We start from the raw sequence: 57671 nt of genomic DNA, 5'->3' as shown, positions 1-57671 counted from the left end.
GCTCCTTATACTATTTCTAGCTTTGGTGTGGTGGCTTATTCACAAGAACAAGGAAAAAGTCCACATGTAAGAATTTAAAATGACTTCCGCTAACGGGAATTATGTAAATATATAAAGGTAACAGAAATAATTATTAAACGGCATATGAGGCACCGCTACAACGCTATAAAGCTACAAGTAAAAAAGCATTATCATTTCTGTAGAATTATAGGAAAGGATGGCCCCTAAAAGTAGTAATAGTTGCTGCGCCTTAATAAGGGGGTATATTAAAAAAGAAACGAAGTCAAATTGACTTCGTTTCTTTTTTGTTAATTATTTTTTTCTAGAATACGTTCAATCTCATCAACACTTAACTTGCTTGCTTTAGCAATCGTTTCAATTGGTACACAAAGTTCATGCATACCTTTAATCATTTGTATTCTTCCTTGCTGAACCCCTTCTTGAATACCCTCTCTTTTTCCTTCATTACGAGCATGAGCAAACTTTGCAGCCTCATCCATAAGAGCTTTTTCCCTTGCTTCGTATGCTTGTCGGAAAGAAGAATCTTGACTCATACGTTCCCATTTATTCATTGCCTTTTGTAAAATCGGATCTTGGTTCATCGCAATTTCCTCCAATGTTTGGGTTAATTGTTTATCCTCATTCGCTGGAAGTAATAACAACCAACGAACAAACGAATCTTCCCAGGGATTGACTTGTTCATTCCGCCATTGTTGCATGAGTTTCGGAATCTCCACAATATGGACTTCAATATCATCACTCAATACCTTCTGTTGTTGTTGATTCCATAGGATTCCTGTTGTATGGAATGCTTCATATTCTGAAAACATGACGAAATTTAACAAATTAATCGTAATTGTTTTGTGAAGAGAACTATATGGCATTCCCTTTTGTAACTGGGACGTATATAGCCTTCCCCAGTAATATAAACTTCTCTTAATCATGTCATGATTGTTATTCAACTGTATTTCTACATTTACCTTTGTGCCTGTATCTAATGTAGCGGAAATATCTAAAATCGATAATTTATCCTCTTCATGTTCTCGGTGCAAGTGTGGATCTTCTAATTGCAAGGAAACGATGGGTGATTCTAAAGAATCCTGTAACATAGCATTTAAAAAAGCAAGCAAAATATCTTCATTTCCACTTGTACCAAATAATTGTTTAAAAGCAAAATCAATGCGTAAATTCACTAATTGTTGGCTGGACATGGGTTTTCCTCTCCCCATCTCATATGATGTTTTTCTTTCATTGTACATAAAAGAGTGGTAACCATGCAAATAAGTACTTATCACAACAGACATAAGAACTTACACCAATATTTATGGTTTTTGGGGTTCTGGTGCAAAGATGATTTCAAAAAAACATAGGACATGAATTTCCTATTAACTTACGGATTATGCTGCAATGCCAAACAGTTTATCAATGAATTCTTTTCGATTTTGGGCAGACTTCATCCCTTGGTGAACTTGCCCTTTTTTCATCATATGTATAGCTTCAATGCCACGTACTATTGAAGTAGCAGTTTCATACGTTTTGAATCCCAGCATAGAGCGTACTCTTTTCTTAATGAAACGATGATCTTGTTCTACGATATTATTGAGATATTTCACTTGTCTCATTATTGACTACTGATAATGTGGCGTTATGTCGACTAACTCTGTATAGGATATACATCCAAAAGTATACAGTACATCATTTTTCTTTAATGGTATAATTAGGAAAAAGGGGAGAGGAAATAAAATGAATATAGTGAACTTACGTCCTAAACAGCGGTCTAAGTATCGTATTATGATAGGAACATGGTATTACTCTACAAAGAGGTACATCCAGTGGTTAGTAGACGGAAAAACATATGCAAAAACTTTACAACAAGAAAAGTTACCCTGTACAGCGATTCAGCACCGAACAATACTACTTCGTAAGCTCAAGGATGTAGATATGTGGTATCAACAGAATAAAGTTGTAAATTTAAAGATTGCCATTAAACAGCTAGATGGTATCGTCATTAGACCGGGAGAAACATTCTCTTACTGGCGTTTAATAGGTAAGCCTACTAGGAGAAAAGGGTATGTAGAAGGTATGATATTACACTATGGATCTTTTCAAGCAGGCATTGGAGGGGGACTTTGTCAGCTTTCAAATTTAATATATTGGATGACCCTACATACACCACTGACAGTAACAGAGCGATATCGTCATAGCTTTGATGTCTTTCCTGATTCCAAGCGGACCCAACCGTTTGGAAGCGGAGCGACTTGTTCCTATAATTATTTAGACTTACAAATTAAAAATGAAACGGACCAATCGTATCAACTTCATCTTTATATCACAGATAAACATTTAGTTGGTGAATGGAGAACAGCCTATCCGCAGCTTTATCAATATGAAGTTTATGAAAAAGAACACTCAATCCAATCTGCATACTGGGGTGGTTATATACGACACAATGTTATTCAACGTAGAGTATATAACCAACAGAAACAGTTTGTAGAAGATCAATATGTAACGGAGAATCACGCTATAATGATGTACGAGCCATTATTAGCTTATAATAACAAGGAAAATGAAGATTAATATAGCACACCAGTAGTTTATCCGGTTCTGGTGCAAAAAATAATGTTATTGTGTACACTGAAATTATGCATAGAAAGTGATACATAGAATTTTAAAATGACTTCCGCTAACGAGAATTATGTAAATACGAAACTCTTTCAGCAAGTAAATTGGAGGGGTTTTTTCTAGATATAGTGACTACTGATAAGTGAGGTTATGTTAACCAGCTCCTAAATAGGCGGCTGGTTTTTCATTTCTTAACGTATAATATTCACATTTTGTTATCTGAACTTCTAACTTTAAAAAAAAATCGAACGATATTTCCTTTTCTAACCAATATATAGTGTAAAGCATAAGGAGGGATCATAGGTGGAGAACCAGAATGAATATGACCAGCTCATTCAGCTTACTTTATCAGGTAAGCAAGAGATATACGGTGAGCTTTATGAAAGAACAATCCAGGATGTTTATAAAACCGTTCATTTTCTCATAAAAGAACGGGCAGATGTAGATGATGTGGTTCAGGATATTTATATCCAAGCATACCAATCTCTAAGTCAATTTGATAGGAATAAACCATTTCGTCCCTGGTTAATGGGAATTGTTGTACGGCAAATTTGTAATTACCGAAGGAAAACATGGACACGTTTTCGGATTCTGAAAAAGGCAGAAACCTATAAGAGAGTTGTTGAATTTGATTTTTCAAATGATGTAGTTGATAAAATCTCAAATTATGAACTCATTTCTTTAATTGATAAACTACCTTATAAACTCAAACAGGTCATTATCTTACGTTATTTGAATGAGTATTCTCAAGAAGAGATTTCCGGTATTCTGGACATTCCTCTCGGAACTGTTAAATCCAGAATTAACACTGCTTTGAAGAAGCTTCGTCAAAAAAGCCAAGCTAACAATATCTTTTTTAGAAAGGCGGAAAACGGACAATGAATTTAGAGAATCGAGTAAGAGAATCCTTACAAGAAAAAGGAAGAAAAGTAATTATACCACCTGAACTAAAAGAAAAAGTGATAAGTCAGATCATAGAAGGCCAAACTGCAAGAAAAAAGATGACAATGAAAAAACGATTGATTGCAAGTGGTTTAGTAGCGGCATTGCTAATTCCGACGAGTGCGTTTGCTTATCAATCCATTTTAGCAGATGGATTGTATGGATCATTTGAAAATCTCAAAAAACATGTTGCAAACGTAACTTTCGATGGGTATATGACTTTGAATGCAAAACTATTACAAGCAAAAGGAGATTTAGGGGAAAAAGGCTATAAACAGTTTAAAGAATATCTACATGTAATTACTGATGCTAAATTAAAATATGGAAACAAGAATGGACAGATTGATTTTGATAAAATGCCTCCTAAACAAGTAGCTGAGTATACAGGAGCCCTAACGGAAGCACAATTATATTTTGATAAATTTAATGAAGATATATCAAGTAAAGAAATCTTAACTCTTGAAGAATATAAACAGTATATTAAAGCTCTCATGACATATGAAAAAATATCGGCACAGGCGGAAGTAGATACAACTAAGGGACCCGTTGAGGTGAAGAAACTTCCTAAAGAACTTCAAGAAGAATTTCAACAAGCAAAGGATTTTATAGACTATGTAAACAACAAACAGCAAGCAATAAAAGAACAAGGACATACGTTTCAAAAATAGATATAACAAGAGCATATAAAATATAAAGTATAGTGAATTCTTAACTTTTGATAACAATAATTATGTAAAAAAGCTAGCATGAATCTAGCTTTTTCTTTTTTGATCATGGGTATTTTAATTTCTTTATTTATCATATTTTGAATGTATACTTTTATTAAGTATTTCGAGGATATTAGAGGATTTGGCGTGAGTTCAATGTTTTAGGTGATTTGAAAGTAAACTAATATTCAAAACTTTACATTAGACCAAGGTAAAAAAGAGTCCTATTAATTTAGGACTTTTTTTCGTTTTGGGGTAATTCTGAATTCTTAAGTTGATGGGCATGTATGGTGACCCCTATAAGTTCAATAAATTATATCTGGAAATAAAAGTAAGCCTATAACCTATTTTTACACGTATCTCGGTCGAACTCCTTTATGGGTGAGTTTCTTATAATTCTGCAGATGTTTTTTTTCATATGTGGATGAATTATTAACTAAAACTTATTAATTCTACTTTATTGCGATTGTTTTTTGATCTCCGTCAATAACAGTTAATGTATTTTGTTTAATTGTTATTAAAACCCCTATATTACGTAAAAAAAATTCATTCTCATTAATTGCATGTAATTCGAGTGGCATTGTATTTGGTAAATATATATATAAGTGATTATTTTTTTGTAATACCACCTCAATTGCATTTTCAGGATGCTCTTGTAAATAGTATTTGCCTACATATCCCTCCAACAATTCAGTTGATAAATGTATAGCTTTAAGTTGCTTAGGCTTTTTTGGTAAGACTAATTCATTTGTTTTTAGTGCCTTTTCAATCGCTTCTTCAATAGCTAGTTCGTAGGTTAATTCTTGCTCTTTACTGCGTAAAAAGACAAAGATGGTTTTAGATTGAAGAAAAATTTTAAGGGTGGTTGCATAGCCTGGCCAACCACCAGTATGAGACACGCATTTTCCCAGTTGTTCATCTTCATATATAATCCATCCCATTCCGTAAGGAAAAGATTGTTCTGCAGAAAGAGTTGATGGGGCAAAAGCTTGTTCAAGCAATTCTTTATTCCAAAGTTGAGCACAAATGACAGCACGCCCTAATTTCCATAAGTCCTCCACCGTTGAATAGATTCCTCCATCACCGGTAATATAATCTAAGCAAACAGTGCCCCTAGTTTCTTCAAATTCAACAGGATTAACATATTTACCATTATAAACATCATATACATATCCTTGTGCAATTTCATAAATATATTCTTCTATAAAAGTAGTTGAAGTTACTGTTGTATGCTTCATATTTAATGGTTTAAAGATAGCTTCAGTCATATACTCAGAAAAACTCTTATTAGTGACACGCTCAATCAACAGGGATAATAATACATAACCCGTATTGCTATATACCATTTGTTCACCTGATTCAAAGAGCCGAGGTGGTGCATATTGAGTCAATAGCTGTAGCACATCTTCATTTGAGGCAAATGTTGTTTCGTTCCAATGATTAGCAAACAATTCCATATAATCAGGTAAACCCGATGTGTGTTGTAAAAGGTGGCGCACAGTAATATTAGCATAAGGTAATTTTGCAAACCATTGGTTGATATCATCATCTAATTTGATTTTATTTTCTTGCACTAATAGTAAAATACCTAATGCTGTTAGAGATTTTGATACAGAAGCCAAGTTAAAACGTTGATTGAGTTGCATTGAAGCGTGCGGTTGAACAGAAGCTTCTCCATAAGCACCTTGTAATAGAATTTTTTTATCTTGTGCAAGCAATATAGTGCCATTAAACGTATTTTCAATCTGTTTTTTCACCTTATTCCAATCCATCATAGTCAATTTCCCCCTCAGAAATTTGATGTAAGCGTAAAAAATTGAAATACGTGGTCGATTTGTGATATTTTCTTATGAATTGACGTGTTCTAGCTTGACTTATGACATCACTCACTAGAGCTCTCTAAATAATAGGTACAAATTTACGCTTGTACAATCCATTCTACAATAAAAAATATGCAACTTGTTGTCAGTTTGAAACAAAGATGCACCGTTTGTAAGAAAGTGGTACCGTTTTGAAAAAAGTTTAACCGTTAATAGGGGTACAGACCCATCACCATCAAGCTAACAAAATAAAATACCCTCTAAAATGAAAAGATTAAAACTCACATAGAGTTCTTTAATCGAAAAGGAATAAACTGATGTAACCTTTTTTGTAAACGGTATAACTTTCTCTAAAACGGCACCTCCTTTTATAAACAGTACGATTTTATTTCAAAGGTACAATTCGTTTTCATAGTTCACATAAAGTTCAAAATTATAATCTTGAACTGGTAATATTTGTTATATAATAAAATTATTAAGACAGTTCTCCTTAGGTTAGTATGTCGTTTACGTAGCTCTATGATTTACCCTACCCTAAAAAGAACTTGTAGTGATTTCTACAAGTTCTTTTTGTATTTCTGGTTAAACATGGATGAAATAGTATGTAATTCTGTGACGTGTTTGATAGGCATGGGAGAGCAACACAATCCATTGAATTTCCACCTCTCTAATTTTTGATTCTTTCTTCATACTGTTTGGCAAGTTTATAAAATGAAGAACGTTTGATGCCATACTTTTTCATGGCTCCTACTGCAGTAATCGAACCGGATTTCCATTCCTTATAAGCTTCAATAAATTCTTCTGTTATTTCGATAGGAGGACGCCCTAAGTGTTTTCCTTGTTTTCTAGCAAGAGCAATTCCTTCAGCTTGGCGTTGTTTAATATCAATGCGCTCTTTTTCTGCAAAGGCTGATAATATTGTAAGGGTTGCTTTTTGAATTGCACTCTGAATAACATCATTTGTACTTTCACCAGTATAATTGACGTTAAGGTATGGTTCTTTTATAAATTGTAAATTCACTTTATGTTTTTCATAATATCTAAATTCTTCTAATGTGGGGTACTGACGCACATCCATCAACTTAAGAAATTGGTTGTTTCCCAAAACGAAAAAAGTGAGCTGAATTCTTATAAATAACTGTAGAAATATAAATTTTTCGTTTTGGGGATATTTCAAAATCTTAGCTTGATGGCGATGTGGCGGTACCCCATACCTATCAACTTAAGAAATACATTCTTCCCCCAAACGATAAAACCAAATTAGAAATTTTTCAATTTAATACTAATTGATCTTTGGAATCCAATAGTGTGCTCTCGATTTAAGTAAAGTTTAACTGTAATTTTTTACCTGAAACTATTATAATTTATTATATCGAAAATATATAAGAAAGAGAGAATTATCATGTTGAATATAGATATTAATCGTTTAACTGATATTTGTTTAGAATATCAACAGTCTAGATTTTATGTTACCAGAATACCTGAAGATTTCTTATCAAATGCAAATAAACGTTTCTCTATACCAAAAGATGATCGAATTATTGCTTTCTTAAGTTGCAATTTGTTTGGCTCAGGAAAATATGGTGTTTATTTTACAAGTTCAGGTTTATATTGGAAAAATTGGCTATTAGGTAAAGGGCATATGAAATGGGCTAAATTAAATGAAGTGCAACAAATCGAAATTGATAAAGATGGTTTTTTATCTTTTGATGCACAAAAAAGTTTTAATATTAACGGCAGTGATTATCCACCGCAGTTATTTAAAGAATTACTTATAACTCTTACAAATTCGTTCCACAATTCAAAGCAAAATGATATACATCCAGTTATAAAAATTGACGAGATAAAATCAATCTGCTCTTTGTTTGAGACGTACGATGAATTATTAGAACCTGATAATGGTTTATTTGTAGACACTCATATCTCAGACAAAAAGTTAAAGAAAGTTTTGGAGCGATATATTATTTCAAAGGAAGAAGAAATAATTGCTTTTTTAGATACATCTATCCTCGGTAATTTGAGTAAAGGATCAGATGGAGTATTAGTTTGTCAATCGGGTATATATTTTAGAGAAACTTTTGTACACCTTTATTTTCCGTGGCATATCTTTAGAAATATTCCTATTACTTTAATTTCAAATGAGTTAGAAATCGGAAAAGGAAACATATTTCATCTTCAACATGCTAGAATGTCTAGTCAAGATATTCTATTATTCATCAAGAATTTAAAACAGTATGTTAATGTGTTATATGAGGAAAATAAGTGTTCACCTAATATATGATAATATTCAATATAATTTGATGTTCATTTAATATAATATAAAAATACGCTATACGTTTTGTAGGAATATACAGTGGTCTGACCCCATTTGGTGAGCCAAAGAAAAAACACCTAGACAATTACTTTTAAATAAGCTTTCTACAAATGACTTTATCCTGTTATCTATTTTTAAAACAGTCTCAATCCACACTTTATTATTACTATTTATTATTGTGTTTGGAACTATTCTTACATCGTTTTTTTATGTAAAAAGTACAAATTATATTACACCCAAAGATATTTGCTTATATTCCTATATTGAACCATGGACTGCAATTCTATTTTCTGTATTATTTTTTTAAATTTCATACACAGCTTCTGAATCAATAGGGGCTTTTTGTCTAATTGGGGTTTTTGTATTATTAACTCAACTCAATCCACCAATTGAAAGAACCTTATCGCTAGTTAATAAGTAACAAAAAAACTTAAATAATACAGTTGTTAAACCTTTTACTTTTATAGTTTATTCTTCATTTTATTCCGTATATCATATATTATCGAAATCAAAATGAATAAAAGGAAGTGCCTTATCATGCCTATTCCTAAAAATTTTAATAAACAAACAAGATTTTCTGCAAAAAGCATTGTTTTAAATCAACTACAAGATTGGATTATTGAAGGTGTTTTAAGACCTAATGAAAAAATTAATGATACTGAACTAGCACAGGCTTTAGGTGTAAGTAGAACACCAGTAAGAGAAGCACTTCAAGTTTTAGAACTTTCTGGGCTTGTTGAAATGGTTCCAGGACAAAAAACTAAAATTGCTCCAATTCAAGTAGAAGATGTGCCATTAATTTACGAAACTATTGCAAGCATACATACCCTCGTGGGGAAACAAGCCATTAATAATATTAAGGAATGTGACATTGAAGAACTTACGTTAATAAATACAGAGTTTAAACAAGCTATTGAGAAAATGGATTCTAAAAAAGCATTAATATTAGACTTGAAATTTCACAACCTAATTGTTGAGATTTCAAAGAACAAATACATTGAACCGTTCTTAGAAAACTTACATCTTCATGCCTTGCGTTTTGAGTATATTTTCTTTCAAAACGTAATTCATGATAGACAATCTATAGATGAACACACAAGTATTATTAGGGCATTAGAAATTGGTGACTCATCATTACTAGAAAATACTATGTCTAATAACTGGTTACGTCCAATGAAAGATGTTCAAAATATTTTAGCTTCTAGGGATTTATAATTAGCTGTATAAAATATATTTAGTCTATAATTCCACATAATCTATATGACAAATTATCATTAGGTAAAATTCAACAAATGTATCTAGTGAGTTATATTTTGAAGTTATCATAAAATTTTTAACCATCGCGATATATTGCATTCAATATATGTTTTAAATGTTTATCTAAAATTAAGCGGAAGTGTTTAATTTATTGGAGGTGTTTTATTTGAATAAAGTTAATAAAGATCGAATTAAAGGAATGATTATGGTTGTAATTGGTGCTAGTTTATGGGGATTATCCGGAACCGTAGCTCAACAACTTTTTCAGCAAAAAGAAATTTCCACTGAATGGTTAGTTACAATTCGCTTATTAATATCCGGATTTATATTATTATTTGTTTCACTTTTTAGTAAAAATAAACACGAAATTGTTGCAATTTGGAAAAATAAACATGATGCTACTAAGCTCATTATTTTTGGGATATTTGGTATGCTGGGGGTACAATACACTTATTTTGCATCTATTAACGAAGGAAATGCTGCAGTCGCAACAATTTTACAATATTTAGCTCCAATTTTTATTACAATTTATCTGATTATCAAATTTAGAGCCTTACCTACTAAAATTGATGTTTTAGCAATAACTTTTGCAACCTTGGGTACTTTCTTATTATTAACCAATGGCTCAATAGATAACCTAACTGTATCAGTCCCTGCAATTGTTTGGGGAGTGTTATCTGGATTATCTTTAGCTTTTTATACCCTTTATTCCAAATCTTTATTAAAAAAATGGTCTTCTGCTGTTTTAGTTGGTTGGGGTATGATTATAGGAGGAATAGGCGTTACAATAGTTCATTACTTTTCTAAAAAAGGAATAATATTTTTGGAATCGATTGGGAACATCGATTTAAATACGCTATTACTAATTACTTTTGTAGTTATTTTTGGAACATTAATTGCCTTCTACCTATTCTTAGATAGTATTAGATACATTTCACCTAAAGAAACTACTTTATTAGGCTGTACTGAACCACTTTCTTCAATTCTTTCATCTGTAATTATTTTGCATATTCCTTTCTTATTTTTCCAAATCATTGGGGCCATATGTATCATTATTGTAGTGATTTTATTAAGTAGAAAACCTGTAGAAAAAGAAAACACTATTACTGTACTAAATAACGAAAATCTTAATACTAACCCCAAATAATAGAAATCCCGACTTTTTATCCAAAAATATTCTCCTTCCTAAAACACGTGAAGCGTAATAGATCAGCTTTAGGTGGGAGATACCTTTCGAATGGTCCATTAAGTTTTTCACTTTGGCTATACCAAACCAGTGGTTTAGTGTACACTTGTAAATTCTTATTTGGATTAATTTCCTACAAATAATTTCGCCCGCTTAAACTGATAGGGGTCACCATACATGCCTATGAACTTAAGAAAAGTAAACACCCCAAAAACGAAAAAAGAGCTGACTTCTCCAAATAACTAACTGTAGAAAAAGAAAATTTTCATTTTGGGGGTACTTCAAAATATTAGCTGCTACCCCATCGCTATCAAGCTAAGCTCATACAACGTCAATTATAGTAGAGGTATCGCTAGCATTTTTGAAAAAACCCACGCTAAGCAAAAAATACAAAAAAACCGTCCATCAGGACGGCTTTACTTTTTACATAATTCTCGTTAGCGGAAGTAATTTTTTGTTGTGTTATTTATTAATTTATCTTCTGAAATCGTATGTATCTCCAGGAACATTTAATGTATGTCCGTTAATGATTACTGTATTATTGTCTTGCCAAAAAATTTTTGCCGTATCTTCTCGGTAATTCCAATACACATTCTTTGTCTTAAAATATTTGCGGTGATTAAATACTAACTCCCCTCTAACAGCAAAACTCGTTGTCGCTCCGCCGTCTGTTAGGTAAGCTTTAAATGTATATGTTCCGTCAGGAGATTGTTCTTCAGCAATCTTTTCACCTGTCGGTAATCGATCCATACTGAAAAACGCCCAATACACTCCGTATACGAACAAACCAACTATACAAAATAATACAATTAACGATTTTCGTTTGGTTTTCTTAATTTCTTTTTCAATTTCTTTCTTTGTAAAATTCATGTTTTATCTCCCATTAATGACTTTTATAGCAAACCCCTCCCAAACGGAGAGGGTTTTCATCCTTTACCCTGTTTTTCAACAATGCAAAAGCAATTAAAATGCTTGTTTCTTATACTCTCTTATGTATTTGAATAACAAAGTTGTCCCTGCTATATTAGATACAATGCTGACCCCTAACATCACAGTCCATGCAACATTCTGAACGTTCATTGTCAAAGTTAACATGAGAAAGCACATACCAATTGCCACAAACAAGAAACCTAAACGTTTATCCATGATTTCACACCTCTTTCTTCCTAATTGTACCATTTAAGAGAACCAATTTGTTTAGATTTTTGAATGTATAGGATATACATGCTCGGTTAACATAACGCATCATTATTAGTAGTCAACAATGGCTAGAATTTTCGTTATGGGGGGATTTTGATTTTTTAGGTTGATGGTGATGTGGCGATACCCCTAATAGAAATAACAGTAAGTTCTATGCCGTAAACAGTGAAATAATTTTTGCTTAGCGTGGTTTTGTTAGCTTGATGGCGATGTTGCCGTACCCCCTGTTTACTGTAAAATGAGGGTTTAGGTACACTTTTTAATCAAACTTTAAATAGTAGCTACATTAAACGTTATTTTGCATATCTTTAGGCAGATGGTTGAACAGGATTTTATCTGATCAATCATCTGTTTTTTATATTTCTTCTTCAATATTGATAAAGTCTTGATTTTTAATTGTTAAACTCCATCTATAAAGAAGAAAAGGAGTTATCTGAAGATGAATGATGAGTATATTTTACAAACTAGACAGTTAACCAAGAAATACAGAGGAGCTACTGTTATAAATGATGTATCAATCAATGTAAGAAAGAACACCGTATATGGTCTTTTGGGGCCAAATGGGGCAGGAAAGTCTACAACGCTAAAAATCATATCAGGCCTGCTCAAGCCAACATCTGGAAAGGTAATTTTCAATGGAGATCAGTGGACTAGAGAGGATTTGCTTCATATTGGTTCTTTAATTGAAAATGCCCCACTTTATGGAAATTTAACTGCTAAAGAAAATTTGGAGGTCATAAATACAATTCTTGGGTTGCCAAAAGAGCGAATCCAAGAGGTTCTTCAAATTGTTGGCTTAACAAATACGGGAAGTAAAAGAGTGATGAACTTTTCAATGGGAATGAAGCAGCGTCTTGGCATTGCCATTGCCATCTTGAATCGTCCAAAGCTATTAATCCTAGATGAGCCTACTAATGGATTAGACCCTATTGGGATTCAAGAATTAAGGGAAATGATTGCTTCTTTTCCACAGCAGGGCATTACAGTCCTTTTATCTAGCCATTTGTTATCGGAAGTTGAACATTTAGCTGATGATATCGGCATCATCAGCGATGGGATACTAGGCTATGAGGGAAAATATCATTCATATGAAAATTTAGAAATGCTTTTTACCGATGTTGTACGAAAACATAGAGCTCAGTAGGAGGTTATTGTATGTATTTATATTTGAAGTCAGAAATCATAAAAACAAAAAGAACAACGATAAGAAAAATGCTGTTGATAATTCCCTTAATATGCTCTCTCCTTGCAATAGGCCTTAATTTTGTTGGAGGTCCAAGCATTATACGCTTGAGTGCAGAAACCATCATCAACCATTGGGGGATATTATGGCTCTCCGTATTTATTGCCCTTACGGCAGGACTTTTAAATAATCTGGAAAAAAAATCAACGAATTTTAAAACGATCTTAGGTTTACCGATAAATCTTCAAAAAAAGGAAATGAGTAGAATTGTATTAGTAATTGGATTTGTAATGCTAGGGTCTCTTCTATTAGTTGCTACTATTAGCCTAACTAGTTTGCTGATCCAAACAAGTCCACATTTAGTTTCACTCTCTTCTTGTATTTTGGCGGTTATCTTGATGTTTGTTACTTCACTATGGCAGGTTCCATTTTGTTTATGGCTGTCAAGAAAAACGAACTTCTTCATCACTTTATTATTGAATAGCATGCTTAATTTAAGTTTAGGTGCATCTTTTTCTCCTACGGAGGATTGGTGGTTCATTCCATATAGCTGGCATTTAAGAGTGCAAATGCCTTTAACGAAACTGCACGCTAATGGAATACCCTTGCCACAAAACGATGAACTGCTAAGTTATTCGGTGATTCCAATTGCTCTTGTTTTAAGCATTCTATTCTTTTTTGTACTTACTTTGATGACTGTTAGATCGTTTAATAAAATGGAGGTGAAATAATGCAACAATTTTATCGATGTGTGTTGGCAGAGTTTAAAAAAAGAAAGCGAAGTATATTTCTGTTATTACACTTGGGTATTCCCTTCATTTTACCTGGTACTTTAATGGTATACTTCTTATGTAGGAATGTTCCTATAAGTGCAGAAGCAGGCTACGGCATTTTGTTCGAATTAATTGGAGTTGGTACACCGGTCATTATTTCCATTATTTGTGGAATGGTCGCCGATTCTGAAAATGAAGCAGGCCATTTTCAAAATATACTTGGAGTGATTCAGAGTAAAACCAACTCATTCATAAGTCAAACAACGATGATGATTTTTTCTTATAGTGCTTCAATATTTTTAACAATATTAATCTATACCATGGCTTTGAAGTTTCTAGTTGGTGTGAATGGAGTTTATTTCACTCCCTACTATGTAACGGGTATAATTTTTACAGTATCATCTATCTTTCAGTATTTTTTCTATCAAGTTATTGGTTATAAGTATGGAATAGGGATTTGTAGCATATGTGGGTTTGGAGGAGTGATCATCACTGCTGTTTCTCTTACCACACTAGGAGATAATATTTGGGGATTTCTGCCTTGGACATGGACAAATCGATTTAGTAAATATGTAATTGATTATTTAATAGGTATAGATGTAAAGTTGGATAGCGACCCAATGCTGTTAACGGGAGGTTATTCTTTCTTTATTCTTACAACAGGAATGATTCTTCTAAGTATCGTTTGGATTAATCGTTGGCCCGGAAGGAAAACAAACGATTAAATAGAATTAAAGGGGGAACTAAATATGGCAAATATCTTAGCAATTGATGATGATGATGCAATTCTAAGACTAGTCAGGAAAATGTTAGAGTTGAAAAAACATAAGGTTACAACTCTACAAAATATAAAAGATATCACAATAAAGGAAATAAATGAATATAATCTTATCTTACTAGATGTCATGATGCCTGGAGAAGATGGCTTTAAAATTTGTGAGAAAATTAGACCTTTAATTGATGTACCAATCATTTTTATGACAGCCAAAAGTGATGAAAGTTCAATTATAAAAGGTTTATCATTTGGTGGAGATGATTATATTGTAAAACCGTTTAGTATACATGAAGTGAATGCACGAATCGAGGCCCATTTAAGACGGGAATTCAGGCCAAAAAGAGGAACCAAGAGTGTATTTATAGATGGTGATATTCTTATTGATTTGGAAGCAAAAAAAGTGATCATCCAAGGAAAGGAAGTAAGTTTCACTAGGACTCAATACAAAATCTGTGAACTGCTTGCTTTGCATAAAGGGAAAATCTTTTCCAAAGAAGATATTTATGAATCTGTCTATTCAATAGAAAGTGATTCTCAAATTTCAACGATTGTTGAACATATTAGAGTGATAAGAAAAAAATTTTTCGAATTTAATTTAACCCCCATCAATACAGTCTGGGGTGTAGGTTATATATGGGAATAAAGAATTCGGTTTCAGCTTATTTTGTTAAATCGATAATAAAATTAATTTTTGTTGGTTTACTTATTTTGATGTTAAATATCGGAATCGTAATAGGGGGAATCAATCACCACCTTTTACTTCCGGCAAATGAGCCGATCAATAAAGCAGAAAAAATCCAAAATGATGTTGTAAACGCCGATTATATTGATACCAACATCATCCCCTCTGAATTGGATTACGCGATTTTTAATAAACAGACAAACGAAATGGTAAAGAGTAATATGGGCCAGAGGAATAAGGAAAAAGCAAAAGAAGCTTTTCAGAATCCTACTAAGGGCAAAAGTTCTTTTATAAGGTATGATAGTAAAAATGAAACGATTTTGATTTATTATAACTTGAAAGTTCAGTTCGCAAAAGTTGAACTAAGAAAGGTATTTCCTAACCCTGGTGTATGGCTATCCATCCTTTCAATTTTGATTTATTGTATTTATTTAGTCTGGAATATTAGAAGTTTCTCTCAAATTATTATCCAAGAAAATCAAAAGCTTATTAAAGTAGCCGGTAAAATAAAAGAAAGGGATCTGAATATCAAATTTCCGCGAGTTCGATTTAATGAGTATAAGGATGTAATGGGTGCAATGGAAAGTTTATCAGAAGCATTGGTTAAATCCATTCAAAAAGAAATAGAGATTACTAACTCAAAGGCGGAACAAATCAGCTATTTAATACATGATATTAAAATTCCGATGACCGTAATAAAAGGGAATATAGAACTTTTGGAAGTAATGTCAACTGATGATACAAAGGAAAATTTTAGTGATATTATGAATTCTATACAACAGGTTGAACGATATATTCAGGAAGTTATCGATATCAATCTGAACAACAAGCAAATAAATACGAATAAAGATGAAGTAGCTGTCAATGATTTTTTATGCAAGCTAGAATCCGAAGTAAGAAGCTTAAGTAATAATATAATCGTCGAAGATTTTACTGAGAAAGGAACTAGCTTTTTTATAGATGTAAGTCTCCTTATTCGAGCAATAAATAATGTCGTACTAAACGGAATAGAAAGAACACCGCAGAATGAAAAAGTACAATTAATCGTCAGGCAGGATAAAGATTTTATTCAATTCATTATCATTGATCAAGGACCTGGCTTTTCAGAGGAAGCTCTTAAAAAAGGGGCTGAACTTTTCTATACCGAAAACTATGGACGGACGAATAACAGTCATTATGGCATTGGATTGACGTTCACTGAAAAAGTAATTAAGCAACATAATGGAAGTATGAAGCTTAGCAATAATGCAGCTCACTCTGGGGAGGTACTGATAGAATTGCCAGTATTAAACCGGTATTCTGAAAAAAGGTTAATAAATCACTTGGATTAATACAAGGATAATAGGGGGCACCATACATTTCCATCAACTTAAGAAATTAGATATTCCTCAAAATGAAAAAAATGAGCTGAATTGTTATACATAATTGTGGCAAGATAAAGTTTTCGTTTTGGGGATTTCAAAATATTAGTTTGATGGACATTGGTGCTATCCTTGGGAGGAATGTGCTTTTTGTTTTACTATTGATAATGTTACGTTATGTTAACCTAGCATGTATATGATATACATGTCTGTTTTTATTTTATCTAAAGGATTTTAAGTATAAATTGGGGTATATATATATTATTAAAGGGGGATTAAAACTTGGTTGAACGCATTATCTGTTTAAGTATTCCTGCTTTTATTATCATTATTTCGCTCCTTTGCCCTGTATTTGCTAAAAGAGAGCCTAATCTGTTTATAGGATACAGGACTTGGCGTTCTATGGGGTCAAAGGAAGGTTGGATAAAAGGCAATTTACAGTTTGGAAAATATCTATTTAGAATTGGCTGTATATATCTCTTTTTTACAATCGGAATCGTATCTTTTTTTAAACCTTATACAGGACAAATGATGATAGCAACAATGATTGGTATGGTTTTTACTTTTGGTTTATCCATGTACCTAACAGAGAAGTTTTTAAAAGGTATAGGCATAAGTAAATACAATAATTTTTAAAAATTATACATATAATTCATTTCCAATAACGAGAATTATGTGAACACAAAAGTCCCCCAGTTAAAAAATCTGGGGGACTTTTAATAGTCTTTTAAATACATTGAATCCCGATAATGATACGTTATGTTAACCCCATATGAATAGAATATACAGGATTCCTTGTTCAACTAACGGGGCAGTTTAGTTGAATAAGGAATGATATAATATACACATTATTACTAGTGGAGATGATGAAAAAATGGAGCAAATAGTTAAAGAAATTTTCTCCCCAAGTAAGAAATACAAAGTTCAAATTATTAAACGGAAAGATATTTTTTTTACCACAGAAGTCTATATGTGGCAGGAAGATTGTGGCTATGAATTTTGGAGTCCCATTACAGGAGGATTATCTTTGATTGACACTGAAGAAAGAGCTATACCAATAGCTATTGAAGAGTTAAGAAATTATTCTGGTGAATTTATTAGTTAATAATCCGCAACTAACGCATGCATTAGTTGCGTAAAAGAAATATAGAAATATAGTTGCACGAGCTAAGTAATTAATAAGAAGGTGTATAAATGAAAAATGTTGTAAGAACAGAAATAAATTCTATGCTTAAAGAAAATATGATTCCTAAAGAACTACTAAGTGAAGTGGGTATTCATCAATGGGAAAATATCATACAGAAATTTGAACAGGCTTTTATTAAAAAGTCCCATTATACTAATCAAATATCATGGTATTGGCTATTTCTAAAAAGTGATGGCTATTCCGTTCATTTCATAGATGATGACGCATATAAGCATCTTCATAAATTAGTTGATGAAAATGAAAGAATATTTTTTATGGTAGAGGAAAAAAGCGCTAAACCAAAATTCTGGGTTTATGAGGGAAACATAACGATGATTCAAAAGATCATTGATGAAACCTTTGCATTTGAGTATTACATTTTTTCTAAGAAATTTGAATGGCTTCTATGTGAAAATCACCACGGTATTCTTATTGGATTCGGAGATAAGATTATTGAAAAAATGAAATTATGCTTATTGAACTAACGCATGCTTTAATTTATCAGGAAATTAAGAGATTTTAACTTCCAATAACGAATTTTACGTCAACTAGCACCTCTTATGGAGAGCTAGTTGTTTTTTTTACAGTAGCAAGGATGAGATTCCACTTCTAGAAACTATCTTAGCGTATGATATCCACGTTTTGCCGTTAACACCCCTTATATAAATATTGGAAAACATAACCACTAATTGTTATGTTTAAATTCATAATATATTTTAAGGAGTTTACCATTTATGAAGAAATTCACCTGGAGATTATTTATAGCTATTGGAGCTAGCCTTCTTCCGTTTCTTCCAATAATCATTAACGCACCTGATTGGCTTAGTTACGTTATACTTTTTAGTCCGTATATTGGTATTTATTTTTCCATTCGAAGTCTAGCAAAAGAAGGACATTCTTGGGTTATTGTTCCATGTTTGTTTATATCAATCTTTTTAGCAATTTATCGGTTCATTCCAACACTGTTTATTATAATTATGTTCTTAGATTCTTTAATGGGAAATCAGTCTCCTATGCATTAGTATTTGCCGACGAATTGTTATCAGGTATTTTTTATTTTTTCTTTTGATCTTGTCTTTTTGGGTTTCCATTGCTTTTTGTTTGGAGTGCTGGCTCGTCGTGTGGGGGCGAGACCCCACGGGTTGCGTAGCATCATAACGGATAAGAACGAATCCAGGACGAATGATCTTGGCGGTTCGGCTCGTATACTTGAGAATCCAAGCCGAGAACCATTGCATTGCTTTTTGTCCTTCGGCTTGGCCAGAAAAGCAAACGAGCCGAAAAAAGTTTTGCAAGGATGAAGCAAAGCGGAAAGGGTGGAGATTTTTGAGTGTTTTTCTCAAAAATACAACCCGTTCCTTGCGGAACTTTTAGCCCTAAATATAAGAATGAGATAGTAATAAGTAGAAAAATATAAGTTAAACCAGTTATATCAACAATTCATACTTTTAGTTAGCGTATCAAATTTGATACGGTCTTATTGGGGTAGCGTCAGGAAAATGCGGATTTACAACGTTAAGGAAATTCTCATATTAAAAAGCCTAATTTCACAGCATTTTTTAAGAAATTAGGCTTTTTAAGTTACTCCCTTAAAGCGCCCTTTAAGGGGGTACGGCAACCATTCCTTCTTTTATGAGCCACTCGGCAATTTTCATAGCTTTTAAGGTGTTTTGCTATACCGAATATGAATTCGGTATAGTTATTCAATAAAAAGTCAGTAGTTTTCTTTACCGAACACGTAATTTCTAACTTTAATTTCACTTTACCGAATACAAAAAATTAAAAAAGTAGGCTTATTTAGTACATTTTTTTGAGTGGCTCCAAAAGTAACGAATGGTTGCCGTATGCCAGTATAGGTGGAATGTCAAGAACTTAAATAATAAAGGTTCACACTATATAAAAGTTAAAGAATATGACTAAGGAAAAGAAGGCTTTGAACTGTGCTGCACATTCAAGAATTAATTCTTACGTAGGGAGTGCTTATATGAAAAGCATGAAAAATGTAATATTGCTAGTAGTATGTTTCATATTTTTAAGTGGTTGTAATCAAAAAAATGAAGCTGAGGTACAAAACTATATAAAAGAGAAACACGGAATCGATGTTGAGGTTACAAAATGGAGCTCGATAAATGAAAATAATATGGGATTTACATTCCATACTGTGCAAGAAAAAAATAACAAATATCTAAAATTCCGAGTAAAGGTACAAGGTCTCCTCTATTCATCTATAGTAGGTGATGAATACCAATATGGTAAAAAAACATATGAAGAATATAAGAAATTCAAACCAACTCTAGAAGAAATGAAAAAATTAGGGTACGTGGAAACTGAAAATGATAATGCTCTTCAATATATGTTAGATAATCAAAATCCAGAAGAAGGAAGCCCGACAGATGAGTTGCTATTAACTTTGAAAATGAGCAACGAAATTGACTTTAGCCAATTGGATTCCGTAGAATTAGATCGTTTATATACTCTATTTCAACTCATTCAGAAGAATAATAAAAAGATAACAGAACTAGAAATTAAGGATCAAAATGGTAAATCTTTAGGTGGACCTTTTAAAAATGTACAAAAAGTGATAACAAAAGAAGAACTGTTACTAACAATGAAATCTACGATGTCAGATGCCATAGACGAATATTGGGAAAATTGGATTAGAACGCACACCAAAGTAGAAGAAAGATTACATGAAATGCAAAACGATCGATTTTCAATTAAAGATATTACTTATATAAGTTCGGATAATGAGGAACTTCGAAAATATATAGTGCTTTTAGCACTTAATAGCGACGGTGTATTTGAAAACAATCCCCCTTTAATTGAGGATTTAATCAAAGTAACCACAATGCTTAAAGAAGAACTATATAATAAAAATTTTGTCATAGATCTAACCAATAAGACTGGAACATTATATATAACTTGGTTATCATCAAAAGAAATTAAAGAAGCAAATAACATCGAAGATCTTGTAAAAGAGAGATTTCCTACGAATTAAATGTAAAGTCCTTTTCATGTTTGTTATTTGATGTGAAAGCATGATATTTCGAAGTCTCAACCCATGCCCATCAACTTAAGAATTTTATAACACCCCAGGCTGAAAATTTCGTGTGTTTTTAATAGAAAACGGATTAAATTTTCAGCCTGGGGTATTTGCTTTTCTTAGCTTGATGGCGATGGGGTGCTGCCCCTAATACTAAAAAAAGAGAGAGCATATAGCTCTCTCTTTTTTTAACGATCAACCTGAAACGAATAAGTATTAACAGTTCCATTATAAGATGCATTAGTTTGAGAATAATAGACCATTGATACTCGATATTGTCCAGCTCCACACCCAGAAAGGCTTAAAGCTTTTGTAGGCGTTGGATAATTAAATGATCCAGATGCTGAAGTTTTATTCATCCAATAAGAACCAGTCCAATATTGTAAGTAAAAAGTATAAGCCCAGTTAGGGGCTCCGCCTATAATACCGCCTCCATAATAAGTGCATGAAACATCAACAGAAGTTGCACCACTTTTATAATAATTTGCATCGGTACATAAAGAAAATGTAGCTTGATTTGAATTACAAGGCATAATAAAATCCTCCCTTTTTATTGATATAGCTCAGGTATGATTCAGGGACATAATATTTAAATTGTTTTTTATGTCAAATAAATCATCTCCTTATCTAATTAAGTGAAAATACAGCATAAAAATTAAAAGAATCTAATTTTTTTTTGGAAAATTTCTTTAAACAGGAAAAAAACGTTGATATCAACTGATATCAACGTTTTACTTTTAAAATTTATAGAAACTGCATACACTCATACTTAGCCTTCCTTTTTACTTAAATATAAAAAAGGATTACTTGAAATATACAGAAGCAAAATAACAAGCTTTCGAAAAATACACAGTATTGGTTATTCTACAATTGTTAATTCATAGATTCCATCAAACGAGTTTGATTCAGGAGGCTGAACATCCTTAATCGTTACGATATTCCCAACCTTTATCTTGTCGCCGTTGGTGATTTTTATCATTTCTGGTGGTACATATCCCCCATTATTTTCACCATGTAACGGTAACCATTTTATCGATTTGTCAGCTACCTCAATAATTTTATATTGAATTGTGCCGTCGTATTTTATTTCTCCTACAACATCCTTCACGATTATTGCTTTATATTTTCCATCGCTAATTTTCTCGAAGCATACGTGATCACTGACATCAACTACGCCATTTCTTTTATTGTTTTTCCACGTAGTATAACTAATTTCAGAATAATTGATTTCTGCAGCGTTTTCTTTTTTATTTTGATTAGAATCTTCGAGATACAACACGTTTTCTTTAATGGCTGTAACCGTATATTCTCTTCCTTCTACAACTTTACCTATTTCTTCCCCCTTTGATGTCACTGGCTCTTTTTGATTCATTTCCTTTTGGACGACATTTTGTTCACTACATGCTGCCAGCATAATAGTTAATAATCCAGTTATTAATAATAATCTTTTCACTATATTTCCCCCTTAGGTCCGCAAATAAAGAATTTTACTCTATTATTATATCTTTAAAAATTAATATTCCGAAAAAAATCTTTTGAACATAATTTTGATTAAAGAGTATCAAGGAATTTGAACAATTAGGGTAGACAGAATGAATCTTGTTTTAATGCATCTATTAAAAAATATATTTACATAATAATTACTTATGATAAGACTACGAAAGACCCCATATTTACATAAGAAAAATGGTTCTGTTGCAAAGTTTCCGAAGATATAAAGAGATGGGGAATGTTATGGACCAGTTTTATGAAACTATTAATAATTCATGTAATGCGTTATACGTCAAAAAAACGAAGTTTGGTTGAAGACTTCGTTTTTTTTGACGTATATAGCATGAACAGTTTCTATACCTTTAATAGTACTTGAGGCATGGCGAAGACTTTGAAATCCTAAAGAACGGGAGAGTCGACGTTTCACATGCCGATGATCTTGCCCAATGATATTATTGAGGTACTTAATTGTACGATGAAAGGTATTTTTGTAAAGACCTATCTCCTTTAATTTTTTTGAATGCGGAAGCTAAAGAAGGGGCCTTATCTGTCGTCAGAACCGTTGGTTCTCCAAAAGATCGAACAAGTCTTTTCATAAAAGCATATGCTGCTTGTGTGTTCCGTTTTTGACGAAGTTGAATATCAAGTGTTTGTTCCTCTTTATCAATTGCTCGATATAAATAACACCATTTCCCTTTCACCTTGATATAGGTTTCATCCAAACGCCAAGATAACCATGTGTTTTTGTTTTTCTTTTTCCAAATGTGATAGATAAGTTTTCCATATTCATGAACCCAGCGCATGATAGTTGTTGGATGAATAGAAATACCACGTTCTTTAAGAATTTCAGACACATCGCGATAACTTAAAGAAAACGACAATAGTAGCCAACGGCTATTAAAATAATATCCTTCTTGAATTGTTTTCCTTTAAAATATCTCATCTGTGATTCTCCGCGTTTTCTTTTTTCGAAAGTGTAGCTTAGTTTAGAAAACTTTGCAACAGAACCCATGGTTTTTTATTTTTATAAAAAGAGTACTTTAAAAAGTGTATAACATATAGATGTAAAGCCCAAAATAGTAACCTAAATTAAATATTGCAAGCATAACGCGTTGGTAAGTCTTACTGGCTCCAGCTGAAAATAAAACTCCTATAAGCGGTGCAAATAATCCAATTTTCCAAAAGATATTAGCTGATCCACCTATTTCTAATGTATGCTCATTTATTATAGTTAAAAGAGCATAAGGTACACATGATAAAGATAATATAGCCCATTTGTTCAAAGTGTCACCTCTTTTTGATGTTTTAATATAAATAGAATGTTAATTATATTTAGGGGTCCTGTCCCATGCCCATCAACTTAAGAAAACAAATCCACCTCAAAAGGAAATACCGTAATACGGAGTTAAAACATTTTACTTCCTAGTGGAGTGAAATGTGGTTTCATTTCTACAACTTTCCCTGTTTCCATTCTTTATTATGAATATCTAATCCTTCTTGACCAAAGAAATGGAGAATAAACTCTTTTTCATCTTTATCAGTTTTTTTGGCTAGGTTAGATCCCTCTAAACTTTGCTTTTTTCCAAAACGTAAATAAAGAATTTCTCTATAGTCTTCAACTGCAGATTCGAAATTTCCATCGTACCATTTGTTCAGAATAGATTCATATTTTGATCTTTCATCAGTATTGATAACATTTAAGTTGTTTTTTAAGTATTGAATGTTTTCTTTGGTCATTTGAAATCGACCTACATCACGGGTACCTGGGACATGAAGATTACTTCCATTGAATGTAAGTTTTTGGAAAGACATATGTATCATCATGTTATTTATAGTTTGCTCGTTTTGGATTTCTCCAATAGACTGAGATGCTTTAGATAAATCATCATTGCTAACTACATAACTATCTTTTTGTTGCTTTTGAATGGTTTGCACTTTAGGTTTTTCCTGAACTTTTTCTTCTACTTTTTTATCATTATATGTTAGGGTGATGTAGGTTCCTACTGATAAAGTTACTAAAACAATTACACTATAAGTAATTTTCTTTTTCATAATAAATCCTCCTGCGAATATCTTTGAAAACTAATTTCTTAATCTAATGTGATGAAGGGCCGCTAAACGATAATCAATTTTCAACTGAAAGCCAATAATGCTCTCTCTTTAAATCAGGCTTATTATCACGCTCTCTTTGAAGTTTTTCTCGGGTCTCATAAAAGTATATAGTGAAATTTAAAGATATATATTATTCACCTAATAGCACAATACATTTTTTATTTTCATTTCTAAACTCTTATTTAATTGTCGTATATCCCCATAACCATTCCTTTCCAATTATTCTAATTATAACAAATAGTGTTCTGTTATGCTTTTTTATGTATAAATATTTCTTGAGACTTATATATCTGTAAAAGTATACCTTTACAGATAGGTAGAAAACTATAAAAAACCACGTCCATAAATGTTTATTTTTTGTTTTACAGACATCTTTTTATTTCATATACCTTTACAGACGAAATTGGTATAATTACCTGTGAGGTGTAAAATATGAAACATAAAAAATTTGGATATGTACGAGTTTCAAGTAAAGATCAAAATGAACAACGACAAATTCAGAATATGAAGGATTTAGGAATAGAGGATCGGGATATTTTCATTGATAAAGAATCTGGAAAAAATATGGAGCGAGAGAATTATCAAACTCTAAAGCGTATTGTTCGTACAGGGGATACGATTGTGTTTGATTCCTTAACGAGACTTGGAAGAAATATGAACGATACATTAGAAGAATTTAGATACTATGAAAAACATAAAGTGAATTTACAATTTATAAAAGAACCATACATTAACGTCAATTATACTGGTGAAAGTACAAATGATGTTATTCAGAGTGCAATTCAAAAAGCAACCCTTACAATATTATCAGCCTTTGCAGAAAAAGAGCGGATTGATATTAAACAACGTCAAGCTGAAGGGATTGCTCTTGCCAGGAAGCAAGGTAAACGTTTAGGACGTCCGCCTGTCGAAATAACAGAAGAATTTATGGATGCTTACAAGGAATGGAAATCTGGTTCAATTACAGCCGTAGGAGCTATGAAAAAGTATGGCATCAAACGTTCCTCATTTTATAAACTTGCCAAACAGTATGAGGAAAATTAAATTGTATATGTTTTGACATATTCATTTTAAAATGTGAATGGGACCCCTTTTAACAAAAACGGAGTGGAAATGATGAGTATAAATAGTTTTGTAGGATTGATAAAGGACGAATTATTAAAAGAGGTAAGCATAAGAAGTGAGGATGAATTCGAGCCTGTAGTAATTAAAGATATTCCTAGACTTTGGAAGTGTTTAGGGACAGGTAATTATGCCGCAGTATTTATGCACAAAGAATACAAAGATTGGGTAGTGAAAGTTTACGCGCGAGAAGGAGAAGGAATTGAAAAAGAGTCAGAAGTATACCGAAGAATCGGAAATCATCTTTCTTATTCGAAGCTTATATATAAAGGAGAAAATTTCATAGTATTGAAACGTTTAAAAGAAATTACCTTATACGATGCTATTCATAAGGGGATTAAAATTCCTAAGCAGGTAATCCTTGATATCAATGAAGCTTTAGAGTATGCAAGGGAACAAGGATTAACTCCTTGTGATGTTCACGGGAAAAATGTGATGATGGAAAACGGAAGGGGATATGTAGTCGATGTATCTGATTTCTTAAAAACAAAAGAAGATAGTAAGTGGAGAGACCTAGAAAAGGCATATTTTACATTTTACTTGCCTTTCATTTATAAATTGCCTTTCCCTGTTAAAATACCGTATTTCATGTTAAACATTGTTAGACGTTCATATAGAAAATATAAGAAGCTTAAAAAGAAATTCAAATTGTAAAAGGACCACATACTTATCTTTTATTCTATTTTTGCACCAGAACCGGTTATACGTGAGGAGAGTTGGTCTATTTTACGAAACAAACTAAAACAGGACATTGCCGATGCAAACATTCACTACATAGAAATTGATGGAACAATCATTTTTACGCATCACATCAAGTCATTTGACATACAGAGAGTATAAACAAATAATGCACTGGTTGGGGAAGAACAAAATAAAATAAAAAAGTGGAAAGGGGTATACTTTGTCGTTAGTTGAAGAAGGCTATTTTAGGGCCCAAATGGGCCCTTTTTGTTTTGAAAGGAGAGGTATTAATGGATTCCATTCAAGGGAAATTGGATTTGCTACATAATGAAATAAAGGAAATGGGTGACATAATCGACTTAGATTGGTGTGGCAAATTGTTGTACACCTATTATGAACACTTTAATGATAATAACTTGAGATATAGAGCGGGTTCACTTATTGCTTTTTGGGGACTTCTCCTTGAGTGGGAAGATGAAAGTGGATTCCCATTCTATACAGGTACTGAAGAATACCATTGTCACCATTTTGATAAATACTTAAAAGAGTTTCTGAAGTATTCTTCTGACATTAAGAAGCAATTCCCAAATATTTATCTTGTTACTGTTGAATCGCTAATTCAGTTGGATAAAAGAGAGAATTGGGAAAGTGAATTTCCTAACATCCCAAGTGGTCTATTCGATACCGTTAGAAAAAATTTGTTTCGAAATGATGTTAAAAAGCTAAATGATGAGACTTATCAAAAGGCATTGAAAGAAGCAGGCATGCTTTATTAAACTAAAGAGGGTAATGTTTAAAAAAACTTATCTTAAAATGAACAAACTTTTTTATAAAAATCTCATATATAGCTAAAAAGAGTAATTCCATTTTAATCAATCTTTTTTCAAAATAGAGCTTTTGTAGTTGCTGTTAAATAAAGGTTTGTAACATCATTTTTATCAAACTTTATTCCAAACCAATAACAATACATAAAAAAAAGACCCTGCCACCAGACAAGATCCAACAAAATGTAATCCAAAAATGAAAAAGGAGTCTTTCGCATTGCAATTTCAATGCTAATACATATCTATTTTTACTACAAACTCATAAAATCGCATTTTCTCCCTAAAAAACACGAAAATATATCGCTGAGAATCGCATTTTAAGCCAATTAACTCTACTTTTATGTACAATTCCCTTACTAATCTCCCTACAGATCTTATCTGAGGTACTGCCGCATGCCCACATTTTAACGAAAATGTACGCTAAACAAACTCAACATAAAAAGAGCCGATTTTGAGTTTAGAAGTCTATTCGTTAAAGAGAGTATATACAAGATATTGCCCTATGTAGCCTGCTCACGCCTTCTTTTATCTCTTCATTTGTTAAATGTCCATAACCCAAAATAATTCGGTTATGCTGTTTTCCTTTTTCAATGGCGTGGTCTTCCACAGGATATACTTTCACTCCAAGTTGTTGGATTTCCGCAAGTAATTCTTTTGTGGATTGAAAATGATTGAATTCAACAATCAGATGTAACCCTGTAGAATAACCGAAAATATTGATCTTATTCGAGAATGCTGATTTTAATTGATGGATAAGGAAGTCTCTTCGGTTTTTATAGATTTTCTTCATCTTTATAATATGCCGTTCCAAATAACCTTCGGCAATAAATTTAGCAAGGACAAGCTGATCTAAAGAAGGGGTATGTAGATCCGAAAACCATTTTAACCTGCGACATTTTTCAATAAGGTGTGAGGGAAGAACTAAATATCCCATTCTAAGGGCCGGTGATAAGATTTTACTAAATGAACCTATGTATAACACACGCTCCGGATCCAATCCCTGTAATGAACTTACAGGTGAGCCTTCATATCGAAACTCACTATCATAATCATCCTCAACAAGATAACAATTTATTTTTCTCGAGTAGTTAATCAATTGAACCCGTCGTTGAATCGGTAACGTTCCACCTAAAGGAAACTGATGAGAAGGAGTAATAAAGATGAACTTTGGATTTTTATTTAAAGGCAGCAAAGATGTATCCATCCCATTATCATCAACTGGTATAGGATAAAGGAGGGCTCCTGAAGTTTTAAAAATCGTTTGAATGTCATTGGTGATAGGATCTTCCACTAGCACTTCGTCACCCGTTGACAAAAGTAACTTAGAAACAAGTGTTAAAGCTTGGGTTGCACCGGAAGTAATCACCAATTGTTCTGGATGACAAAAAACCCCTCTTGTTTTCAGTAAATAGCGTGATAAAACCTCTCTTAATTCCGGACGCCCTTCGGGAATATCGTATCCAAACGTAGAAGGAGATGTTTCATTCCATATAGTGTGAGACAACTTCGCCCATGCCTTACGTGGAAATAAGTCCAATGCTGGTATCCCTGAACGAAAATTAATGATGTTACTGTCTTGATTTGTTTTTTCGCACCAAGATAAAGAATCAAATAGAGGTGATTTTTTATGTTGTTCTAAATACGTTCCTTCGGCAATAAATGTCCCTGAACCCTGTCGAGCAACCAAAAAACCTTCGGAAAATAATTGATCATAAGCTTCTAAAATTACATTCCTAGACACGTTTAACTCAGAAGATAGTTCCCGTGTTGATGGTAGTTTTTCTCCGGATTGTAGCTCTCCATTTAATATTCGTTCCCGTATTTGGTGATAAACCTGTCGAATTAAAGGTATATCTAACGACCGATCAATAGATATCCAAAGCATATAAATGTTCCCTTCATCAAAAATGGTACCATAAAAGTTTGTATGAAATGGTACTAATACAAACCATTGTAGCATGCTATAGTTGGATCAAACAGTTCTAAAGGAGATGAAATGTGATGACTACACCAGAATTTCGAGTAGCTCAGGCACTTAAATCGATTGCACGAAATGAACATATAAAATCCTATGTACAACAATCCACTGAACTCTATGCGTTATTATTACAAGCTGCGAAACGGTTTGTCACCGGAGAAACGAGACATGATGGGATTGCAACAGCAAAAGAACTGCTCACAAAAGGTTATCTTACTTCACTAGAATATATAGGGGAAAATACAAAAGATTTAGAGGAATGTTGTAAAGCAAAAAATGAGTTTTTGAATCTTATTGAGGACATGGGTGCTCTGTCTATGAAACAAACGGTATCACTCGATTTATCGCATATCGGGTTGTCTATAAATCCGGAAACAGCTTATATCCATTTAATGGAGTTAGCAGAGAGAGCAAAAACATATGAAATTATAATCATGATAAGTATGGAAGAATCATCTAAAACAGCTGACATTCTTACCATCTATAAAAAAATAACTGAGCAATACCCTAATGTAGGGATAACAATCCAGGCACATTTATATCGTTCAAATAATGATATTCAAGAACTCATTCATTATCCAGGAAAAATACGAGTTGTAAAAGGTGCCTATCAAGAAGTTTCGGATATTGCTATGCCTAGGTCAACTGATTTAAATCAACGGTATCTTCAACTTGTAGAACAATTAGTTGAAACCAACCATCCTGTGTCCATAGCTACACATGATGAAATTCTTATTAAAGAAATGGAACAACGTCAATATCTTAGTCAACCTAATGTAGAAATAGAAATGCTATATGGAATTCGTCCAGATATGTTAAGTAATTTAAAAAATAAAGGGTATAACTCTAGAGTATATTTGACTTACGGGAAAGAGTGGTACTTGTATTTATGTCATCGGATAGCTGAATATCCGGAAAATTTATATCATACAGTGACGGATATGATACATTCATCTTCAGCAAAGCGGAGTAGGGAATATTGAATAAACATTTAATCCCCAATGTAAAAATTATTTTGGCTATGGTTATTGTGGGGAGTTCAGTCGTAGCAGGTAAGTTAATTGTTCAAAGTTTTCCTGTATTCGTAGCATCCGAACTAAGATTTCTTGTCGCAACCCTTATTCTGATTCCCTTGTTGATAAAATTTGAGGGGATTCCTTCTATTAGTAAAAGAGATTTTTTTATCCTTTTTTTACAGGCATTATTTGGTGTGTTTTTATTTAATATTTTTATGTTATATGGACTGAAATTAACCACAGCCATTGAAGGTGGAATTATTACAAGTATAATTCCAGCTGTCACTGGGGGGATTGCCTTCCTTCTCCTTAAGGAAAAATTGACAAAAAACATCGGTATAGGAATTATGTTAGCCATTTTAGGGACATTAGCAATTAATGTTTTCGGATCATCTTCAAATGTGGCACGTGGGTCCTCTCACGTATTAGGGAATTTGCTCATTTTCGGTGCTGTTATTGGCGAAGCATTATTTATCATATTAGGGAAACTTGTAGCACAACAAGTGAGTTCTCTTGCTATTTCAACGATTGTCAGTGCTTTTGGTGCTGTGTTATTTTTACCGTTTTCTCTCTACGAGGGCAGTCGGTTTCATTTTGAAAAAGTATCCATTTCAGAGTGGGGACTGATATTCTATTTTGGTATCGTTGTAACGGTTATTGCTTTTATTCTTATGTACCAAGGCGTCTCAAAAGTTCCTGCAAGTACGGCTGGAGTATTAACAGGTGTTTTGCCAATTAGCAGTATTATTCTTTCTATACTCATATTAGGTGAAGAAATCTCTTTGTTCCACCTTGTAGGAATAGGGTTGATATTAATGGCCATTCATTTGATTTCAAAACAACCGTCAGAGAATACACAAACTCAAAGCTTAGGAAAAGAAGTCGAGGAAAAGATAAGGAAAAAGTATTGAGGTGAACATATTAAGTCGCGTTATTCGATCTCAAAAATCTCCGTTTTTGAGATTTTTTTATGGGTACCGCCCATGCCTATCAACTTAAGATTTTAAAGTACCCCGAAATGAAGAGAAAGTTGTTACTCTATGTTTCTAACTAACATTTTTGCACCAGAACCAAATCAATTATATGACCTTTGGAATTTATCGTACGATAGAGATATATCCATTGCGATTTTACCTTGATATACGTTTCATCAACTCACCAAGAATCATTAACTTTCTTTAATTGACGACGTATCCGCTTGTTCAATTCAGAACCATACTGATGTATCCATCGTATAATGATCGTATGAGGGATAGATTGTCCCTGCTCTTCCATCATTTCTACGAAATTACAAAAGCTTAAATTGTACGGAAATTACTATCATTTTTACTCGGCTATTGCTGATCGAATAGCATTACTAAATTTCTCCATCTTAGAATTATCATTCTTAAGTTCGGTACGCAAAGCACGGGTGATCTCCAATTGTGCACCTTTTAAAGTTTTACCCCTATTTACGATATTCATCGGGTTGGTCCCCTTTAAGTTGTTAGGTGTATCCCCCATACGAAAACCTGCGTCCTCCAATTTTCCCGTAATCTTCTCCTTTAATTTTTCATCGAGTCCGCCCATGTAAACTAGTTTTTCTGTTCCTTCCGCACCATGAATAGAAACAACTTTGTTCTTTTGTGCTACCATTTTCAAAGCTATTGGGTCGTCATAATGGGTAGAAGTTAGATGCAAATCATTTCGCTTATCGTTATTAAAGTCGTCAAATATTTTAGCATTAAATATGTAGTAACTGTAATCACCTAGGGCAACTTTTCTTGCTATTTGGTCAGTTCCAAATTCGATTTCTCCACCGTGAATTGCTAGAATGATTGTATCAGAACTTGGTATATCTTGGGTTCCAATGGTATAATCTATACCTTTTTTGTAATGCGCCGACAATTCTTCAAAGTTATCGAATACATCTGATGCCTCTGATGTGTCCGATGCGGCTGAAACTGTAGACATAGAGAGTGCTGAAACAGTGAACAAAGATGTTAGAGCTATCATAAATTTTTTCATTTCAATTCCCCTTTTCATTTGAACTCTCATTTGTATGATTCTGAATTCGAAAAATGAATACGTGGTCATCTCAAGTAAACAAATGACTCCTGGAGAGTCAATGGAACGTATATCAAGGTAAAATCGCAATGGATATATCTCTATGGTGCGGTAGATTTCGAAGAACAAACCACTGATTTTTATCTGTTGTGCAATTGCTTGTTTTTTAACCATAAATTCACTTATTTTTTATATAAGAATTAATACACACAAAAGTAATTATAACTTATTTTTGTATAATTTGCCATATTTATCCACATATCATTGTAACATAACTTCAATCATATGGTATTAGGGGTCGCCATACATGCCCATCAACTTAAGAAAAGTAAACACCCCAAAAACGAAAAAAGAGCTGACTTCTCCAAATAACTAACTGTAGAAAAAGGAAATTTTCATTTTTGGGGTACTTCAAAATATTAGCTTGATAGCGATGGGGTACCGCCAGCATTTCGGAAAAAAACCACGCTAAGCAGAAAAACTAGCCTCTACAAAAGAAGCTAGTTGACGTAAAATTCGTTAGCGGAAGTTAATAAATCTGTTAGTTTAAAACAATAAGTGTATTACATTCCTGATAAAAACATAGCAAATACAAACATTAGAAATATTAAAAATGATAATGTTAATACTATTATAGACAACTTTGATTTATTTCCTTTAATAATTGACATTAAGGAAACAATTAAACTAATACAAGCAATCAACAAACTAATAACTGTTGGAGCTGGCTCAGGTAATCTTGCCAGTACAGTGCTAAGAAAAAGAAGAAAAAAGAGTATTTGTAATGATAATGAAATTAATAAAACCTTTTTAATCATCTTTTTTCCTTTCGATACACCAGTAATTTACCTTATTATACCATTAATATAAAAACATTCCCCTATTAACCTGTTCCGTCGTACAGAAAGAATGATGAATATTATATACATGCTTGGTTAACATAACGTAACATTATAGGTAGCAAAGAAAAAGGCGTCCCCTTATTCTCACAAGGGATTCGCCTTTTTCTTTTTCTATGATTCTATGCATCTTTTCTTTGTCTCACCAAATGGGGTCAGACCAGAATAGCACTTTTTCACCTTAGAGAGTATTTTGTTTTATTAGCTTGATGCCAACGTATTAAGATCTCTTATTTGATTCTTCCATAACCAGCAATATGTTGACTCCAATAAGGATTATCTAACTTAGCTGCACTTACTCCTTTTGAATCACTAGCGTTATAGAATGCATTACCTCCAATGTACATACCAACATGCGTAATGCCTGTTTTACTTCCATTTGTTCCTTTAAAGAACACTAAATCACCTGGCTGAAGATCGCTTTTACTAATACGCTTAGTGAAATCATATTGCTGCTGAGCAGTACGTGGTAATTCAATTCCTTGTGTACCATAACCCCATTGCATTAATCCTGAACAATCAAATCCAGTTTTGGGGCTATTTCCACCATAATGATATGGTGTTCCTTCGTATTTCTTCATTGCTGCATAAACTTTTTCAAATTGAGACTTAGTTATGGATTGAATTGCTAAAGATTCGATATTCATAGTTTCAAAATTAGTTTGGATTGTTGCCCCTTCATTTGTAGGAATGTTACTTGTTTCTTCCGCAGAAGCAAAACTACTGCCAGCTCCAATTACCATTCCGAATGCTAAAGTTCCTGCTACGATTTTTTTCATAATATTACCTCCTATTGTAATTTCCTACAATTTAGTAATATTCGACCAATTATTATAAAATCCTCCAAATAATTGAAAAAAATATCGAATTATATTGGCATACGGAAACCAATAAACATTTGAAAGGAACTTTTAAAATGCTTCATAACTTAAAAGATTTTAATATCCTTAAAGGTTTTGGTACAAAAACTTCAAGATAATTGCAATTAATCTCTAAGTCTTGGACATACTAATACTATTACTCTAAAAGGGTGTGTGATCGGTATGGAAAAGAAAATTTGTTTAAATGGAAACACTATCAGCCTGATATTATTTTGTTAATGGTAAGATGGTACCTACGGTACAACCTCAGTTTTCGTGATTTGGTGGAAATGATGGCAGAACGGGGCATAATCGTTGCTCATACAACGATTATGCGTTGGGTGCATCAGTATGGTCCTGAATTAGACAAAAGAGTCCGTCGTCATCTCAAACAAACCTATGACTCCCGGAGAGTCAATGAAACATATATTAAAGTAAACAGTCAATGGATGGGTTCTGGTGCAAGAAATCTAGTAAACTTGGACATACTGATACTAGTACTCTAAAAAGGGGCGTGATCAGTATGGAAAAGCAAAATTTATTCAAGTGGAAACATTATCAACCCGATATTATTCTTCTTACTGTCAGATGGTACCTACGGTACAACTTGAGCTTTCGTAATCTTGTGGAAATGATGGAGGAACGAGGATTATCGATGGCTCATACGACCGTTATGCGTTGGGTTCATCAGTATAGTCCTGAATTGGACAAGCGACTTCGTCGTCATCTAAAACGTACAAATGATTCATGGAGAGTGGATGAAACGTATATCAAAGTAAAAGGTCAATGGATGTATTTATATCGCGCAGTGGATTCCGAAGGAAACACCATTGACTTTTTACTAAGCAAAACAAGAGACCAAAAGGCTGCAAAGTGCTTCTTCAAGAAAGCTTTGCGGTCTTTTCATGTTTCTAAGCCTCGTGTTATAACCATCGATAAAAATCCAGCGTATCCTGTAGCCATTCAACAGTTAAAAGACGAGCAAGAGATGCCTGAAGACATCCAAATGAGACAAGTGAAATATCTCAATAATATCGTAGAACAGGATCATCGTTTCATTAAGAAAAGAGTACGCTCTATGCTGGGATTCAAAACGTATGAAACTGCTACTTCAATAGTACGTGGCATTGAAGCTATGCATATGATGAAAAAAGGGCAAGTTCACCGAGGGATGAAGTCTGCCCAAAATCGAAAAGAATTCATTGATAAACTGTTTGGCATTGCAGCATAATCCGTAAGTTAATAGGAAATTCATGTCCTATGTTTTTTTGAAATCATCTTTGCACCAGAACCCTGTTATGTATACCTCCAAACGGAGCGTCGGCGTACGCTTAACTTATCCATCAGGATTGTGAAGAAGATACGACAACAAGTGGAACTGCAATGGGAGGCTTGAGCCGGATGAATTGAAAGGTTCCAGTCCGGTTCTTAGGGGAGTTAGGGGCAGTGATGCCCCTCGCTTACCCGACTGAAAAAGAAATCCCTTCTCAGCACATCAAAATTGTAATATAGAAAAAGACTTTGTGTAAAAAAGGATAATTTTCCCCTAAAAAGGGAAACTTAAGAGGTTTGAGTTGAATCATGCAGGAATAATGTGGTAAGTAATATATAATACGTAACCATTGGAGGAATCAATATGAATAAGACAGATCTTATCAATAGTGTGGCAGAACAAGCAGAACTAACAAAAAAGGACGCAACTCAAGCGGTTGATGCTGTATTTGAAACAATCCAAAATGCTTTGAAAGCAGGCGATTCTGTTCAATTGATTGGATTCGGTAACTTTGAGGTGCGCGAACGAGCTGCTCGTACAGGACGTAATCCGCAAACGGGTGAGGAAATTGAAATTGCAGCAGGCAAAGTACCAGCTTTCAAAGCAGGGAAGCAACTGAAAGAAGCTGTGAAATAAAGAACTCCTACTTCTTTCTACTATTCCACTTATTTGTATAAAACTCTGTATCTATGATTCATTAGAAAAGTAAGAGTTGAGACGAGAGGGGCATCAGTGTGCGCCTCTCGTCTCAACTCTCCAACAACTGAAGCGTAGCGGAAGGCGTTAGAAAATAGGTAAACTACCGCTCTTCGGTTGGTGAAGGTGTATGTCGTCGGAGAACAAGTCTCCTTCCTCCGTACACCTACATAATATAGTAGAAACTCGGTTAACCTTGTATTTTTTCACTTTCTTTGATGTATCTATATAAAGTAGTTCGTGAAACACCAAAAATTTCTTGCACCTCTTTTTTAGACCTACCTAACCGAATCATCTCTAACATTCCTTGAATTTGCTTTTCAGAATGAGACTTTTTCCGGCCCCCCATTCTTCCCCTAGCTTTTGCACTGGCAATACCACTTTTTACACGTTCATTAATAACTTCGCGCTCCATTTCTGCCATAGCTCCAAAGATATGATATAAGAATCGTCCCATCGTAGTAGACGTATCAATTCCATCTTTCATAGAAACAAAGTTAATACCTTTTTCTCGAAAGTGATTGAGTAACATGACTAATTGCTGCATGGTTCTTCCCAGGCGATCTAATTTGTAGACTATCAGTGTGTCATCTTTCCGTAGTTTATTTAAAAGTTGATTCAATTGTTCCCGCTGTTGATTCGCTCCACTTTCTTGTTCCGTCACAATTTCTTCACAACCATATTTTTTTAGTTCATCAATCTGCATGTCTAAATTTTGATGCTTGGTTGAGATCCTCGCATAGCCAAAAATCATGGTATATTCCCCCTTGCGTTTCATTTAAACTATACCACAATCTTTTTGATTTTGGCATGTAATTTTGAAACGTACTTTCAAGAGAATATGGGGGGCAAAATGAACGTTTCATAATCAACAGTTTTTGAAACATCCCCAGCAAGGAAAAAAGAACCCATTTATTGAATTGGTCATCTTTTCTTAGGATGACTTATTAGAAAAACACTTTGAAGAGGAACAAGACAAATAAGAGTGATTTAACTTCCGATAATCCGGGTTATGTAAAGAGCCATGTTTTTAAAGCATGGCTCTTTTATATTTCTTAGATTGTATTTTAAGAAAAAGTTAAGGGCTTTGTCCGATAATATAAATAACTTCATATTGTACCTTTCTTATTAAATAGACAGCTAAAATGGCTGTCTGTTTTTTTATTCATAACAAAGTTAATAACTTAAGCAAAAGTTAAGGATTGTATCCGATACTGAATTGCATAGTAATGGAGTTATTGCTTATTTTATCTATTCAACAACAAATTCACAGAGTAGCACAGCTTCTCAAGTTGAGTTTGTTACAGTCAAATGAGGTGATGTATCAGACACCGTTTCACTTTCTTTACTTAACCCGAAACTGATCTAAAAAGTTCATATTTCAACAATATTTCTTTCGTAACTTTAGACTATTGATAAACAAATAAAGGTAGGGAAAAGATTCGATGAGTCAAATAAAATCAAAATTTAAGTGGCATTATCTATGGTTGGCAGCAATTCTATTGTTATCCATCATTCTTAATTTTTATAAGTTAGGACAAGAGGGGGATGGAAATACTTATTATTCTGCTGCAGTAAAAAGCATGCTGGATAGTTGGCACAACTTTTTCTTTAATTCATTTGATCCTAAAGGATTTATAACAATTGATAAACCACCAGTTGGTTTTTGGTTTCAAACATTAAGTGCATATATCTTCGGGTTTAAAGGATGGAGCTTATTTCTGCCACAAGCTTTGGCTGGTGTGTTAGCGGTCGCTTTACTTTACCATCTTGTGACCCGTGTGTTTGGATGTGGGGCCGGGCTGCTAGCAGCACTATTTTTAGCACTGACCCCTATTGTTGTGGCGGCAGACCGGACGAATGAAGTTGATAGTATGCTCATGTTCGTTACACTGATTGCCACTTGGGCGATTAGTAAAGCAGTAGAGCAAAGCCATTTAAAATGGTTAGTGCTCGCATTCTTTCTAGTTGGAGTCGGATTTAACATTAAAATGATGGAGGCATTCCTCGTACTACCGGCCTTTTATCTTTTTTATTTAATATCCCCAAAATTAACGTGGACTAAAAAGCTGGTTCACTTATTGGTTGCTACAATCGTTCTTACGGTTGTTTCCTTATCTTGGTCGGTTATCGTTGATTCGATTCCATCAGACCAGCGCCCCTATGTTGGGAGTACACAAGATAATTCCATGGTGACGTTGGCGATTGGGTATAACGGTATCAACCGGCTCGTTGGACAGCAGCGAGGTCAACAAGGAAATTTCCACATGGGGTCACAGAAAGGTCAGCCGACAAATGATTGGAACAATACAAGTCAAGCCCACCAAAATGCAGGGAACCATTTTTCAGGATATGGACAAACGGGAAATACGGGCCTTCTTAGACTGTTTACAACACCGGAATTGGATGGACAGCTCAGCTGGCTATTGCCTGGCGCCTTAATTAGTATAGTGGCACTACTGTGGGGTTTGCGTTTTCGAGGCCCTCTCGATCGAAAGCACCAAACGGCCATTCTTTGGACAGTGTGGGTTTTGACTATGTTCATCTTCTTCAGTATTGCAAAAAGGTTCAGCAGTTATTACATGGTTATGTTGGCTCCGGGTATTGCTGCCTTAGTCGGTGCTGGTTTTAAACAGATGTGGTATCAATGGCGTTCAAAAGAAAAAAAAGAAACATGGTTTTTACCTCTTGCATTGGTATGCACCGTGGTCTTTGAAATTTCAGTAGTATGGAAATATCCTACATTAAGGGACCCACTTTCCATTACAATAGGAGTTCTTGCATTACTTGCTTTTATTTGTTTGTTCTTTGTCCAAAAATTAAATGCTTCAGGTAAAAGAGCTATTTCGATTATTACGATGGCAGCTGGTGTTCTGGCTCTAGTAACAGCTCCAACAGCATGGGCCATGACGCCCATTGAATATGGAGGGTCGGTAACAAAACCGTTTGCGGGCCCTGAGCTAAAAAAACAGCATGAAAGAGACGGGATGGCATCTAATCCTAAACTTGAAAACTATTTAAAGTCGAATTACCGGGAGGGATCCTACCTGGTGGCGACATTAAATGCGATGTCAGCTGCGCCTATCATGCTTGACACCGGCCTTCCTGTTATGGCAATGGGGGGATTTATGGGAAATGACCCGGCAATGACAGTGGAGAAGCTGCAGAAGATGGTTAATGACGGTGAAGTCCGCTATTTCCTTCTTCAAGGAAGGTCATTTGGCAACCAACAATCAGCGGTCATTAATTGGATCAAAAGCAACTGTATTGCAGTACCTGCTTCCAAGTGGCAGGATGCAAAATCCAAACTAAGCAAGGATCAGGGGTGGATGGGATCTAGGAATTCCTCAATGACGCTTTATGAATATGCGAAAGAATAATACACCCTTTAAATATTAAGAAAAAAGGATGTATACGCTTGTAAAAGTGCACGATTCAAAAAAATCAAAGGTTTCGATGGTGGTCTATTTCACATACTTCCGTTAATTTTCATTATTTAAGAGCTTTTGGGTCGGCCCCTTTTTCATAGTAAATGCTCAGAAAAAGGTGTTGTAAAGATAGTCTTAAGTTTTTAGTCAAAACCTACAAATACTCTTACAGTAACTTAAAAATTAAGTAAAAAAGAAAGGTTTTAAAAAATTAATAATAAATTGAATGGTAAAGATATTTCCTTCAGTGAGTTTATGGAAAAAAGGCATTAAACCAATAGCTTTGGTCTAGACAATACTTTTAAATAGTGAAATATGTTTGAAATGGAGTTATTTAATATGAATAAGCCTTTTTTAACAATTGTTGTGTTATGACAATGGGCGGGTTCTCAGGAGAAGACCCTGCACTTACGGTCGAAAAGCTTCAAAAAATGGTGGAAAATAATGAGATCAAATTCTTCTATATTTCAGATAACGATCCAGGTAGAGGCAATTCAGAGGTACTGACTTGGATTAAGGAGCACAGCACAAAGGTACCGACAAGCGAATGGCAAGGAAGCTCGTCCGAGTCGAATACAATGGGTATGGGCGGATCAGGTACGCTGTATCAAATTAATAAATAAAGGATTAGCAGGCGCGGCTCGCACCGACGAGCCGCTAGCTATGAAAAGATTAGGAGGGTTATCAGATGAATCAAACTGTTCGGTATTCCATTATTATTCCTGTCTATAATGAGGAAGCTGTTGTGGAGGAAACGTACCGCCGTTTAACAGGTGTAATGAAGTCGTTACAAGAGACATATGAGCTATTGTTCATCAACGATGGAAGCAAGGATCGTACAGCGGAAATTGTAGAGGGGATTTCAAAACGGGATCATAGTGTAAAGCTGTTTGACTTCTCACGCAATTTCGGGCATCAAATTGCAATTACAGCTGGCATGGACTACGCGCGGGGGGACGCGATTGTTATTATTGATGCGGATTTACAGGACCCACCTGAATTGATTCCTGACATGATCGAAAAGTGGAAGGACGGCTACGAGGTTGTGTACGCGAAGCGTTCGAAGCGAAAGGGAGAGACCTTATTCAAGAAATGGACTGCTGCTATATTTTACCGTACGCTCCGGTCATTAACTGAGATTGACATTCCGATTGATACAGGAGATTTTCGTTTAATGGACCGCCGCGTATGCGAAGCGATGCGCAGCGTTCGAGAAAAAAATCGCTTTGTTCGCGGGCTTGTCAGCTGGGTAGGCTTTCGCCAAACAGCAATCGAATACGAACGCGACGAGCGCTTTGCAGGAGAAACGAAATATCCGCTTAAAAAAATGCTGCGCTTCTCGATGGATGGGATTACATCATTTTCTCACAAGCCATTGAAGCTGGCGACATATCTTGGCTTTTTTATCTCGTTCTCGAGCTTTATCTATTTATTGGTATCAGTATGTCAAAGATTGTTTACAACGAACACGGTCTCTGGATGGACATCACTCATTGCCTGCGTGCTGCTGTTAAACGGGTTTATGCTTATTCTGCTCGGGATTCTTGGGGAGTATGTTGGCAGAATTTACGATGAAACGAAGGGACGGCCGCTTTACTTGCTGCGGAACAATCCGTATGCTGAAGTCTCTGCGCACAAAGAGGTGAGCGCAAGTGCTGGGCAATAAGCAAGGCGTTATTCAGTTTTTACGCTTTTGCATAGTAGGAGGAATGAATACGGCTATCGATTTTGCTACCTTTTTTCTTCTTCATTTCATAGGAGTACCATACACAGTAGCACAGGTACTATCGTATTCATGCGGGACAGCGAACAGCTTTTTCTTTAATAGAAAATGGACATTTGGTCTTACAAACGGTGTGAACATGCCGGAGATTGTCAAGTTTCTTGTCGTAAACGGAGCTTCTCTGCTGTGTTCGTTTGGCCTGCTGTTTCTCTTATACGACACGTATCAATTTAATCTTTGGATTAGTAAGCTGGTCGCAACGGGATTTGGTGTAGTTGTGAATTATATCAGCAGTCGGCTTTGGGTATTTACACAGAAAGAACAAACAAGGAGTGAGATGTAATGAAAGTGAAAAAGTCAATTTCCTTCGATAGGTTCTGGTGCAAAGATAATTTATAAAAAACGTAGGATATGAATTTTCTGCTAACTTACGGATTATGATACGATACCGAACAGCTTATCAATGAATTCTTTTCGATTTTGGGCAGATTTCATCCCTTTGATGAACCTGCTTCTTTTTAATGGTTCTGGTGCAAATACTTCAGGAGAGATATAAAGAGGCGAAAAGTTTCTTAGTGGAATCTATTTTATGCTGGAAGGCCGAATAGTTGATGAATGAGGTTTACTTGATTTCGGACAGACTTCTCCCCTTGGAGGGTTTGTCCTTTTTTCATCATATGCACGGCTTCTACTCCTGCAAGAATTTGTTTGGCAGTTCGAAAGGACTTTAATCCTAACATGGAACGAACTCGCTTTTTAATGAAGCGATGATCTTGTTCTACGATGTTATTAAGATATTTTATTTTCCTTATTTGGATGCCTAAAGGCATCTTTTTCTCCTTCTTCAGCTCTTCAATCGCCACAGGATAGGCGGGATTCTTATCAACGGTTATCACACGAGGTATTGAAACATGAAAAGACCGCAAGGCTTTCTTAAAGAATCGCTTTGCAGCCTTGTGGTCTCTTGTTTTACTTAGATAAAAATCAATGGTATTTCCTTCTGAATCAACTGCACGATACAGATACATCCACTGTCCTTTGACTTTGATATAGGTCTCATCCACTCGCCAAGAATCGTTGGTTTTCTTAAGATGACGACGAACTCTCTTGTCCAGCTCAGGACCATATTGATGAACCCAACGCATGATGGTTGTGTGAGCAATAGAGAAGCCTCGTTCTTCCATCATTTCCACCAAATCACGAAAACTGAGATTGTACCGTAGATACCATCTTACCGTTAATAAAATAATGTCAGGCTGATAATGTTTCCATTTAAACAAATTTTGCTTTTCCATACTGATCGTGCCCCTTTTTTAGAGTAATAGTATCAGTATGTCCAAGTTTTAGAGATTACTTGCAATTGTCCTGAAGTTTTTGCACCAGAACCAAAAATACAATGAATCCCTCATTTTTAATAATTCACAAAATTTTCAACTTTTAAAACCTTAATTGTTAATATTTGTTATATAATGAACTTGTCACATCAGTCATTAAGTAGTTTGCCTCTCGTATCTATTGAACTATGCCGTGTAACCTTTGCTTTCATTAAAACAAAAAGAACCTGTAGAGATTCCTACAAGTTCTTTTTGTTTTTTAAATTCAATACTAATAAAAATGTTGAATCATTATATATCATAGACTTCTTTTTAATTCAAAGTTGTTTTCAAGAAAACAGGTCACCCTCAAAACGAAAAAACGAACCGAATTCCCATGAACAACTATGAAGAGATAAAATTTTTGTTTTGGGGATACTTCAAAATCTTAACTTGATGGGCATGTATGGTGAGGCCTATAAGGTATTTTTTCAAATAAGGTAAGCATATGGTTAATAATGAAAAAATTAAGAAAACGGAGAGTGAAACATGAAAAGCAACAAACGAATTCGAAGCCTGGATATTTTACGGGGATTAGCAATTTTAGGAACCTTAGGAACAAACATTTGGATTTTTGCACATTTAGGGGATTTGAATTATATATTTACCTTTACTCATAACAAGTGGTGGTTATCGGGTGACGCCTTTTTACGAACTTTATTTTTAGCTTTAATTAATGGCAAATTGCTTGGCTTATTAGCCATCATGTTTGGCGTTGGGTTGGAATTAAAATATCAGCAATCGCAACGATTGAATCGTCCTTGGCCAGGAATATACATATGGATTTCCTTAATTCTACTTCTCGAAGGATTTCTGCACTTTACCTTGGTGCTGGAGTACGACATTTTGATGTCTTATGCAATGACCGCGATTATTGTCTCTCTTATCGTCAAAGCAGGAGAAAAAACGATGCGAATAACGATGATCAGTGCTGCAGTAATTCATGTCTTCTTTATATTAATTGTTTGCTTAGGTGTACTGGTACATCAAGTAAATAGTGAGTCATTTGCAACACCTCAAGAAATCACTAACCTTTATCAAATTGGATCGTGGTTGGAACAAGTTCAATACCGACTTAGTCATTTTTGGGATTTGCGAACAGAAGCAATCTTTGTTATTCCCTTTAATATTTTTCTATTTTTAACAGGTGTTCTGTTGATGAGAAAAGGAGCTTTTACGAATGATGATAACGGACGGAACATTCGTAAAAAGATGATGAAAATCGGATTATCTTTTGGCTTACCTCTAAATTTATTACTGTTTATTCCCGGAGGTTATTTTGATTTTCCAGTAAGGTATATATTTGCCCCGATTCTGTCGATTGGATACATGGGAGCAATTAGCTTGTTGGTTGAAAAATTCCATTCCTTTTCATTGTGGAGATTCCTAGAAAGAGCAGGTAAGATGTCCTTGAGCTGCTATGTATTACAGAATATTTTGTGTTCAGTTCTATTTTATGGTTGGGGCTTGGGGTTTGGTGGAAATCCTAGTTCGTTTACGGTCATTTCTGTCTGGATATTAATCTGTTTACTGCAGCTTTTCTTTGCTACTTTATGGTTAGGTTACTTTACCATGGGACCGATGGAAACAGCACGTAAGCATCTAGCTGACTTACTAATAAGAAAAAAAACATCGAGAAAAGATTTGCAGGCATAAGATTACATATATGATAACATTTTGATTCTGTTGCAAATATTTAGGAAAGATATAAAGAGACAAGGTTCTGTTGCAAAGTTTGAAAAAAGCATAAACAGGTTGGTAAATGAAGAACAATGTTTAAGAAGTAGCTAGTAATTGTTGAAATTCATTGTACGTTGAAAAGGCGGAGTCTCTTTGAAGACTTCGCTTTTGTTTATATAGGGGTCCCGATCCATCGCTATCAAGCTAATATTTTGAAGTACCCCCAAAATGAAAATTTTCTTTCTTAATAAAAAAATTCTTCTCAAAGGTTATGATTTACTGTAAAATTTCACCAAAATGATAGATAAAAATAAAGGAGAGTTCTAAATGATTGAAAAAGTTTTTAATACAGGATTTGTTAATCTAAATTATGCAGAAGGTGGTAATTCATCTAAACCACCTCTACTATTTCTTCATGCAGCTACTTCAAGATGGCAGTCATTTCAATCTATACTTCCTGAACTTGAGCAACATTGGCATTTATACGCAGTTGACTTACGCGGTCATGGTAAATCAGATAACATTAATTCAAATTACGTAATAGAAGATTATATTCCGGATATATCCTGTTTTATCAAATACTGTATTAAGGAGCCTGCAATTGTATTTGGTCATTCTCTTGGAGGAATGATCAGCATTTTGGTTTCAGCGCATCATCCAGACCTTGTTAAAGCATTAATTATTGGAGATTCCCCAATTTCATTAGAAGTTCTAAAAGAAGGTACTACAGAAGGCAATAGAGAAATGATGATTTTACAAAGAGACCTGGCAAAAACTAAATCAGTCGAATATATCCTTTCGGAATTAAAACAAAAGTTTTTAATCTCAATTCCAAATCAAAAAAACATGGTTCTTGCCTCTAAAGTATTGGGAGAAGATAATCCTTTATTTAATTTTATAGCAACAAGTTTAAGTCAAAATGATCCAGAGGTACTTACAGCTGTTCTTGAACGCTTTGATGAAACCTATGCTGAATATAAAATAGAGGGATTACTTCCTAAAATTCAATGTCCTGTTTTACTTCTTCAAAGCGATCCTAAATTTGGAGGGTTAATAAGAGACCAAGATGCTAAACAAGCATTACATCTCTTACCTAAAGCAACCCACATTAAAATTAACAATGTAGGTCATGCTTTACATATGCAAAACAAAGAGTCAGTTTTAAACGCTATTCTTCCTTTTATGGCATCGTTATAAAAATCGATGAGTTATTTACAAAACCAATTGATTGGAAAGTAATCGAAGATTATTATGAAGATATGTTACGTGTAATAATATCAATTAGGACAGAGCGTATTCACCCTTCTCCATCCTTAATAAACTCAGTGTATATAGGGATAGTGCCCCGTCGCTATTAAGCTAAAGAAATTAGTTACCTTCAAAACGAAAAAATGCGCTATTCTTTCTGTAGAATCATAGGAAAGGATGGCGTTTTTTTATGGACCTCTCGCTTTCTGAAGAATTACATCTATTCTCACAAGAATTACAACGCTGTCTATCTCCAGTAGTCCTACAAGACATCGCCAGACAAGTTGGCTTTGTAAAGCGATCTAGTAAATATCAAGCAAACGAACTTATTGCCCTTTGCGTATGGCTCAGTCAGGAAATCGCTAGCACATCACTTACACAATTATGCAGTCGGTTAGAAGCTTCCGCTGGGGTACTAATGAGCCCGGAAGGATTGAATCAACGCTTTAATCCAGCAGCTGTCGCATTTCTTCGAGAAGTCTTTACTTCTCTTCTCACACAAAAACTCTGTTCCAATCAATCGCTTTCTGCATACATGATGTCTATTTTCAATCGTATTCGTATTTTAGATGCGACGATGTTTCAGTTACCAGATACCCTCGCCACTGACTATCAAGGATCAGGTGGAAGTAGTAATACTGCAGGGGTGAAGATTCAACTTGAATACGATTTACTCAGTGGTCAATTTTTAAACGTACAGCTTGGGCCAGGAAAGAACAATGATAAAACATACGGTACCATTTGCCTTGAAACCGTTGAAAAAGGAGACCTATGTTTGCGTGATCTCGGTTACTTCGATTTAAGTGATTTACAAGCGATTCACGATAAAAAGGCTTACTATATCTCGAGGTTGAAGCTGAATACACGCATTTATATCAAGAACCCTGAGCCAAAATACTTCAACAATGGTACGTTAAAAAAGCAAACAGAATACATCCAACTTGATATGACACAAATGATGTCTAGTCTATCCCCTGGTGAAACGATGGAAATCCCCGAGGCATATATTGGCCAAAATCAGAAGCTTCCAGCACGTGTCATGATCCATCGTTTAACCGACGATCAAACACAAACACGTTTGAAAAATCAAGCAATACGTGAGAAGAAAAAGGGTATTATCATGAAGGATAAAAGTAAGCATTTGATGAGCATGAATGTATATATTACGAACACATCGCCAGAAGAAGTACCGACTAACTATGTGCATTCCTTGTATTCACTGCGTTGGCAAATAGAGATTTTGTTTAAAACATGGAAGTCGTTCTTTGAAATTGATGAGTGTAAGGGCATCAAAAAAGAACGTCTTGAATGCCATTTGTATGGTCAACTCATTGGCATTCTCATCTGTTCCTCTACGATGTTTCAAATGCGACAGTTTCTACTCGGAAAGCAGAAGCAAGAACTAAGCGAATACAAAGCAATTTATATGATTAAGGATTACTTGCCATTACTGTTCCAAGCAATGGCGGTTGACACAGATGAACTCTCAGCAATTCTGCATCGCCTCTATCAATTGCTTAAAAAGAATGGTCGTAAATGTCATCGTTACAAAAAAATGACCGTCTTCGATATTCTGGGTGTTGTCTATGAAACGACGGTGAATAAAAGACAAGTTGCCTAGCGGAAAAATCACATTCTCATAGGTTTATTTGGCATGTTTATTTTTCCAAAACTCATTAGTCACAGTACAAAAATCAAGGTGTAGCTAGGGTTTCTCACCGTTAGCTTGATGGGCATGGGGTCCCGACCGTAAAACGCGAATTTTGTACGCTAAGCAATTTTCGACATGAAATGCCCCATTTTTTCTACTCTAAGGGGTCCCGCCACATCGCTATCAAGCTAAAAAAACAAAATACCCCCTAAAATGAAAAAATACTGTAAAGTGATAATAAAGTTATTAAACTTAGATATAAAAAATACAAGAAATTTGCTACATTGTATCGTAATAAAGCTCCTTAAAGTTGTTTAATTTCTATCCTTTTAAAGGTATTTGTACTCAAAAATCAATAATAAAGTTATTGACTAAATAATAAATATTTAATATTGTAATTCATTTGAATAAATGTTTATTTGGAGGTTTTATTAATGAACATTTTAAGCTCGTGGCTATATAACATGAAAATCATAAAATACTTATTGGGAAGGAGTTGATAATTTAGAACTAAAGGAGAGATATTCATGATATATAAAAAAGCAAATCAGAAAGATTATGATACAATTTTGAATATATGGGAAGAGTCGGTTTTAGCTACTCATCACTTTTTAAGAGCTACCGATAGAGAAGAGTTTAAAAAAGAAATACCCTCATATTTCCCACATCTTAATGTCCAGTTATGGTATGAGAAAGAGGATTTAATTGGCTTTTCTGCTATAAATAAACAACACTTAGAAATGTTATTTTTAAAACCTAATAAAATAGGTAAAGGATACGGTAAAGCTATTATTAATTCTTTAATTAAAGACTTTGATATTACAACAGTTGATGTAAATAAAGACAATAAGAGTGCAACTAAATTCTATATTAATAATGGCTTTTTTATAGTAAATGAAACGGAAACAGATTCTTCTGGACGTCCATACCCTATACTAGAGCTAAAGTTAAAATAAGGTAAAGGTGGAAATCCTCCCTTATCTTTGATAATTGCACTAAACTGCGCGTTAGTCCAATAAGAATTAAACAACTTTATTGTAACTTAACAAAAACGCCATCCTTTCCTATGATTCTATAGAAAGAATAGCGTATTTTTTCATTTTAGGGGGAATTTTGTTTTGTTAGCTTGATAGCGATGTGGCAGGACCCAATTAAGAAAATTATTTTGAGTTTCCCTGCGGTTGATTTTATCAACGAAAATCAACTTTAAATCCATGGTTTGTGTGACAATAACCTGTATAATTATAACTGAGGTGATGAAATGAAAGAAATCAATATTGCTACAACACTTATCGCAAAGCGCAGGGAAAAAGGTATTACGCAGGATGAGCTGGCGGAATATATTGGTGTTACAAAAGCGTCTGTTTCAAAATGGGAAACCGGACAGAGTTATCCTGACATTACCTTTCTTCCTCAATTGGCTACATATTTCAATATCAGTATAGATGAATTGATAGGATACGCACCCCAAATGATGCAGGACGATATTAAAAAGCTGTATCACATGCTTGCGTCCGCTTTTGCTGAAAAGCCTTTTGATGAAGTGATTGTAGAGTGCAGGAATATCATAAAAAAATATTATTCCTGTTTTCCTCTTCTGCTTCAGATGGCGGTGCTGTTTGCCAACCACCATATGTTGGCGGCGGAGCCGGAAAAACAGACAGAAATTCTTGAGGAAGCTGTCAGCCTGTGCATTCGGATAAAAACAGAATGCGAGGATGTTTCGCTTGCCAAAGATGCAGTATCGTTGGAAGCTACCTGTTATCTTGTGTTACACAAACCGCAGGAGGTTTTGGATTTACTTGGTGAAACCATCCGTCCCCATTCTCCGGACGATGAAATAATAGCACAGGCGTATCAACTGATGGGAAATGTGAAAAGAGCCAATGAGGTCATGCAAATCAGTATGTATCAGCACCTGATGTCACTAGTTACAGGAATACCGTCTTATCTGTTGCTGAATGCACCAAGTGTAGAAAAAACGGAGGAAATATTACACCGTACTTTTGTCCTTGCAGATGCTTATGACCTGAATAAGTTACATCCTAATATGTTAGTAAAGGTATATTATACGGCTGCACAGGTGTATTGCATGCAGGAAAATCACGAAAAGGCATTGGATATGCTGCAAAAGTATTCGTCTGTCTGTACTTCGACTTTTTCTCTGTACGGTTTACATTTACATGGCGATTCCTATTTTGACGCTATTGATAACTGGTTCGAGGAATTCCAGCTTAGATCAAAGGCTGTCCGACACGAAGATACCATCAAAGCAAGTATGGTACTAGGTATTGTAGAAAATCCTACATTTGCTGTTTTGACGGAACTGCCGAGGTATAAGAGTATCGTTGGAACTTTAAAATTCAAATTGGGGATGAACGAACATGAAAAACACTTATAAGAGTGCATTGAAATTTTCACTTTGTATGTTACCAATCGGTATTATTGGTGGAGTGCTGACCGGAATATTTAGCATTACTACTTTGAATCAGGAAATGATAAATCAGATATTGGATAAGATGTCAAAAGAAGCATATATTCTAGTTTCAGGTATTCAGATTGGCATTTTATATGCTGGTATTATGGGGTTTTTTGGTTATATTTTAGCTGATAAGGTAAACTTGCTGAAAAAGTTTACCTTTACAAAAAAAAGTGTTCTGATTACTTTATTTATTGGCATTATGGGTGGTCTGTTTTTATTATCGGATTACTTCACTTTCGCCAAAGTGATTCCCGAAGTCGCGGCAACTTATAAGAAGGATAATTATTCGCTAGTCTATCTGGCAGTCTCGGTTATTTATGGTGGAGTACTAGAAGAAATTATGGTGAGATTATTTTTCATGTCATTGGCTGCTTTTATCTTGTGGAAACTGTTTGCTCGCAGCAAAGACAAAGAGAATATACCCGTATGGATATTTGTAGTTGCTAACATTGTATCAGCACTTTTGTTTGCAGCAGGGCATATTCCGGCAACGATTACGATGTTTGGTGGTCTGAACGCCCTTATTCTGCTACGCTGCTTCTTACTCAACGGCATTTTGGGAATGGTTTTTGGTTGGCTGTATCGGAAACTAGGATTGCAATATGCGATGATTGCACACGCTTTGTGTCATGTTATTCCTCATGTTATCCTTGTCTGCTTCTTACTTTAATAGGGGTCCCGCCCCATCGCTATCAAGCTAATATTTTGAAGTACCCCCAAAATGAAAATTTCCTTTTTCTACAGTTAGTTATTTGGAGAAGTCATCTCTTTTTTCGTTTTTGGGGTGTTTACTTTTCTTAAGTTGATAGGCATGTATGGCGACCCATAATATCATATGATTGAAGTTATGTTATAATGGTAGATGGATAAATATGTCAAATTATGCGAAAATAAGTTATAATTACTTTTGTGTGTATTAATCCTCATATAAAAAATAAGTGAATTTATGATTAAAAAACAAGCAATTGCACAACAGATAAAAATCAATGGTTTGTTTTTCGAAATCTACCACACCATAGAGATATATCCATTGCGATTTTACCTTGCTATACGTTCCATTGATTCTCCAGGAGTCATTTGTTTACTTGAGATGACCACGTATTCATTTTCCGAATTCAGGATCATACAAATGAAAGTTCAAATGAAAAGGGGAATTGAAATGAAAAAATTCATGTTAGCTCTGACATCTTTGTTCGCTGCTTCAGCATTCTCAGTGTCTACAGCTTCAGCCGCATCAGATGTATACGATAACTTTGAAGAATTGTCGGCGCATTACCAAAAAGGTATAGATTATACCATTGAAACCCAAGATATACCAAGTTCTGATACAATCATTCTAGCAATTCACGGTGGAAAAATCGAATCTGGAACTGACCAAATAGCAAAAAAAGTTGCCCTAGGTGATTACAGTTACTACATATTTAATGCTATAAAAGATGACGACTTTAAAAACGATGGGCGAAATGATTTGCATCTAACTTCTACCCATTATGACGACCCAATAGCTTTGAAAATGGTAGCACAAAAGAACAAAGTTGTTTCTATTCATGGTGCGGAAGGAACAGAAAAACTAGTTTACATGGGCGGACTTGATGTGAAATTAAAGGATAAGATTGAGGGAAAATTGTCCAGCGCAGGTTTCAGTACTGGTATACGTGACGATCTCAAGGGGACCAACCCGATGAATATCGTAAATAGGGGTAAAACTTTAAAAGGTGCACAATTGGAGATCACCGGTGCTTTGCGTACTGAACTTGAGAATGATAATTCTAAGATGGAGAAATTTGGTAATGCTATTCGATCAGCAATAGCCGAGTAAAAATGATAGTGATTTCCGTACAATTTAAGCTTTTGTAATTTCGTAGAAATGATGGAAGAGCAGGGACAATCTATCCCTCATACGATCATTATACGATGGATACATCAGTATGGTTCTGAATTGAACAAGCGGATACGTCGTCAATTAAAGAAAGTTAATGATTCTTGGTGAGTTGATGAAACGTATATCAAGGTAAAATCGCAATGGTTGTATCTCTATCGTACGATAAATTCCAAAGGTAATATAATTGATTTGGTTCTGGTGCAAAAATGTTAGTTAGAAACATAGAGTAACAACTTTCTCTTCATTTCGGGGTACTTTAAAATCTTAAGTTGATGGCAATGTGGTGCTACCCCTAATAAGCGAAATATTGTATTGTTTTATCCTAAATTATTTGTAAAGGTGGATACATAATGACAGTAAAGAAGCTTTATTTCGTCCCAGCAGGTCGTTGTATGTTGGATCATTCTTCAGTTAATAGTACACTTACACCGGGTAAACTATTAAACTTACCTGTTTGGTGTTATCTTTTGGAGACAGAAGAGGGACCTATTTTAGTAGATACAGGTATGCCAGAAAGTGCGCTTAATAATGAGAATCTTTTTAAAGGTACATTTGTTGAAGGTCAAATTTTACCTAAAATGAATGAGAACGATAGGATCGTAAATATTTTAAAGCGTGCCGGATATGGGCTAGAAGATCTTCTTTATGTCATTAGTTCTCACTTGCATTTTGATCATGCAGGAGGAAATGGCGTTTTTACAAATACACCAATTATTGTACAGCGTGCTGAATATGAGGCAGCACTCCACAGAGAGGAATATTTGAAAGAATGTATATTGCCGAATTTAAACTATAAAATCATTGAAGGGGATTATGAAGTAGTGCCAGGTGTTCAATTAATATATACACCGGGACATACACCAGGGCATCAGTCATTATTAATTGAGACGGAAAAATCAGGTCCAGTGTTACTAACTATTGATGCATCATATACGAAAGAAAACTTTGAAGATGAAGTACCGTTTGCTGGATTTGATCCGGATTTAGCTTTATCTTCAATAAAACGTTTAAAAGATGTTGTTAGGAAAGAAAATCCGATTATTTTCTTTGGACATGATATGGAGCAAGAAAAGGGCTGTAAAGTGTTCCCAGATTATTTGTGATATTGCATATAAAAAGTCATGGGCTCGTTAGCTCATGACTTTTTATCGTGGGGGTAGCACCACACATCCATCAACTTAAGATTCACTTTTGTATAAAAATTAAGGTTTTCTAAGTAGTTTTTCATTGCCTTTATATATGTTTTAAAAGTACGCATACTTGGAACAGCTTTAAAAATAAGCATTATTCGAAAAAAATGAACTGCTAAAAATAATTGAAATAAGCAAAGTTGTAGAAATTAGTATTTTAAACCACAAAGGCTCTTTTAAGAATTGTTTAATCATAAATTTTATCCAATGCATAAAGGTATAACTCCCTTCAAGAAACTTTTATTTCTAAATTAAGAATATGGTTAGTACTAAGATCTATTGTATAATTTGATTTATTCAGTGTTGTATTAGAAGGATAAAGGAGATATTAAACACTATGAAAAAATTTTTTAACTGGAAACAGTCAAAAAAGGGGCTTGTGTCCTTTGGCACTGCATTAGGGTTGGCTTTTGCTGTTTTTGATCCTGCGGTAAATAAACCTGAATCCAAACAAATGCTTCAGTTAAAAGAAAATACAGATGATGATTGCACTGATGAAAAAAATATCCTAGTAGATATAAATGACCCTGTACAATAATAAAAATAGCACTAGTTAACTATTTAAGAATTGACCTTGGTCGATTCTTTTTTTTTATTATTTCATGTGTGGCAAAAACGCCACACATGGGGTACGGAAACGATTCAAAGAATAACCCGCCACATCTGAAAATTTTTCCAATTTAGGTGGGTGTGTTTTTCTTATATTTTTCCTTGTAGATTCCTATATAAAGAAGATCTTGAAACATTGGTAATTTCACAAATTTGTTTTACTGTCATATTTCCTTCTTCATACAGCTTAAGTGCATAATTCATTCCAGCATGCTTTTCATGATACTTTTTAACTCTTCCTTGATACTTTCCTTCTTTTTTTGCAAGGTCTATTCCTTCTCGTTGACGCATTCGAATTAAGTCCCGTTCTAATTGGTTTACTCCACCCATAACCGTCATCAAAAAGTGACTATATGGATTTTCTTCAGATAGATCCAACCAAGTATCCTTTAATGATTTTAAATTTGCCTTTTTGTTTTTTATGTAGTCAACTAATTCAAATAAGTCCCGTGTACTACGAGTAATTCGAGTTAAGTCCGTTACATAAACTGTATCGCCTTCTCTCAGGTCGTTTAACATATTTTGAAGTTCTGGTCTGTCTTGTGTAGCACCTGACACTTTTTCTTCATATATAATATCCACTTCAATTTCCTTCATTTGTTGTAATTGTCGCTTAGGATTCTGATCAACAGAACTTACTCGTACATAACCTATTTTTCTCATATTCTACTCTCCTATTTTGAAACAAGTCATATGGGACACTCTGAAGGGTTCTGGTGCAAAAAACATTTGATAGGGACATAGAACCTATATAGACTGTTCAATGACAGTTTATGATGCAATTTCAAACAATTTATGTATGAATCTAACTTCATTTTGGGCAGGCTTTACCCGTGGGTGAACTATGCCCAAAATGAGGTTGAAGTCATTCATAAGTTATTTAGGTTAGCTGCTTAACTTCAAGGTTAATGGGATATTGCTATTCTATGGTTCTAGCGAATTATTTTTGCACCAAAACCTCTTTTACTATGTATAAATCGTAATAAGTTAAGATTTCCTTAATCTATTACCGAGATAGTGACACATCCTATAATTATTCTCTTCTCGATTAACAGCTTTACTAATTTAAATTATTCAAAACCCAACAAATAACGACATTTTATAAAAATATGTCGTTATTTGTTGGGTTTTATTATAAGATATAAAACGTAATATTAAGATTTAAAGGGAGTGTGGTTGAATGTCCGTTCTAAAAAACAGCAAAATTGGTACGAAGTTGAATACATTAATGATTACAGCTAGTGTCGCATGTATTCTCTTATCCATTATAGGGGTTATCTCTTTAAAAAAAACAGGAGAAGCTTCTGCAGATATGTATGCCAACAGATTACTTCCAATTTTTTGGATACAATCTGTAGAATCTAATTTCTACGACGCTAATAGTAAATTTATGGAACTTATGGTTACAACTGATGAAAAAAGAAACAAAGAATTAGCAAATAATATAGCCGAACTACGTAAGGAAAATGATGAGTTATTAAGACACTATGAGTCTAAGATCAACTCACAAGAAGAAAAGCAATTATATGAGAATTTCCAAAAAAACTTTCAAGAGTTTGAAACTCGAATGAAAGAAGCACAAGATTTAGCATTAACCAATGACAATGAAGGAGCTTATGCTTATTATTTAAAAAACACTGAGCCTGCTATGCACAATGCAATTAATTCTATTCAAGAACTTGTGAACTATAATAATAGCCAGGCAGAAAAATTACAAAAAAATAATACGAACAGTGCACATACTACAATACTGATGTTTATTATGATTTCCGTTATTGCAACTGCAATTATTATATGTATTGGATATATCATTAAAATAGCGATTAAACGTCCGATTACTTTATTACAACATGATATGAAAGAAGTAGCAGCTGGGAATTTAGTAGTACGTACTTCTTATGAAGCAAATGATGAATTAGGAAATATCGTTACTTCTTTTAATGATATGTTAGACAATTTGGAACAACTAATTGAGAAGATAAAGGTAACAACACACGAGGTTACTTCTTCGACTGATCGTATGTTGCAAAATACAAAACAAGCATCTCAAATCTCTAACGAAGCTGTTCAAACGATTCATGAAGTAAACAAACAAATAGTAGGACAAGTTACGAGTATTCAAGAAAGTTCAACAGCAATGAGTGATGTAGCAAATGGAGTGCAAACAGTAGCTGAATCTGCATCAACTGTTGCTGAAGTGTCTGTTATTACAACAGATCGTGTGGATAGCGGTAGTGAAGTAATCAAGCAATCTATTACTCAAATGAATAATGTACATAAAGCTGTGGAAGAAACATCTACAATGATAGAGCGTCTTGTGATGCGTACACAAGACATAGATAAAGCTTTAGATGCGATTACGAATATCGCCGAACAAACAAACTTGCTTGCTTTAAATGCTGCAATTGAAGCAGCGCGTGCAGGGGAAAATGGAAAAGGTTTTGCAGTTGTTGCAGCTGAAGTGCGAGAATTAGCTGAACAATCAAAGCAATCCGCACATGAAATTAATGATTTAATTAAAGCAATTCAACAAGATACAAAAGATACCGTTCAAATTATGAGAAAAGGTCAAGAAGAAGCGGAACAAGGAAGAAATGCTGCTAATGAAGCAGACGAGGCCTTTTCAGCAATCATGACAGACATTCATAAAATAACACGTCAAATCCAAGAAGTATCAGCTACAACAGAAGAAATGTCTGCTGGAACTGAAGAAATTAACGCTTCCCTATCAGTAGTATCAGAAACTTCTACAAACGTAGCGAAAGATACAAATCAAACCGTACAAGCTATTCAAACACAAGCATCATCCATTACAGAAATAATAAATCAATCTATGCAAATAAAAAGAAAAATTGAAGAATTAGAAAGGTTAATTTCACAATTTAAAATTAAAGAATAAAAATTATTTATAAAGGTGGAATTATTAGTTCCACCTTTTATTAACGGGGTAGAAACACCTCACCATCAACTTAAGAAATTGGTTGCTCCCCAAAACGAAAAAACGAGTTGAATTCTCATAAATAACTGCAAAATAATATAAACTTCGTTTTGGGGATACTTCAAAATATTAGCTTGATGGGCATGCGGCTGTGCCCAAAATTTATTCAAACTTTTAGGTTTATTACCTTTGAAAAATCCAATTTGTATTGTATCATCTTTATTAGTTTTGTTTTTTTATTTGAATGTTTTTCCGATTAATTCAATAGGTATAGAGGAGATTATAGATGGAATTAACAAAGCTACATAGTGTGATAGAAGATAAAAGGAACGAATTAATTCAATTCGTTATCGAATATGGTATCAACCATAAAAAGGTACTTACATTAAGTCGAGAATTAGATTGTTTAATTTTTAAGTTCATGAAAGGACAATGAAGAATTTTTTCATGAGATTTATACTTATTATATTTTGGAGTGGTGTACACATTTTAACCTTTTTATACCCTAAAAAATTCTCAAAACTCGATATTACTTATTTTAATTGAGATTTTGATTTAGAGATGAGTTTTGAGGCATATTTTGAGCTATTTACATCCTATTTTAGATTTAATTTCCTTTGTCTCAAATACCACTGTTTTTGAGACTAAATAAATCACTTAGAGTAGTAAAATCAACGTTTTTTTGTGTCGAAATTTGTTTAACATATGTTTTCGTTAAAATGTGGACGGGACCCCTATTTAGAGTTAAAAATAACTAATAAACAATATATAGGGATTATTAATAATACATCTTAAATTCCGGTTATTTTAAATCATTTATTATTCGATACCGAAAAGGAGCATTATATGGAAATGATCTCTAGTACTTATAATTTACCCCTTGTTGTTCTTTCTATTATTATCGCAATTGTGGATTCATTTGTTGCATTAAATATAGGGGTTCGCATCCATTTATCAAAAGGTACGGCTCGCAACATTTGGTTATTTAGCGGAGCATTTGCAATGGGGATGGGAATATGGTCTATGCATTTTGTAGCCATGCTTGCCTTTCATTTATCAATTCCTGTAACCTATAATGTAACTTTGGTCATTGTATCCATTATCCCTGCTATTATTTCATCCTGGTTAGCTTTATATATAGTGGGTAAACCTTCTGTGAGCATAACCCAGATGATTATGGGAACTCTTTTCATGGGACGGGTATTGTCTCTATGCATTATATCGGGATGGAGGCAATGGAGATGGCTGCAAAAATTGTATATAATTCTCTTCTACTAACTCTTTCTGCCATTATCGCTTTTGTTAGCTCTTTCATTGCTTTATACCTTTTACTTTCACTACGTCAGGATTCCAACACAACGGGATATCAGATAAGAAAGATTAGTAGTAGTATTATCATAGGTATCGCTATATCAGGC

The 57671-nt window shown here is 34.1% G+C and carries 56 protein-coding genes and 9 pseudogenes (1 of these 65 running past the window's edge); 45 read left to right on the top strand and 20 right to left on the bottom strand.

Annotation, left to right across the window (positions count from 1 at the left end):
• Positions 1-70, top strand: a pseudogene (locus AB1284_RS25195) (hypothetical protein) (its annotated part extends 143 nt beyond the left edge of the window); the annotation flags it as partial.
• Positions 71-308: 238 nt separating this feature from the next.
• Here the strand turns inward: AB1284_RS25195 and AB1284_RS25190 are convergent.
• Together AB1284_RS25190 and AB1284_RS25185 are read right to left on the bottom strand one after the other, a co-directional pair.
• Entirely contained in the window at positions 309-1211 is a 903-nt protein-coding gene (locus AB1284_RS25190; RefSeq protein WP_429761933.1) for an Rpn family recombination-promoting nuclease/putative transposase, read from the bottom strand.
• Between the two features lie 186 nt (positions 1212-1397).
• Positions 1398-1622 (bottom strand): annotated as a pseudogene (locus AB1284_RS25185) (DDE-type integrase/transposase/recombinase); the annotation flags it as partial.
• Between the two features lie 121 nt (positions 1623-1743).
• Here AB1284_RS25185 and AB1284_RS25180 point away from each other — a divergent pair.
• From AB1284_RS25180 to AB1284_RS25170, 3 genes are all read left to right on the top strand, one after another.
• On the top strand, positions 1744-2577 hold the full coding sequence (locus AB1284_RS25180; RefSeq protein WP_429761932.1) for a VanW family protein: 834 nt from the start codon (positions 1744-1746) through the stop codon (positions 2575-2577).
• 348 nt (positions 2578-2925) lie between these two features.
• Positions 2926-3504: a sigma-70 family RNA polymerase sigma factor gene (locus AB1284_RS25175; RefSeq protein WP_429761931.1), complete on the top strand. Its 579-nt coding sequence runs from the start codon at positions 2926-2928 to the stop codon at positions 3502-3504.
• On the top strand, positions 3501-4232 hold the full coding sequence (locus AB1284_RS25170) for a DUF3600 domain-containing protein (RefSeq protein ID WP_429761930.1): 732 nt from the start codon (positions 3501-3503) through the stop codon (positions 4230-4232). The genes AB1284_RS25175 and AB1284_RS25170 overlap by 4 nt, the downstream gene beginning before the upstream one ends.
• 491 nt (positions 4233-4723) lie before the next feature.
• Here AB1284_RS25170 and AB1284_RS25165 read toward each other — a convergent pair whose 3' ends face one another.
• A complete protein-coding gene (locus AB1284_RS25165; RefSeq protein WP_429761929.1) occupies positions 4724-6046 on the bottom strand; it encodes a serine hydrolase domain-containing protein in 1323 nt (440 codons plus the stop codon).
• 712 nt (positions 6047-6758) lie between these two features.
• Positions 6759-7148: pseudogene (locus tag AB1284_RS25160) on the bottom strand (recombinase family protein); the annotation flags it as partial.
• Between the two features lie 345 nt (positions 7149-7493).
• Between AB1284_RS25160 and AB1284_RS25155 the strand changes: the two are divergent.
• From AB1284_RS25155 to AB1284_RS25145, 3 genes are all read left to right on the top strand, one after another.
• Positions 7494-8372 (top strand): hypothetical protein, encoded by an 879-nt coding sequence (locus AB1284_RS25155; protein ID WP_429761928.1) that lies wholly within the window; start codon positions 7494-7496, stop codon positions 8370-8372.
• A 570-nt stretch (positions 8373-8942) separates the two neighbouring features.
• A complete protein-coding gene (locus tag AB1284_RS25150) occupies positions 8943-9620 on the top strand; it encodes a GntR family transcriptional regulator (RefSeq protein WP_429761927.1) in 678 nt (225 codons plus the stop codon).
• Positions 9621-9861: 241 nt separating this feature from the next.
• Positions 9862-10809, top strand: coding sequence for a DMT family transporter (locus AB1284_RS25145; RefSeq protein ID WP_429762107.1), 948 nt, complete (start codon positions 9862-9864; stop codon positions 10807-10809).
• A 513-nt stretch (positions 10810-11322) separates the two neighbouring features.
• Here AB1284_RS25145 and AB1284_RS25140 read toward each other — a convergent pair.
• Both AB1284_RS25140 and AB1284_RS25135 read right to left on the bottom strand, forming a co-directional pair.
• On the bottom strand, positions 11323-11718 hold the full coding sequence (locus tag AB1284_RS25140) for a DUF5412 domain-containing protein (RefSeq protein WP_429761926.1): 396 nt from the start codon (positions 11716-11718) through the stop codon (positions 11323-11325).
• A 93-nt stretch (positions 11719-11811) separates the two neighbouring features.
• Positions 11812-11994 carry a hypothetical protein gene (locus AB1284_RS25135; protein WP_429761925.1) on the bottom strand — a complete coding sequence of 61 codons (183 nt, stop codon included), beginning with the start codon at positions 11992-11994 and terminating at the stop codon, positions 11812-11814.
• A 493-nt stretch (positions 11995-12487) separates the two neighbouring features.
• On the opposite strand from AB1284_RS25135, the gene AB1284_RS25130 reads away from it, so the two are divergent.
• The 10 genes from AB1284_RS25130 (at position 12488) to AB1284_RS25085 (ending at position 21006) form a co-directional block, all read left to right on the top strand.
• Positions 12488-13192 carry a lantibiotic protection ABC transporter ATP-binding protein gene (locus tag AB1284_RS25130; protein WP_429761924.1) on the top strand — a complete coding sequence of 235 codons (705 nt, stop codon included), beginning with the start codon at positions 12488-12490 and terminating at the stop codon, positions 13190-13192.
• Between the two features lie 11 nt (positions 13193-13203).
• Positions 13204-13962, top strand: a complete 759-nt coding sequence (locus AB1284_RS25125; RefSeq protein ID WP_429761923.1) for a lantibiotic immunity ABC transporter MutE/EpiE family permease subunit — start codon at positions 13204-13206, stop codon at positions 13960-13962.
• Positions 13962-14729, top strand: a complete 768-nt coding sequence (locus AB1284_RS25120) for a lantibiotic immunity ABC transporter MutG family permease subunit (RefSeq protein ID WP_429761922.1) — start codon at positions 13962-13964, stop codon at positions 14727-14729. Before AB1284_RS25125 ends, AB1284_RS25120 begins: the two co-directional genes overlap by 1 nt.
• Positions 14730-14753: 24 nt before the next feature.
• Positions 14754-15422 carry a response regulator transcription factor gene (locus AB1284_RS25115; RefSeq protein ID WP_429761921.1) on the top strand — a complete coding sequence of 223 codons (669 nt, stop codon included), beginning with the start codon at positions 14754-14756 and terminating at the stop codon, positions 15420-15422.
• Positions 15413-16792, top strand: coding sequence for a sensor histidine kinase (locus AB1284_RS25110; RefSeq protein ID WP_429761920.1), 1380 nt, complete (start codon positions 15413-15415; stop codon positions 16790-16792). Before AB1284_RS25115 ends, AB1284_RS25110 begins: the two co-directional genes overlap by 10 nt.
• Positions 16793-17104: 312 nt before the next feature.
• Positions 17105-17458 carry an SdpI family protein gene (locus tag AB1284_RS25105; RefSeq protein ID WP_429761919.1) on the top strand — a complete coding sequence of 118 codons (354 nt, stop codon included), beginning with the start codon at positions 17105-17107 and terminating at the stop codon, positions 17456-17458.
• 238 nt (positions 17459-17696) lie between these two features.
• A complete protein-coding gene (locus AB1284_RS25100) occupies positions 17697-17927 on the top strand; it encodes a hypothetical protein (protein ID WP_429761918.1) in 231 nt (76 codons plus the stop codon).
• A gap of 89 nt (positions 17928-18016) precedes the next feature.
• Positions 18017-18493 carry a DUF6756 family protein gene (locus AB1284_RS25095; RefSeq protein ID WP_429761917.1) on the top strand — a complete coding sequence of 159 codons (477 nt, stop codon included), beginning with the start codon at positions 18017-18019 and terminating at the stop codon, positions 18491-18493.
• Positions 18494-18742: 249 nt separating this feature from the next.
• Complete coding sequence (locus tag AB1284_RS25090) at positions 18743-19030, top strand: hypothetical protein (RefSeq protein WP_429761916.1); 288 nt, start codon at positions 18743-18745, stop codon at positions 19028-19030.
• Positions 19031-19992: 962 nt separating this feature from the next.
• Entirely contained in the window at positions 19993-21006 is a 1014-nt protein-coding gene (locus tag AB1284_RS25085) for a hypothetical protein (protein WP_429761915.1), read from the top strand.
• Between the two features lie 233 nt (positions 21007-21239).
• On the opposite strand, the gene AB1284_RS25080 is transcribed toward AB1284_RS25085, so the two are convergent.
• The 5 genes and pseudogenes from AB1284_RS25080 to AB1284_RS25060 all read right to left on the bottom strand — a co-directional run bounded on the left by AB1284_RS25080 (position 21240) and on the right by AB1284_RS25060 (position 24594).
• Positions 21240-21584 (bottom strand): hypothetical protein, encoded by a 345-nt coding sequence (locus tag AB1284_RS25080; protein WP_429761914.1) that lies wholly within the window; start codon positions 21582-21584, stop codon positions 21240-21242.
• A 326-nt stretch (positions 21585-21910) separates the two neighbouring features.
• Positions 21911-22504 carry a hypothetical protein gene (locus tag AB1284_RS25075; RefSeq protein ID WP_429761913.1) on the bottom strand — a complete coding sequence of 198 codons (594 nt, stop codon included), beginning with the start codon at positions 22502-22504 and terminating at the stop codon, positions 21911-21913.
• 330 nt (positions 22505-22834) lie between these two features.
• Positions 22835-23485: pseudogene (locus AB1284_RS25070) on the bottom strand (IS6 family transposase).
• Between the two features lie 97 nt (positions 23486-23582).
• Positions 23583-23825 carry a hypothetical protein gene (locus tag AB1284_RS25065; RefSeq protein ID WP_429761912.1) on the bottom strand — a complete coding sequence of 81 codons (243 nt, stop codon included), beginning with the start codon at positions 23823-23825 and terminating at the stop codon, positions 23583-23585.
• Positions 23826-23991: 166 nt separating this feature from the next.
• On the bottom strand, positions 23992-24594 hold the full coding sequence (locus AB1284_RS25060) for a DUF6241 domain-containing protein (RefSeq protein ID WP_429761911.1): 603 nt from the start codon (positions 24592-24594) through the stop codon (positions 23992-23994).
• A gap of 492 nt (positions 24595-25086) precedes the next feature.
• Here AB1284_RS25060 and AB1284_RS25055 point away from each other — a divergent pair, with 492 nt between their 5' ends.
• The 3 genes from AB1284_RS25055 to AB1284_RS25045 all read left to right on the top strand — a co-directional run bounded on the left by AB1284_RS25055 (position 25087) and on the right by AB1284_RS25045 (position 27233).
• Positions 25087-25698, top strand: coding sequence for a recombinase family protein (locus tag AB1284_RS25055; RefSeq protein ID WP_429761910.1), 612 nt, complete (start codon positions 25087-25089; stop codon positions 25696-25698).
• Between the two features lie 72 nt (positions 25699-25770).
• Positions 25771-26430 (top strand): serine/threonine protein kinase, encoded by a 660-nt coding sequence (locus AB1284_RS25050; RefSeq protein ID WP_429761909.1) that lies wholly within the window; start codon positions 25771-25773, stop codon positions 26428-26430.
• A gap of 317 nt (positions 26431-26747) precedes the next feature.
• Positions 26748-27233 (top strand): hypothetical protein, encoded by a 486-nt coding sequence (locus tag AB1284_RS25045; protein ID WP_429761908.1) that lies wholly within the window; start codon positions 26748-26750, stop codon positions 27231-27233.
• A gap of 520 nt (positions 27234-27753) precedes the next feature.
• Here the strand turns inward: AB1284_RS25045 and AB1284_RS25040 are convergent.
• The gene (locus tag AB1284_RS25040) at positions 27754-29166 is read right to left on the bottom strand and encodes a PLP-dependent aminotransferase family protein (protein WP_429761907.1); all 1413 of its coding nucleotides are present in this window, start codon (positions 29164-29166) and stop codon (positions 27754-27756) included.
• A gap of 116 nt (positions 29167-29282) precedes the next feature.
• Here AB1284_RS25040 and AB1284_RS25035 point away from each other — a divergent pair, with 116 nt between their 5' ends.
• Both AB1284_RS25035 and AB1284_RS25030 read left to right on the top strand, forming a co-directional pair.
• Positions 29283-30242 (top strand): proline dehydrogenase family protein, encoded by a 960-nt coding sequence (locus AB1284_RS25035; RefSeq protein ID WP_429761906.1) that lies wholly within the window; start codon positions 29283-29285, stop codon positions 30240-30242.
• Positions 30239-31186, top strand: a complete 948-nt coding sequence (locus AB1284_RS25030) for a DMT family transporter (protein WP_429761905.1) — start codon at positions 30239-30241, stop codon at positions 31184-31186. Before AB1284_RS25035 ends, AB1284_RS25030 begins: the two co-directional genes overlap by 4 nt.
• A gap of 154 nt (positions 31187-31340) precedes the next feature.
• On the opposite strand, the pseudogene AB1284_RS25025 reads toward AB1284_RS25030, so the two are convergent.
• Positions 31341-31583 (bottom strand): annotated as a pseudogene (locus AB1284_RS25025) (DDE-type integrase/transposase/recombinase); the annotation flags it as partial.
• An 18-nt stretch (positions 31584-31601) separates the two neighbouring features.
• Entirely contained in the window at positions 31602-32282 is a 681-nt protein-coding gene (locus AB1284_RS25020; RefSeq protein WP_429761904.1) for a poly-gamma-glutamate hydrolase family protein, read from the bottom strand.
• A gap of 57 nt (positions 32283-32339) precedes the next feature.
• On the opposite strand from AB1284_RS25020, the pseudogene AB1284_RS25015 reads away from it, so the two are divergent.
• Positions 32340-32468, top strand: a pseudogene (locus tag AB1284_RS25015) (DDE-type integrase/transposase/recombinase); the annotation flags it as partial.
• Between the two features lie 982 nt (positions 32469-33450).
• Here AB1284_RS25015 and AB1284_RS25010 read toward each other — a convergent pair.
• Positions 33451-33999, bottom strand: a complete 549-nt coding sequence (locus AB1284_RS25010) for a C40 family peptidase (protein WP_429761903.1) — start codon at positions 33997-33999, stop codon at positions 33451-33453.
• Positions 34000-34319: 320 nt separating this feature from the next.
• Here AB1284_RS25010 and AB1284_RS25005 point away from each other — a divergent pair.
• From AB1284_RS25005 to AB1284_RS24995, 3 genes and pseudogenes are all read left to right on the top strand, one after another.
• Positions 34320-34532, top strand: a pseudogene (locus tag AB1284_RS25005) (IS6 family transposase); the annotation flags it as partial.
• A gap of 71 nt (positions 34533-34603) precedes the next feature.
• Positions 34604-35311 carry an IS6 family transposase gene (locus AB1284_RS25000; RefSeq protein WP_429761902.1) on the top strand — a complete coding sequence of 236 codons (708 nt, stop codon included), beginning with the start codon at positions 34604-34606 and terminating at the stop codon, positions 35309-35311.
• Positions 35312-35716: 405 nt separating this feature from the next.
• Entirely contained in the window at positions 35717-35989 is a 273-nt protein-coding gene (locus AB1284_RS24995; protein ID WP_429761901.1) for an HU family DNA-binding protein, read from the top strand.
• Positions 35990-36239: 250 nt separating this feature from the next.
• On the opposite strand, the gene AB1284_RS24990 is transcribed toward AB1284_RS24995, so the two are convergent.
• Complete coding sequence (locus AB1284_RS24990) at positions 36240-36803, bottom strand: recombinase family protein (RefSeq protein ID WP_429761900.1); 564 nt, start codon at positions 36801-36803, stop codon at positions 36240-36242.
• 691 nt (positions 36804-37494) lie between these two features.
• Between AB1284_RS24990 and AB1284_RS24985 the strand changes: the two genes are divergently transcribed.
• The 4 genes from AB1284_RS24985 (at position 37495) to AB1284_RS24970 (ending at position 41543) form a co-directional block, all read left to right on the top strand.
• The gene (locus AB1284_RS24985; protein ID WP_429761899.1) at positions 37495-39429 is read left to right on the top strand and encodes a glycosyltransferase family 39 protein; all 1935 of its coding nucleotides are present in this window, start codon (positions 37495-37497) and stop codon (positions 39427-39429) included.
• 425 nt (positions 39430-39854) lie between these two features.
• Entirely contained in the window at positions 39855-40100 is a 246-nt protein-coding gene (locus AB1284_RS24980) for a hypothetical protein (protein WP_429761898.1), read from the top strand.
• A 65-nt stretch (positions 40101-40165) separates the two neighbouring features.
• On the top strand, positions 40166-41143 hold the full coding sequence (locus AB1284_RS24975; RefSeq protein WP_429761897.1) for a glycosyltransferase family 2 protein: 978 nt from the start codon (positions 40166-40168) through the stop codon (positions 41141-41143).
• Positions 41130-41543 (top strand): GtrA family protein, encoded by a 414-nt coding sequence (locus tag AB1284_RS24970; protein WP_429761896.1) that lies wholly within the window; start codon positions 41130-41132, stop codon positions 41541-41543. The genes AB1284_RS24975 and AB1284_RS24970 overlap by 14 nt, the downstream gene beginning before the upstream one ends.
• A 244-nt stretch (positions 41544-41787) precedes the next feature.
• On the opposite strand, the gene AB1284_RS24965 is transcribed toward AB1284_RS24970, so the two are convergent.
• Positions 41788-42495 (bottom strand): IS6 family transposase, encoded by a 708-nt coding sequence (locus AB1284_RS24965; RefSeq protein ID WP_429761895.1) that lies wholly within the window; start codon positions 42493-42495, stop codon positions 41788-41790.
• A gap of 567 nt (positions 42496-43062) precedes the next feature.
• Between AB1284_RS24965 and AB1284_RS24960 the strand changes: the two genes are divergently transcribed.
• A complete protein-coding gene (locus AB1284_RS24960) occupies positions 43063-44229 on the top strand; it encodes a DUF418 domain-containing protein (protein ID WP_429761894.1) in 1167 nt (388 codons plus the stop codon).
• A gap of 120 nt (positions 44230-44349) precedes the next feature.
• Here the strand turns inward: AB1284_RS24960 and AB1284_RS24955 are convergent.
• A pseudogene (locus tag AB1284_RS24955) lies at positions 44350-44433 on the bottom strand (IS6 family transposase); the annotation flags it as partial.
• A gap of 147 nt (positions 44434-44580) precedes the next feature.
• Here AB1284_RS24955 and AB1284_RS24950 point away from each other — a divergent pair.
• From AB1284_RS24950 to AB1284_RS24925, 6 genes are all read left to right on the top strand, one after another.
• Positions 44581-45450: an alpha/beta fold hydrolase gene (locus AB1284_RS24950; protein ID WP_429761893.1), complete on the top strand. Its 870-nt coding sequence runs from the start codon at positions 44581-44583 to the stop codon at positions 45448-45450.
• Positions 45441-45611 carry a Tn3 family transposase gene (locus tag AB1284_RS24945; RefSeq protein WP_429762106.1) on the top strand — a complete coding sequence of 57 codons (171 nt, stop codon included), beginning with the start codon at positions 45441-45443 and terminating at the stop codon, positions 45609-45611. The genes AB1284_RS24950 and AB1284_RS24945 overlap by 10 nt, the downstream gene beginning before the upstream one ends.
• An 80-nt stretch (positions 45612-45691) precedes the next feature.
• Positions 45692-47122, top strand: a complete 1431-nt coding sequence (locus tag AB1284_RS24940; protein ID WP_429761892.1) for an IS4 family transposase — start codon at positions 45692-45694, stop codon at positions 47120-47122.
• A gap of 557 nt (positions 47123-47679) precedes the next feature.
• Positions 47680-48108 carry a GNAT family N-acetyltransferase gene (locus AB1284_RS24935; RefSeq protein WP_429761891.1) on the top strand — a complete coding sequence of 143 codons (429 nt, stop codon included), beginning with the start codon at positions 47680-47682 and terminating at the stop codon, positions 48106-48108.
• Between the two features lie 305 nt (positions 48109-48413).
• Complete coding sequence (locus tag AB1284_RS24930) at positions 48414-49553, top strand: helix-turn-helix domain-containing protein (RefSeq protein ID WP_429761890.1); 1140 nt, start codon at positions 48414-48416, stop codon at positions 49551-49553.
• Positions 49537-50304, top strand: a complete 768-nt coding sequence (locus AB1284_RS24925; RefSeq protein ID WP_429761889.1) for a CPBP family intramembrane glutamic endopeptidase — start codon at positions 49537-49539, stop codon at positions 50302-50304. The genes AB1284_RS24930 and AB1284_RS24925 overlap by 17 nt, the downstream gene beginning before the upstream one ends.
• 246 nt (positions 50305-50550) lie before the next feature.
• On the opposite strand, the gene AB1284_RS24920 is transcribed toward AB1284_RS24925, so the two are convergent.
• Entirely contained in the window at positions 50551-50661 is a 111-nt protein-coding gene (locus AB1284_RS24920) for a hypothetical protein (protein ID WP_429762105.1), read from the bottom strand.
• Positions 50662-50724: 63 nt separating this feature from the next.
• Here AB1284_RS24920 and AB1284_RS24915 point away from each other — a divergent pair, with 63 nt between their 5' ends.
• From AB1284_RS24915 to AB1284_RS24900, 4 genes and pseudogenes are all read left to right on the top strand, one after another.
• The gene (locus tag AB1284_RS24915; RefSeq protein ID WP_429762104.1) at positions 50725-51453 is read left to right on the top strand and encodes a poly-gamma-glutamate hydrolase family protein; all 729 of its coding nucleotides are present in this window, start codon (positions 50725-50727) and stop codon (positions 51451-51453) included.
• 18 nt (positions 51454-51471) lie between these two features.
• Positions 51472-51714, top strand: a pseudogene (locus tag AB1284_RS24910) (DDE-type integrase/transposase/recombinase); the annotation flags it as partial.
• A gap of 152 nt (positions 51715-51866) precedes the next feature.
• Positions 51867-52619, top strand: a complete 753-nt coding sequence (aiiA, locus tag AB1284_RS24905; protein WP_429761888.1) for a quorum-quenching N-acyl homoserine lactonase AiiA — start codon at positions 51867-51869, stop codon at positions 52617-52619.
• Between the two features lie 424 nt (positions 52620-53043).
• Positions 53044-53244 (top strand): hypothetical protein, encoded by a 201-nt coding sequence (locus AB1284_RS24900; RefSeq protein WP_429761887.1) that lies wholly within the window; start codon positions 53044-53046, stop codon positions 53242-53244.
• A gap of 161 nt (positions 53245-53405) precedes the next feature.
• Here AB1284_RS24900 and AB1284_RS24895 read toward each other — a convergent pair whose 3' ends face one another.
• Positions 53406-53978: a recombinase family protein gene (locus tag AB1284_RS24895; protein WP_429761886.1), complete on the bottom strand. Its 573-nt coding sequence runs from the start codon at positions 53976-53978 to the stop codon at positions 53406-53408.
• 517 nt (positions 53979-54495) lie between these two features.
• Here AB1284_RS24895 and AB1284_RS24890 point away from each other — a divergent pair.
• The 4 genes from AB1284_RS24890 to AB1284_RS24875 form a co-directional block, all read left to right on the top strand.
• A complete protein-coding gene (locus AB1284_RS24890) occupies positions 54496-56214 on the top strand; it encodes a methyl-accepting chemotaxis protein (RefSeq protein WP_429761885.1) in 1719 nt (572 codons plus the stop codon).
• 325 nt (positions 56215-56539) lie between these two features.
• The gene (locus tag AB1284_RS24885; RefSeq protein ID WP_377881862.1) at positions 56540-56689 is read left to right on the top strand and encodes an aspartyl-phosphate phosphatase Spo0E family protein; all 150 of its coding nucleotides are present in this window, start codon (positions 56540-56542) and stop codon (positions 56687-56689) included.
• A 410-nt stretch (positions 56690-57099) separates the two neighbouring features.
• Positions 57100-57531 carry an MHYT domain-containing protein gene (locus tag AB1284_RS24880; RefSeq protein WP_429761884.1) on the top strand — a complete coding sequence of 144 codons (432 nt, stop codon included), beginning with the start codon at positions 57100-57102 and terminating at the stop codon, positions 57529-57531.
• Positions 57465-57671: MHYT domain-containing protein (locus tag AB1284_RS24875; protein WP_429761883.1), on the top strand; the 207-nt coding region annotated here is incomplete at its 3' end. The genes AB1284_RS24880 and AB1284_RS24875, both read left to right, overlap by 67 nt.

Origin of the sequence: Bacillus sp. S2(2024) (assembly GCF_050474045.1) — a bacterium.
GTDB lineage: Bacteria > Bacillota > Bacilli > Bacillales > Bacillaceae_G > Bacillus_A > Bacillus_A yunxiaonensis.
The sequence above is the reverse complement of the archived record's forward strand: the minus strand, read 5'-3'. Positions and strand labels throughout refer to the sequence as shown.

Coding starts and splice junctions, on each gene's coding strand:
- AB1284_RS25190 (WP_429761933.1), bottom strand. CDS start 1,211: ATGTCCAGCCAACAATTAGTGAATTTACGCATTGATTTTGCTTTTAAA.
- AB1284_RS25180 (WP_429761932.1), top strand. CDS start 1,744: ATGAATATAGTGAACTTACGTCCTAAACAGCGGTCTAAGTATCGTATT.
- AB1284_RS25170 (WP_429761930.1), top strand. CDS start 3,501: ATGAATTTAGAGAATCGAGTAAGAGAATCCTTACAAGAAAAAGGAAGA.
- AB1284_RS25165 (WP_429761929.1), bottom strand. CDS start 6,046: ATGATGGATTGGAATAAGGTGAAAAAACAGATTGAAAATACGTTTAAT.
- AB1284_RS25155 (WP_429761928.1), top strand. CDS start 7,494: ATGTTGAATATAGATATTAATCGTTTAACTGATATTTGTTTAGAATAT.
- AB1284_RS25150 (WP_429761927.1), top strand. CDS start 8,943: ATGCCTATTCCTAAAAATTTTAATAAACAAACAAGATTTTCTGCAAAA.
- AB1284_RS25145 (WP_429762107.1), top strand. CDS start 9,862: ATGATTATGGTTGTAATTGGTGCTAGTTTATGGGGATTATCCGGAACC.
- AB1284_RS25140 (WP_429761926.1), bottom strand. CDS start 11,718: ATGAATTTTACAAAGAAAGAAATTGAAAAAGAAATTAAGAAAACCAAA.
- AB1284_RS25135 (WP_429761925.1), bottom strand. CDS start 11,994: ATGGATAAACGTTTAGGTTTCTTGTTTGTGGCAATTGGTATGTGCTTT.
- AB1284_RS25130 (WP_429761924.1), top strand. CDS start 12,488: ATGAATGATGAGTATATTTTACAAACTAGACAGTTAACCAAGAAATAC.
- AB1284_RS25125 (WP_429761923.1), top strand. CDS start 13,204: ATGTATTTATATTTGAAGTCAGAAATCATAAAAACAAAAAGAACAACG.
- AB1284_RS25120 (WP_429761922.1), top strand. CDS start 13,962: ATGCAACAATTTTATCGATGTGTGTTGGCAGAGTTTAAAAAAAGAAAG.
- AB1284_RS25115 (WP_429761921.1), top strand. CDS start 14,754: ATGGCAAATATCTTAGCAATTGATGATGATGATGCAATTCTAAGACTA.
- AB1284_RS25110 (WP_429761920.1), top strand. CDS start 15,413: ATGGGAATAAAGAATTCGGTTTCAGCTTATTTTGTTAAATCGATAATA.
- AB1284_RS25100 (WP_429761918.1), top strand. CDS start 17,697: ATGGAGCAAATAGTTAAAGAAATTTTCTCCCCAAGTAAGAAATACAAA.
- AB1284_RS25095 (WP_429761917.1), top strand. CDS start 18,017: ATGAAAAATGTTGTAAGAACAGAAATAAATTCTATGCTTAAAGAAAAT.
- AB1284_RS25090 (WP_429761916.1), top strand. CDS start 18,743: ATGAAGAAATTCACCTGGAGATTATTTATAGCTATTGGAGCTAGCCTT.
- AB1284_RS25085 (WP_429761915.1), top strand. CDS start 19,993: ATGAAAAGCATGAAAAATGTAATATTGCTAGTAGTATGTTTCATATTT.
- AB1284_RS25080 (WP_429761914.1), bottom strand. CDS start 21,584: ATGCCTTGTAATTCAAATCAAGCTACATTTTCTTTATGTACCGATGCA.
- AB1284_RS25060 (WP_429761911.1), bottom strand. CDS start 24,594: ATGAAAAAGAAAATTACTTATAGTGTAATTGTTTTAGTAACTTTATCA.
- AB1284_RS25055 (WP_429761910.1), top strand. CDS start 25,087: ATGAAACATAAAAAATTTGGATATGTACGAGTTTCAAGTAAAGATCAA.
- AB1284_RS25050 (WP_429761909.1), top strand. CDS start 25,771: ATGAGTATAAATAGTTTTGTAGGATTGATAAAGGACGAATTATTAAAA.
- AB1284_RS25045 (WP_429761908.1), top strand. CDS start 26,748: ATGGATTCCATTCAAGGGAAATTGGATTTGCTACATAATGAAATAAAG.
- AB1284_RS25040 (WP_429761907.1), bottom strand. CDS start 29,166: ATGCTTTGGATATCTATTGATCGGTCGTTAGATATACCTTTAATTCGA.
- AB1284_RS25035 (WP_429761906.1), top strand. CDS start 29,283: ATGACTACACCAGAATTTCGAGTAGCTCAGGCACTTAAATCGATTGCA.
- AB1284_RS25020 (WP_429761904.1), bottom strand. CDS start 32,282: ATGAAAAAATTTATGATAGCTCTAACATCTTTGTTCACTGTTTCAGCA.
- AB1284_RS25010 (WP_429761903.1), bottom strand. CDS start 33,999: ATGAAAAAAATCGTAGCAGGAACTTTAGCATTCGGAATGGTAATTGGA.
- AB1284_RS25000 (WP_429761902.1), top strand. CDS start 34,604: ATGGAAAAGCAAAATTTATTCAAGTGGAAACATTATCAACCCGATATT.
- AB1284_RS24995 (WP_429761901.1), top strand. CDS start 35,717: ATGAATAAGACAGATCTTATCAATAGTGTGGCAGAACAAGCAGAACTA.
- AB1284_RS24990 (WP_429761900.1), bottom strand. CDS start 36,803: ATGATTTTTGGCTATGCGAGGATCTCAACCAAGCATCAAAATTTAGAC.
- AB1284_RS24985 (WP_429761899.1), top strand. CDS start 37,495: ATGAGTCAAATAAAATCAAAATTTAAGTGGCATTATCTATGGTTGGCA.
- AB1284_RS24980 (WP_429761898.1), top strand. CDS start 39,855: ATGGGCGGGTTCTCAGGAGAAGACCCTGCACTTACGGTCGAAAAGCTT.
- AB1284_RS24975 (WP_429761897.1), top strand. CDS start 40,166: ATGAATCAAACTGTTCGGTATTCCATTATTATTCCTGTCTATAATGAG.
- AB1284_RS24965 (WP_429761895.1), bottom strand. CDS start 42,495: ATGGAAAAGCAAAATTTGTTTAAATGGAAACATTATCAGCCTGACATT.
- AB1284_RS24960 (WP_429761894.1), top strand. CDS start 43,063: ATGAAAAGCAACAAACGAATTCGAAGCCTGGATATTTTACGGGGATTA.
- AB1284_RS24950 (WP_429761893.1), top strand. CDS start 44,581: ATGATTGAAAAAGTTTTTAATACAGGATTTGTTAATCTAAATTATGCA.
- AB1284_RS24940 (WP_429761892.1), top strand. CDS start 45,692: ATGGACCTCTCGCTTTCTGAAGAATTACATCTATTCTCACAAGAATTA.
- AB1284_RS24935 (WP_429761891.1), top strand. CDS start 47,680: ATGATATATAAAAAAGCAAATCAGAAAGATTATGATACAATTTTGAAT.
- AB1284_RS24930 (WP_429761890.1), top strand. CDS start 48,414: ATGAAAGAAATCAATATTGCTACAACACTTATCGCAAAGCGCAGGGAA.
- AB1284_RS24925 (WP_429761889.1), top strand. CDS start 49,537: ATGAAAAACACTTATAAGAGTGCATTGAAATTTTCACTTTGTATGTTA.
- AB1284_RS24915 (WP_429762104.1), top strand. CDS start 50,725: ATGACCACGTATTCATTTTCCGAATTCAGGATCATACAAATGAAAGTT.
- aiiA (WP_429761888.1), top strand. CDS start 51,867: ATGACAGTAAAGAAGCTTTATTTCGTCCCAGCAGGTCGTTGTATGTTG.
- AB1284_RS24900 (WP_429761887.1), top strand. CDS start 53,044: ATGAAAAAATTTTTTAACTGGAAACAGTCAAAAAAGGGGCTTGTGTCC.
- AB1284_RS24895 (WP_429761886.1), bottom strand. CDS start 53,978: ATGAGAAAAATAGGTTATGTACGAGTAAGTTCTGTTGATCAGAATCCT.
- AB1284_RS24890 (WP_429761885.1), top strand. CDS start 54,496: ATGTCCGTTCTAAAAAACAGCAAAATTGGTACGAAGTTGAATACATTA.
- AB1284_RS24885 (WP_377881862.1), top strand. CDS start 56,540: ATGGAATTAACAAAGCTACATAGTGTGATAGAAGATAAAAGGAACGAA.
- AB1284_RS24880 (WP_429761884.1), top strand. CDS start 57,100: ATGGAAATGATCTCTAGTACTTATAATTTACCCCTTGTTGTTCTTTCT.